Source organism: bacterium (genome assembly GCA_036382775.1).
In the GTDB taxonomy this organism is placed as follows: Bacteria; Hydrothermota; Tepidihabitantia; order SM23-42; family JAOAFX01; genus DASVHD01.
The window spans coordinates 270,343-328,013 of sequence record DASVHD010000035.1 but is presented as its reverse complement, the minus strand read 5'-3'; the positions used below and the strand labels follow the sequence as shown (position 1 = coordinate 328,013).

The following is a 57,671-nucleotide window of genomic DNA, read 5'->3' as shown; positions in this document are numbered from 1 at the left end:
CAGCATTCCTACCGGCTGACCGACGAGGACAGCGCTTACGTCGCGCGCATCTGCCAGCTCGTGGGCGGGTTGCCGCTCGGGATCGAACTGGCGGCCGCCTGGATCCGCTGTCTTTCGGTCAAGGAAATACTGCAGGAAATTGAGAAGAACATGGATTTTCTCGCTACCAGCCAGCGCGACATGCCGGAACGACACCGCAGCCTGCGCGCCATCTTCGATTATTCCTGGAACCTGTTGACTGAGCAGGAAAGGGATACGCTCATGCGGCTGTCGGTGTTCCAGCGCGATTTTACGCGCGCGGCCGCCGAGAAGATCGCCGTCGCTTCACTGGGCACGCTGGCTTCGCTCGTAGACAAATCATTGTTGCGGAAGACCGAAAAAGGCCGTTACGAGCTGCTCAAGACCATCAGGAATTACACGCTGGAGCGGCTCACCGAGCAGTCGAAGGAGCTGACGCGCATGAATAGCGCTCACTGCGAATACTATCTTGGTTCCGTCGCCCTGATGAACAAAAGCGTGCACGGCGACATCACGGTCCCGCAGGAGCAAGCCATCGCCATGGATATCGAGAACATTCGAGCGGCCTGGAAATGGGGTGTTGACCACGATAAGGAGGAACTGGTGCGCGACGCGATCCCGAACCTGTTCATTTTCTACCGGAAACAGGGTTTTCACAAGGAAGGGATCGAGGTCGTGCTGTACGCGGTCGAAAAGCTGGTCCGGCACCAGGACACTCAAATGTACGGCCGCTTATTGCGCGAACAGGGAGCGCTGATGATGCATACCGGTAATATGAACGCGGCGTCGCTGGTCCTGGAAAAAAGCCTGCGTATCTTCAGAACACTGAAGCTCCCCCTGGAGACCGCCCGGACCCTGATCGATCTTGGTGATGCCATAAGGTACGCCGGACGCATCGAGGAAGCAAGAAAATGCTATGAAGAAAGCATGAGTTTCTGCCGTGAATTGAACGATACCTTTGGCACCGCTACCGGGCTTGACCGTATGGCGTATATCTGCGAATCTTTGGGTGAATACGAAAAATCGACGCAGCTGGCAACCCAGGGCCTGTCCCTTTGGCAGTCCCTGAAAAACGAGTATGGGATCGCGATGACGCTCAACGTCCTCGGTATGACCGCTCATGGAGCCGGCGATTATGAATCGGCAAAGCGCCATTACCTGGAAAGCCTGGAGGTAAGCCGGCGGCTGAACAACAAAATGGGTATCGGTCGTGCGATGAACAACGTCGCAAATATTTTTGCGCTGCAGGGCGATTATGACCAGGCAAAAAAATACTATGAAGAATGCCTGGTGCTCTTTAAGGAAATGGGCAATATCCGGGGTGTGGCGGCGGCACTCGGCAACATTGGTATCATTGAGATGTGTCACGCCAACTATGACAAAGCGCGCGCGGTTTTTGAAGAAGCCCTGAGCATTGAAAAGAAAATCGGCTACAAATCAGGAATTGCCGCCGGCCTCTCGAATCTGGCGGCAGTCGCTGAGCGGACCAGCGACCTTGAGCGCGCCCGGGAACTACAGGAAGAATCGCTGGGCATGGCTCTGGAGATCGGTGATGCGTGGCTGATAGAAATGGGCCGCAACGAGATGGCGGTCATTGCATTAAAACAAGGGGATCTTCAGAAGGCGAAAGTTTATGTCGGGGAGGCCCTGGAGATCTCTTTTTATAAGGACCATAAACCAATAGTCTATGATCTTCTCCTGACCATGGCCAGGGCCTATTGCCAGGAAGGCAGGACCGCGGACGCCCTGGAACTGTGCATGCAGGTTACCGGCGCACCGGTTTTAAACTTCGAGACCAAGAAAGAAGCACAGAAGATCATTGATGAAATGGCTTCCAAGGGTATCACGAAACCGGATGCTGCGGGCAAAAACCTGGATCTGGTCGTGGGCAAAATACTCAACGAATGCAAGAAAGCGTCATCGCCTCAGAACATTTGAATTATCCCTTAAAAACTATTTTATGACCGTGATCTTTTTAAATACCGCGCGGTCCTGTTCATTTTCAAATTTCAAAAAGTATATACCTGCAGGCAGACCGTCGAGACGGATCCTGTCGCGTCTCGTCCGGATATCCTTTATCAGAAAACCACCCGCGCTGTAAATACCGGTGATGCGCGATGTTGCCGGGGCCTTGATGAACAGCTCGCTGCGCGCCGGGCTGGGATATACCAGAACAGTGCCGCGGGTGTCTGCGACCGCCGCCGGTTTCTCCTGGATGCTATTGATCGCCTGGAACGCGTTCCAGACATTCAACCGGCCCCAACCGTAGTTGTTGTTCGGATAGGGCGCACCCTGTGACGGATGGTCGGCGTTGTCGAGCAGGCAATTGTAGAGATGCGTGATGCTGATCGCGGGGTTTACCTCGCAGAGGATCGCGGCAGCGCCGGCCACGTGGGGAGTGGAAAATGAGGTTCCACTCAATACTAAATAGCCGCCGCCCGGACCGCATGTGCGGATGTTAATGCCCGGCGCGGAAATGTCGGGTTTGATCAAATTCCAATCAGGGCGGTACCAGTTGAGCATGTCATTCCAGGGGTCCATGTCGGGCGCCGGACCGCGGCTGGAAAAACTGGCGATATTGTCGCTGTTATCGGTCGAGCCGACGCCAAGGCATAGAGGATAATTGGCCGGAACACCGGCTGTGCCGGCTCCCGGACCATATCCACCCACTGCGAAAACCGGCAGCATCTCCAGGGATTTCCAGGCCGCGCAGAAAGTCCACCAGTGAAGCTCGGTAGCGGTCATCGTTCCCCATGAGTTAGTAACCGCGCGGATATTCACGCCCGAGTCGGCTTTCAGGTCGGCGAGCCACTGCATGCCACTGTCAATGTCTTCATACGAGCCGCCACCGCCTGCATCAAAGATCTTTGCCACGACCAGTTGTGCTCCTGGTGCAACGCCGATATCGTCGGTAAATGGGCCAAGACCATCACCACCGCACAATACACCGGCCACATACGTGCCGTGTCCCTGGTCATCATAGGGATCAGGCAGACCATTGATGAAGTCGCGCCACCAGCCGCTGAATTTTCCGGCAAGGGCAGGATGCGTAAAATCTACGCCGGTGTCTAAGTGCCCAATGAGGACACTGTCGCCCGTGAACCCCGCGACCCAGCATGAATCGGCCATGACCTTCAAGATGTTCCATTCGATCGCCTCGACTGCGCCGCTGCCGCTTGTTTTTTCGTCCGCCGGGAGTTGGATCGCGGCATCAGGGGAGATGAACCACACGTCATCGCGACCGGCCAGCTCTTCGATGACGCGCGCTGTCGCCTTCATGTGAAAACCATTGAATATCCAAAACCGCTTGATATCGGAAACCTTGTCATCGCATTGCGATAGATAGGTGATCAAAGGCGCCTGGCTGGTCGCGGCGATCTGCTTTAAGATCCGGGCTCGTTCGCTCACAGGTTTATTTGTCGTGCTAAGGTCCGGGTATTGTTCTCCCATGTGGACGATGACGGAGATTTTCGCACTCGCCGGGTTTTGATCCAGCACGCGCGCCAGTTCCGGCGTGACCTTTCCGGTAATAAAAAGGGTAGAATTGAATGCCAGCAGAAATAATATTGTGATCATAACGCCTCCTTTAAATACCGATATTGATGATATATTATACGACGATAATATTGAGGTGTCAATGGTCCGGAGTTATCCTCCCGGATGCTGGATCACGGCAAAGGTCACGCCAGACGGCTCATTGAAAAGGCAAATACGGGCGCCGCCGGGTATCTCGTGCACGGGTTCGATGATCTGGCCGCCGAACTGCTGGATGCGACGCGCCATCTCTTCGATGTTCGTCACCTTGATATAGATGGTCAGGAACGGCAGCCGCGCTTTCTTGAGCGTGAAAATACCGCCGCCGCTGAAGGCCTGGGGGTCGTCCGCCGCGATCTCGTAAATGCCGACCTTGTCATAGTACTTAAGGTTCCAGTTGAAGACATTTCTAAAAAATTTTACCGACTTCTCGGCATCATGCGATGCCAATTCCCAGAAGACGACAGGGTTGTTTGACATGGCTGCTCCTTTTGCTTACTTTCTTCCCTACGACGCCAGACTATACCACAAAACGGGTCAAAAATCAATAACAAAAAGGCGGGGCAAAAGCCCCGCCTTTTATGCGGCACAATGATTGCTACGGCAGCAATATGACCTTTTCTGCCCGGGCGCCCGGCGAAGGAGTATCGAGCCTAATAAAGTAGATACCAGGGGAGACTGAGCGTCCCAGATCGTCAGTGCCGTTCCAGATTACGGCAGCAGGCAGTAAGGAGCAAGCAGCAGATAGTGAAAAGATCTTTACACAGCGGCCGGCCGCGTCGTAGATACGGATAGCAGGCACTGCATGGTGCATACTGCTTAGTGCATAGTGTATAGTCGTTTTACCGCGGAACGGATTCGGCGCGACCGATAGGAGCGGCTTGTCAGATGCGCCGGTATTGGTATAACTTTCATCAATGCCAATGATCTCCGCGCCGAAGAATTTCATGATGGAATCGACCAGTGTCTTGCGCAGGTTATAATTGCCCGCGCCGTCCACTAAACCGCCCAGCTCGAAGGAAGTTGCCACGGTGCGGTAAAGCCCGCTGTTCTGCGCGACCCCGCAGTTATAGGTGGCGCTGTCCGTGTCAGTGAAGATAAGGAAAGAACCGGCGGCGGCGGGACTGATATGATCCATGAAACTGTTCTCACCGGTGTAGTCAAAGCTCATGTTCCTGGTAAAGGTACCGGCTTGGCCGGCCAAGGGTCCCAGGTCGCTCGTGCCGTCAGCGTCCGCGTTCAGGCCGAACAGCGAGCAGAAATTATAACCGCCGACCATCGGATCATAGTACCAAATATCGCCGCCTTCGATATACATCCTGCCACTCGCGCTCAGATAATCCACCAATGTCGTGGCATCAGCGCTGGTAGCGCCGATCACCTTATTGTTGGGATAGATCCCAGCGCAAACGAACACAGCCAGGTACATGTCAAGCGTGCCGCGCAGGGCAGGCAGCGACGTGTTTATCGTGCCGCTGTATCCCAGGACCTTCAAAAGACTGTCTATGATCACTCCGGATGAAGGCGTGGGGTCCGGGTTCCAGACGTAGTAATGGTACTTACCGATCGGCAGTATAATATCAAAGGTGTCGGCAAATCCTGTCTCGGTCGCGATGATCCGGAAATTGACCGGAGTGCCCATGGGCGCGCCGGACGCGACCTGCAGAATATATGGATCGCCGGAGTTCTCCTTCGTCGAATCGACGGCCAGGGCGCCGAAACTGCCGTGGTTGTGCGTGACCGTTATATAAGGAGAGGTTTCCGACAGCGTAGTCGCCAGGTTCGTGAAAGCAGTGCCCCCGATATTTTTGAGGAACGCCGTCAGGTTGACGGTCTCACCAGGATCCATTATACCGTTGTTGTTGCCCGATGCATCATCGACCCGTGTTTTTTTCAGCGTGAGATATTTTTGCGTGCCCGCATAGTTAAGCACAAAACCGTCGGCGAAGACCTTCGCCACTTCACGGGCCGTTCAGCACGAATGGTTGGTTGAGTCAAAGCAAACGACCGAGATCTTCTTGACCTGCGTGGGGCTGACGCCCGGCAGGTTGGCGAGCTCGGCGCTTATGTTGAAAGAATATGTGTTCCAGTTCTCATTGACAGCGTTGATCAAATGCAGGGTCGACGAACTCGTCCACGGACAGTGGTCGGTCATGCGGTTGATTCGCGTTTTGCCCAGCACGGTCCCGGCTGCGTCCAGATAATTGATATCAACGGCCGCGCCCGCCCATAACAGCTCATCGGCCATGTTCTCATACGCATGGAACATCGCCTTGACCGAAAAGGTCAGGTCGGTCGTCGGGATATCAACGGTCTGGTCTAGTTTCGTCATGCCGCCGCAGTAAATCGAATCCTTGAGCACAAGGACCTCATAGTCGGGATCTGATTCGTAGGTCGCGCCGCGATTGATCGAATCGTACGCCCAGGAACTGACCGCGGTCCAGCCGACCGTAAGGTCCTGTTCAAAATTGCCGTTGGTCAAAAGCACGCTGGAATAACTGAAAGCCAAGAGAATCGCGCACATGAATGTTGTTTTCTGCATATTATCCTCCTCCTTTCATCGCAAAAATAACCATCTTTAAATTAATCTACTCCTCCTTTCTAAACGCGTAATATTTTTCCTGCAATGTTACTCGTTTGCAGGATAACATTTAAGTATATCATGAATTAACTTTTTGTCAACAACCAAAATGCCCCCACATGCGCGCGGTCCAAAACGGCAGTGGAATATGGGCAGGCAAGGAGGCACCTGCCCATATTCCGCGATCCGGGAAAATGACAGGGAGGTCAGAAGCTACAGTTTTCCCAGAGGCGTTTACCGCCTGGCTGTTGAATATACACAACCGCGGACCAAAAATTGATCACCCGTTCAGTTTAAATATTTGTTACCCTTTTATAGGATAACATAGCGATTATATTGACATATCGCTGTTTGTCAAGGTCTGCTTTGAGCATGCTCTCAGGACTTAAGGCTAAAGATAACGCGACCCCAGCGCAGTGTTGACAATGCGTGAATAAATGGCTATCCTTGTCAGTAAAACGCAGCTACTGTTTTAAGAAAGGAGACTTTATGAAAATATTCAATCGCTGTTTGATCCTGATGGCCGCTGTTTCGCTGGTTGTCGCCATGCCGCCGAAACCGGGCCAGCGCGGTCCGGCATCGTGCATAGTCGGACCGGCGCGCGCGCATGCCAAGAATCTCAGAGACTACACGGTCGAGACCGTGGCTATTCTCGTGCAGTTCACCGATAACCGGGCCGATACGGTCGACCGCCGGCCCGCGCGGTTTGATAGCATGTTCTATTCCACGGGCATTTACAACGGGCAATACCGAGCCGGCAGCCTGAATGATTTTTTCCTCGAAAATTCGTACAATACGTGCAATGTGACGGGCGGCATCGCCGGGAACCGCTGGCACATGTCAAGCCACCCCTACAGCTATTACTACGACGGCTACTATATGCTGAGTACCGGCTATGAGCTGGCGTCGGACGCGGTCGCCCTGGTGGACGCCACGGTTGATTTTTCCCAGTATGACATCAATAATGACGGTCACATCGACGGCGTGTTCGTGGTGCACGCGGGACCGGGCGGGGAAGACACCGGAAATATCAATCACTGCTGGTCTCACGCCATTCCCTGGTTCAGTTATTCGACCAACGACGGCGTTATCATTGACGGCGCGACGAACGTCCCCGAGATCAATCTGGTGACGGCCAGCCTGGATACCACCCTGTGCTGCATCGCCGTGATGTGCCACGAGCTCGGGCACGTGATCGGCCTGCCCGACTGTTATGACGGTTCGCGCAATACCTGGGGGATCGGATACTGGGGACTGATGGGTTATGGCGCATGGGGCGCCGGCGGCAATACGCCGTGGAGCCCATCGCACTGCGAAGCATGGTCAAAGAGCGAGGTCAACTGGCTCACGATCACGCCCATTACCAGCAACACCTTTGGCCTGAAGATCCTTGACCTGGAGACCCATGCCGCCGCTTACCGCGTATGGCGCAACGGCGCGGTCAATGATACTTTTTTCATCCTGGAGAACCGGCAGAACAAGGGATTTGACACACCGCTGCCGGGACGCGGGCTTTTGCTGTGGCACATTGACCCGCGGTATGGTTCTTATGATGATATTCTCGACATTGAAGAAGCCGACGGCTGCGATGATCTGGACAACGGTTTTGGATACCGGCCTGACCCGCATTATTATTGGCACGAACTCGGTGACTCTGGTGATCCCTATCCCGGTGACAGCGGTAACGTGCTGTTCGACACCTACAGCTACCCCTCAAGCCGTGACAACAATGGCACCGCGACCAATGTCATCGTGCGCAACATCGTCCTGCTGGGCGACACGGTGCAGTGCGACGTGCTTATAAACACGACCGGAGCAGAGGAACAGCAGAAATTCGACCAGCTGGCCCGGACCGGGCAGATGTCGGTAAGCCCGAATCCGTTCTCTGGACAGATAGTGATTAAGTATGTAGTAAGCAGTCCTGCAGGGCAAGGTCATGATCCCGCACAGCGGGGCTTTAGCCTTGCACAAAAAAGCAAACCCGAAGGTTTGCCCTACATCAAAATCTTTGATGCGGCAGGTCGCCTGGTAAAAACGTTTTCTCTACCTACTGCCTGCTCCTTACTACCTGCGACCATTACCTGGGACGGCAGGGATGATCTGGGCGCCAGGGTGCCTGAGGGTGTCTATTTTATCAGGGTCGAGACCAACTCGGGCTCTGTCACCGGAGAAGCGGTGCTGGCAAGATAAAATAAGGACCGGGAAAGACAGCACTTTTGACTTGACAGAAAACGCTTTTTAACTATAATAACAATTCAGTGGGTCTCGAAGGAGGACGGATATATGGATATTGAAGGCAAGATCGACAGCGTGGTCGGCAAGGACACGACCATAAACGGTGATTTCAGATCCAGCGGTTCGGTTAAGATTGATGGTTCGATCGAAGGGAACCTGGTCGTGAAGGAAGGCGCGATCATCGGCCGTGGCGCGCTTGTGAAGGGCAATATCAGCTGCAAGGCGGCGATCGTCGGCGGTAAGATCGAAGGCAATATCGAAGCCCAGGACATGCTTGAATTCCAATCCGGCGCCGAGATGCTGGGCGATGTGGTGTGCAAAGGCCTGGTCATCCAGAACGGAGTGTTTTTCGAAGGCAACTGCCGCATGTCGCAAAAAACCAAGGACACCAATAAATGAGAGTGAAACTCTACGGCGCCCGCGGTTCGATCCCGGTATCCGGTCGCGGTTATGTAAAGTACGGTGGCAACACGACCTGTCTTTACGTAGAGAACGATGCCGGTGACCCGGTCGTCATCGATGCGGGCAGCGGTATCCGCGAAGTCGGCGGACAGTTGATAAAAAACAAAAAGCAGGAGATAATATTGCTGTTCACTCATTATCACTGGGACCATATCCAGGGGTTCCCTTTTTTCGGACCGGCTTATTTCAAGAACACAACGCTTTTCATTTACGGCCCATCCATGGAAGCGGACGTGAGAAAAGCGCTGTCCTATCAGATGACGCGCCCGTATTTCCCGACCATATCGATCAGCGACATGCCAGCCCGGTTTGATTTCAAGCAGCTGAAAAACAAAGTGCGGGTCGGTTCTCTGCTGGTCGAGACGATCACCAATAACCATCCGAATTTCACGAAGGGCTTGAAGTTCACGGAGAACGGTAAATGCCTGGTGTTCCTTACGGACAACGAGATCATGCACGGGAACATCAAGGGTCGGTTCAGGAAATTCGCGGATTTCGTCAAGAAGGCCGATGTCCTTATCCATGACGCCCAGTACACCGACGAGATCTACAAGACCAAGATCGGATGGGGACATTCGACCTTTTCGCAGGTCATGCAGCTGGCTCAGGAAAGCAGCGTCAAGCATGTGGTCTTCACTCACCATGACCCGTTCAGCAACGATGAATTCATCGATGATATTGTAGCGACTTGCAGCCGTGCCTATCCTCAGCTGAAGATCGAAGCGGCGCGCGAGGGCATGGAATTCGATCTCAGTTAAGGTCTTTTTAATTACTCGCTTTCTCTCAAACATTATTGCACATTAAGGGCGGATGAAGAAAAATAAAGATAAAGAGCATCTTGATTGCTATTTAATTCCGGCCAGGACTTAAGAGGAGGTTTGATGATAGTTAAAATCGGCAATGCTGCCGGTGATATTTGGAAAAAGCTGCGGGCGGAAGGCGACATGGTGATCACCAAACTGCAGCGCAAAACCGGGTTGCCGGTCAACCTGTTCTACCTGGGATTGGGCTGGCTGGCCCGGGAAAACAAAGTCAGCATCAGTATCGAAAAGAGAACGATCCGGGTATCCCTTAAAGAATGAAACCAAACGTTTTGATCGTACGGGCCGCCGGCACGAATTGCGATCTTGAGACCGAGCATGCGTTTGCCGCGGCCGGCGCTCTGACCAGGCGCATGTACATCGATGAGGTCAAGACACGGTCGATCCGGAACTACCAGATACTGGTTTTCCCCGGCGGGTTTACGTATGGGGATGATATTTCGGCGGGCAAAATACTTGCCAATGAGATAAAATGCAAGCTCCGTGACAAGGTCCTGACATTTATCGAACGGGGTAACTTGATCCTGGGCATATGCAATGGTTTCCAGCTTTTGGTGAAATGCGGGATCCTGCCCGCGTTCAAGCACTATTTTGAACCCCAGCGCGTCAGTCTCATAACCAATGATTCGGAACGCTTCGAAGACCGGTGGGTACACATGCGGGTCTTGAAGAATAAATGCGTGTTCACGAAGGACCTCAAGCCGATCATCACCATGCCCGTGGCGCATGCCGAAGGCAAATTCGTGGTCAGGAACAAGGCAATGCTGAAACGGATCCGTGACCATATCGTTTTACAGTATGTGGCCGAAAACGGAGAACCGGCCGGCTATCCCGACAACCCCAATGGCTCAATGCTGGATATCGCCGGCATCACGGACACTTCGGGGAGGATCCTCGGGCTTATGCCCCATCCCGAGCGCCATATTTCTTATCTGCAGCACCCCAACCACACCCGTCAAAAGACCGACCGGCTGGGTGACGGGTTCCATATTTTCTCAAACGCAGTCCAATACTTCAGTTGATCGATCGGATTTTGATCCGGCAGTGCTTTTCAGCAGGGGAAGAAATTATTTCAGTGATTCGGTGGTCTTGAAACTTCGCTGCAAACTCAATGATCTCCAGGCAGCGTCCTCGGTGATCGGTTTGCCCGTTGACATGAGACTTACCAGGTCCTGAGCAAGGCCTGGTCCCAGCATCAAGCCCTGGCCGCATAACCCCACCGCATAAAAATAACCACGCGCCTGCAGCGCCTCACCCACGACGGGCATGCCGTCCGGCGTCTGAGGATAACAGCCGCGCCATACCCGCCTGATCCTGATATTGGAAAGCCGCGGCAGGAGATCGATCATCTTGCGGGTGACGATGGGCAGGAAACTGGAATGGGACCGGTGGTCGGTGCCGGGGTACAGAGGATCAGGGGTAAGGCAGAAGACTATGCGGTTGGCCGAATTATGATAGAAGTAACAGTTCTTGCCGCCCGGGGTAGGACGGATGTCCACGACCAGCGGGTTAAAGAGCCGGGCGACCGGTTCGGTAATGCCGGCTTCGTGTGAGTCCGGGAAGATCGGAAGGTCAAGGCCGACCATGCGGCCGATCTCGACGGCGCCGATGCCCGCGGCATTGAGCACGAACTTGCAGGCGTATTTATTGGTGTCCGTGATCACCCGGGTAACACGCTCGTTTTCGACGACAACGCTGCGAACCGCTTCGTGGAAATGGAATTCAACCCCGCCGGCAAGCGCGGCGAAATAAAAAGCGTTGACTGTCAGGAGCGGTGATAGATTGCCGTCTTCCGGCGAATAGGTGCCGCCCCGGAGTCCTTCTTCGTTGATGCCGGGCACGAGATCCTTGACTTGCGCAGGGCTGATCCAGTCGATGTTAAGACCGTGGTTGTGCTGGATCTCGAGCAGGGATTTCATGGTCTTTTCATCGGGCTCGCGGTAAATGGGGAAGAGATAACCGCCCTGTTGCCATCCCAGATCGCTGCCTTCCTTATCATGCCACTCGCGGAAGACCTCCAGTGAACGAAGGCAGATGCGGATCTTTGCCGGATCTGAATGGGTCGCACGGATGCCGCCGATCGCGCTTTTGTTCTCACCCTGACCAGGAGAGGCAAGCCGGTCCAGAACCAGCACGCTCAGACCCTGCCGCCGTGCGTTCAACGCTGTCGGCACGCCGATCGATCCGGCGCCGATGATGATGAGATCGAAAGTCGTTTTACTCACGGTTTCTCTTTCTTGACGTTAAGGTTGCCAGTGCCGGCAAAATATCCCATTGGGACTTCAGTGGTCAGAGGCCTTGGTACGAAAGGCGTTATCATCGTCCTGGCTATGCCCTCGCGCCGGAAAAGCGCATGAATAAGCGGTCCGCATGTTTTACTGCCGCAGGCGCCCATGCCGATATGGAGCAGGGCTTTTAACTGATTCATGTCCGTGACACCCTGACGGATGAAGCGGCGCACCTCGCCGACCGTTACGCGTTCGCACCGGCAGAGGATCACATCATCGTGGCTGGCCGGTGGAATGACGGTCGCGATCGGTTTCGCGACCGCTTGGTCCTGAACGCGGATGCTGGCAACCATGGCAGCGATGCCGGGATCGACCTCCAGGATGACAAGGCGGGCGTGATCCAGGATCGGGCTTGTCTGCTCGAGGCCGCTGTTGCGCTCGCAGTACGTGGTTCCGGGAAGGCACTCGCTCAGGGCGCCGCAGCCCAGGCAACGCGCTGCTTCCTGCTGGGCCGCTTCCTCGCTCAAAACACGGACGGTTTCATCAAAATTCTGACTGCGCTGACGCGGCGGCAGTTCATCGGGGACCGCCCGAGCTGCTTTTTTCACCGACGAGCTCCAGCAGGCAGGCGATTTGGCCGCAATCTCATGCCGTGTTGTTGATTGATCAAGGCCGCGCAGGAAAAGATCGATCGATTCGGCCGCCCGTTTACCCGCGCCGAACGCGGACACGACTGTGGATGCTCCGGTCACGGCATCGCCGCCGGCGAATACGCCAGGACAAGTGGTTGCCTGCGTCTTGTCATCAGCCTGGATCGTGCCCCACTTGGTCAGGATCAGCCCCTTTGCCAGTCCGTCAAAGGCCGGCTGCTGCCCGATCGCCAGTATCACATGATCGGCCTTGAGCGTGAATTTGGATCCGGGAATGGGCACGGGCCGGGCGCGGCCGGACGCATCCGGTTCACCAAGTTTCATGCGGATGAGCTCGATCGCTTTGACCTTGCCCGCTTCGCCGGTGATCGATTCCGGCGCCACCAGGAAATCAATGCCGACGCCTTCGGCCAGCGCCTGGTCCACTTCCCGGTCATGGGCGGGCATCTGTTCGCGGGAACGGCGGTAGAGGATACGCACGTCGCTGGCCCCCAGCCGCAAAGCGGTCTGAGCCGAATCCAGCGCCGAGTTTCCGCCCCCGATCACGCAAACCGTGCCGCTGAGCCGCTTGATCGCGCCGGATTTAACCTGTTCCAGGAAAGTAAGCATGTCATGAACGCCTTCCAGATCTTCGCCGGGGATCCCGGCAGGCATGGCTTTTAAAGCCCCCGGGGCCAGGAATACGGCTGAATAACCGTCAGCCATGAGTTTTTGGGCATCCGCAACCCGCGTGCTTAATTTTATGGCAATGCCCTGCTGGACCAGCAAGTTCAGTTCATAGTCGAGAATATTTTCAGGGAGCCGGTATGCGGGGATGCCCCATCGCAGCAGTCCGCCGGCCTTATCCTTTTCTTCATACACGGTCACCGCGTAACCCCGGTACGATAATTCATTGGCACAGGCCAAACCGGCCGGGCCCGAACCGACAACGGCGATTTTTTCTTTCTTGGTCACGGGCTGCGGTTGGATGGGCACCGAATGCTCGCGCGCCCAGTCCGCGACGAACCGCTTCAATCCGCAGATAGCGACGGGTTCGTCAACATCCTTGCGCACGCATTCTGTTTCACAGGGATGATAGCAGACACGGCCGCACACGCCGGGTAGCGGCAGGTCGCGGCGCAAGAGCTGGATCGCTTCTTCGTATTGATCCTGGCGGATGAATTGAATATAACCCTGGGCACGGACGTCGGCCGGACAGGCGATCCGGCAGGGCGAATGGCCAAGACGGTCAAAGATCTCAAGGACCCTGCCCGTCCCCTGGTCTTCGCCTTTCCAGCCGCTCACCGGCACAATGTCGCCAGGTTTGAATGAAATGGGAAGCTCGAACGGGATGGTCACTCTGGCTTTGCCCGACGCGCGCGGCGTCATGTCCACGAGCGTGATCGCCAGGCCCGGGCACGCCGTGACGCATTTCGTGCAGCCGGTGCAGGTCCCGTCAAAGTCGGCGCGGGGCAATATCCCGCCTGATTCCGGTATACTCAGGGCCTGCTGGGGGCAGACTTCTGCGCAGGGGTTGCAGGGGATCGATTCAAGACAGCCTAACACCGGGAAGATCCGGGCGTTTTCACCCTGGACTAAGACCGGCAGATCTTCACGGCCCGGCTTGGATTTAAGGATCGATGTCAACTCCTCCCAGTGCCCGGGGACCGACGTTTTCTTACCCTGTTTCCCGGCGATGCGCCGGCCGGCCAGCCGGCCGGAAAACATCGCGGCCGATGCTTCGGCGATCTCTTCGGCGTCACCGGCAAGATGGGCATCCATGCCCGCCGCCACTGCCATATCGTGCAGTTCACATACCCTTTCCAGTCCGACCGCGATGAGGAGAGTGTCACAAGCGTAGGTCTGATATGTGCCGGGGATGATGTTCCATTTCTCGTCGACCCGGGCGACGGTCACTGATTCAACGCTGTCTTTGCCGCTCGCCCCGACGATACTGGTGGATGTGTATATGGGCACGCCCAGGCGGCGGATCTTGTCGGCATGGACCCAGTAGCCGCCGACATCGGGCAGGGCTTCGCACAGCCCGACCACGGTGATGCCGGCCTGGAGCGCGTGGTAGGCCGCGATCAAACCGACATTGCCGCCACCCACGATAAAAAGTCTCTCTGATGGTCTGACCAGGTCGCGGTTGAGCAAGGTCTGGAAAGCGCCAGCGCCGTAAACACCCGGCCGGTCGCAGCCCGGAAAAATTATCGCTTTTTCGCGGGCGCCCGCGGCGACCAGGAGGCTCTTGGGCGTCACCAGCTGGTATCTGGCGCCGGAAACGATGCCGACCTTGCCGTCGGTAAAAACACCCACGGCCATGGAGTCGGTCATGACCTTAATATTCGGGCGCTGCGCGATCTCCCGCGCCAGGATGCCGGCGATCTCGACGCCGCGCGTACCCGCGTAGCACTCGTTCGCCGCGCCAAAAAACAGATGCGTCTGGAGAACCAGTTTACCGCCCAGGGTCTGCTTGTCATCGACCAGCAACACCGAAAGCCCGGCATCAGCCGCTTCCAGGGCAGCGCCCATGCCCGCGGGGCCGGCGCCGACGATGAGCAGGTCGCAGGCGACCTCCTGGATATCGGTGAAAGTGATGTCTTTTCTCGGCACTGCGGGCAGTTCCGGGTAACCCGGCAGCGGATAGACCTTCATGTCTTCGCGCACCGGGACCATGCAGGCTTTGACCGGCAGGCCGTCGGCTATGACCAGGCACTGGGCGCACTGCCCGTTCGCGCAAAAAATACCCTGGGGCGAGCGGTCATGGGGATGCGTCCCAAAGATGCGGATGCCGTGCGCAAATAGCGCGCTGGATATGACCTCACCGCGGCGCGCGGTCAAAGGTCGTCCGGCGAAGTAGAACGTCACGGGATCAGGATCCGGTATCCGCAGGATCGGATGCTCTTCAACGCGGCTCATGCCTTTGATCTCCAGGGATAATGTTTTTTCTCATCGAGAGTCCATAATAAATTGTGCCCTTAGTATATATATTGCAGGGGATTTGTCAATTGATTACCCGGGGATCGTGGTGTCGAGTGCATTTCATTAGAGCTCTGTAATCGGTCAGCTTGACAGTCCCGGGCAAATGGTTATAATTACGTGCTTTTTTTGAAACGAAGAACAGTTATATCCGTGTGACCTAAGGAGAATCAATGCCAATAGTACTTGATGGAAAGAGCCTGACCATTGAGAAACTGGTCGCCATTGCCCGGGATCATGAGCCGGTCGAGATCCACGACCAGTCGATCGAAGATATTAAGAAATGCCGTTTGATGCTTGAAGAAAAATTGAAAGCGCGGGAGATCATGTACGGGACCAACACCGGCATCGGCGAGTTCTCGGAAAAGGTCCTTTCCGACGATCAGGTGAAACGGTTTCAGCGTTACCTGGTGTATAATCATGCCGCCGGCATCGGCGACCCGGCGCCCGTCGAACACGTGCGGGGCGCGCTTGCTTCCCGCATCAACGTGATGTCCAAAGGAAAGTCCGGATGCCGCGTTGAGATCCCCCTAACCATGATGGAAATGCTGAACAAGGGGGTGACGCCGGTCGTATGCACCAAGGGTTCGGTGGGAGCGTGCGGCGACCTGGCGCCCATGGCGCAGATGGCGCTGCTACTGCTCGGCGAGGGCGAGGCATTTTACGAAGATGAGAGGATGCCCGGCGCCGCGGCGTTCGCCAAGGCGGGGATCACGGTCCCCGGATTACACGCCCGGGACGGTCTGGCCGCGATCAACGGTTCGAACTTGATCGCCGCGATCTGCGCATTGGAACTCCACGATGTCAACCAGTGGCTCAAACAGTCCGAGATCGCATGCGCGATGACCCTGGAAGCACTTTATGCCAACATGAAACCCTATGACGTGCGGCTGCACCAGGCTCGGGGCTTTGCCGGCGCTGTCCGTTCGGCCCGCGCGATCATGAAATGTATCCAGGGCAGCGACATCTTATCAGGGAAGATCAAGACCAAGGTGCAGGATGCCTATTCCATGCGTTCTTCGCCCCAGGTGGTCGGCGCCGCGCACGATGCCGTAGCCCACGCGCGTAAGCAGGTCGAGATCGAGCTCAACGCGGTCGCTGACAACCCGATCTTTATGCCCGAGTTCAAGCTGACGCTGACCGGCGCCAATTTTCAGGGATCGCCGATCTCGTTACCAATGGACATGATCGGCACCGCCGTGACCATGGTCTGCGTTCTTTCCGAGCGCCGGATGAACCGTTTGGTCAACCCGGCATTGAGCCAGGGATTGCCGGCTTTCCTGACCAAGGACCCCGGGTTCTATTCAGGCATGATGCTGAGCCAGTACACGGCTGATACCCTGATCGTCGAACAGAGGATTCTTTCCATGCCCGGATCGATCCAATCGATACCGGCCGCCGCCGACCAGGAGGATTTTGTTTCCATGGGGATGAATACGGCGCTGAAGAACCTTCAGATCATCGATAACGCGTATGGGGTCCTGGGTATCGAATACATGGCCGCTGCGCAGGCCCTGGATTTCCGCGAGTTCAATCCGGGGAAGGGCGCCAACATCGCCCGGCAGATCATCCGCCGGCACGTGCCGCACCTTGAAGAAGACCGGCCCCTGTACGCGGATCACAACAAAATGAAGGACCTCGTAAAATCGAACGAGATCCTCAGGGCAGTGGAAAAGGAAATCGGCAGTCTAGAATAACAGCCAGACCCTTATCGCCAGGAGCCGAAGGTCGCTTACGATAAGATCGAGCAATGAACCGCGGCGCCGGGTCCGAAACGCGCAGAATTTCTGTCCGTTGGTCAGTTGATACAGCACATCATCGTTATCCAGCACCGCACTTGCATTATCGATACCCATGGTTTGCCGACCGTAAGTGACGCGCAGGCCCGGATCGAGCTCGAGCATGATATCGCCGAGCTTAATGCGCGTGCGCTGAAACGGACCGGGCAGCCCGATACATTGTTTTGCCTCCACTCCCTGGTCCGGCGGCCCGATAAAATAATCGCAGCCGGCGGCGTCGGTCTGAAAGACGCCGGGCGAGGCCGCGCCTTTCGGGGCGTAGAGCACGGTCTGGCTTGATGAGAGATCGAGCAGGCATGCGTTCCTGGAAATGCGCGCCTGCAGGCAGGGCGAGAAAGCCGCAGCGGACAAGATCACGGCAAATCCCAGCATGAAATATATGGCGATGAGCCTGAACCTGGGAACGAAGAGGAAGAAGAACATGACGGCGGACAGCGCGGGCATAGAGATCGTGACCGACGAAAAGGGCAGCGAGGAAAAGAACCGGGCGAGCGCGCAGAGCGCGGCGAGCAGGGCGGAAGCCGCGACCGCGAACAGTTTGGCGGCGGGGAGCAAGAGCGGGCTGACCATGATGCAGGCGAAGAGCATATAGGTGATGATCGTAGTCAAGGGTACGATGAACAGGTTGGAGATGACCGCGACCGGCTGGGTCCGGTTGAAGTACTGGATCAGCAGGGGTGAGACAAAAAGCTGGGCGCACAGGGAGACGGTCATCAGCGAGATGATCTGGCGCAGAATACCGGAACGGACGCGGCTTGTGAACAAGGGCTGCCATCGGGGATACAGACAAACAATTCCGTATACCGAAACAAAGGACAACTGGGCGCCGATGTCGAAAAGGATCAGCGGATCCATGATCAGGAGTATCAGGGCCGACACGTTGAGCACATGAACGCTGTCGACCCGGCGCTGGCTGACCAGGGCAAGCCCGAAAAGACCAGCCATGAGCGCGGCCCGCACGACACTGGGCCGAAAACCGGTGATGCCGGCATAGATAAAAAGGACGATGAGCACAATGAGCAGCTTTGCCTTCGGGGGCAGCGGTACGAAAAGCAGGAGCGCGCCGATGAACGAAACCACGAAACCCACGTGCAGACCGGAAACAGACAGGATGTGCAGCACGCCGGCGCGGGTGAAGCTTTCCCGGAGCGCGTTGCCGACACGGCTGCTCCCGCCCAGGATGAGGCCGCTGGCGAGATTGTAGTCATTACGGTCGAAGAACGAGCGGAATAGACCGTCGATATACGCGCTGATCCGGTCGAAGAGCGCGCCGGTGAAACTGCATGAGTGATCACTGGCAATGATCCGGCCGGTCAGCAGATTGGGGCGGTGCGGCGATCGCGAAGGCCTGAGATGACCTTTGATGAACAGCGTCTTGCCCAGGCAAGGCTCGTGCGTGACCGCGTAGAATTCAGCGGGCAGATCGTAAGCGACCGTGTCACCGGGCACGGCGGCTTTCTTGATCTGCACGGAAAGCCTGGTCCAGCGTTCGCCGTGATCTTCAGCCGTAACCGTGCACAGGTATGTCACTTCGCGGCTGCCGAACGGCGCCTGGACCGGTTCGCGAAGACGGGTGTTGAACGCGGAGGCGAAACAGAGCGCGACCAGCAGGAGTTCCCGGCGCCACAAAAAGGCCAGGACGATGACGGCGGAGCCGGCGATGACGATCGCCAGAGCCGGCAGTCTGAAAAGCGACTGAAGGATGATCCCCGCGATGACGGCCGCGAGGATCTTGATGCACAGATGTTTTATGTCTGGCCTCGCCGGGACTGGTGGTCGCGGTCCGGGCGTTAACCCTGGGGGTAGAGTATTTTGGCCAGCGTGTCGCGGCCTTTGTTCAATTCGATCCTGGCGACACCGGGATTGGAACCCGCGGGTTTCAAACAGGCATACAGAAAATAATCGCTGCCCGCCGGATAGATAACGAGGAAGTATTTGTCGGTCAGCCAGATCAGTTCACGTTCGTTCCCCAGGTTCAAGTTGTTCTTGACTTCCCGCGATGCCAGCATTAACGACGAGATCTCGGCATCGTAAAGGGTTATTTCGTGTTCACCTTCATTGATGTGCTGCGCGACCGATATCCCGTCGTAACCGACGAGGCTGACATAGAGACAGCCCGGGATCTTCTCCGCTATTTTCTTGATCTCTTCCTGCAGATCGTCAGCCATGATTGCCTCCTATGCTCGTTCCAGGTATTCGCCGGTTTCGGTGTTTACCTTGATCAGTTCGCCGACATGGATGAATGCCGGCACCTGGCAGACGTGGCCCCCTTCCAGGGTGGCCGGTTTCGTCTGCGCCTGGGCCGTCGCGTCCTTCATGTGGGCCTGCGTTTCGATGACCTTAAGGGTCACGGTTTTGGGCAGAATGATGCCGAACGGCTTGCCATCGAAATATTCGACTTTCACCCGGATGTTGGGCGTCAGCAATTTCGCGTAGTCGCCGATGATCTCGCGATCCAGGTACAACTGTTCGTAATTTTCCGAATTCATGAAGTAGTAATTGCCGTCGGCAAAATAGATATATTCCATTTCGATTTCTTCGATCTCAACTTCCTCCACTCGTTCGGTCGAGCGGAACCTTATTTCCTTGGACAAGTTGTTTGTCAGGCTGCGCAGCCGGCAGGCCACCATTCCCCGCCAGTTGCCGGGCGTAATGTGAGTCACCTCCAGCACCGTGTAGGGGACCCCTTCCAGTTTTATCACCATGCCCCGTTTAACGTTCGTCACCTGTACGATCATGTTAAGTCACCTCCAGACGGTAATCGCTGACCGCGGCGTCTTTGTCAAGCACCTGGATCTTACGGGCACCCAGCGCCTGTCTGATAAAATCGGCAAGGGCGTAATCTTTATCCTTTCTCAGCTGGTTTCTCATCGCCAGCAGGGTATGGACCAGGCTGGGGAAGATGTCATCAAGACTGCGGACCGTATCAAAGCGCCGGAAAAAGGAAGCGGCCGCCGTATCAAAGAGGTCCTTGCGGTTTGATTCCTCCAGTTTGCACCGGACATCCTTAAAAATTGTCATCAGTTCATCGAACGGCTCTTTGGGTAGGTCATCCGTGAATCCCAGGATAGCAAGATAGAATTTCACGCTGGAGGCGATCGCGGGATCAGGGTCCTTATCTTCGTAACCCTTGTTGATCAGATTGAAGATCACCGCGAGCGCGCGCGACGTATTGAGATCATCGTTCATCGCCTCGGTGAATTCCTCCAGGTACAGCGGCTTGGCGACGACCGGCAGCTCCTTGAAACCATGGATAAAGGTCTGGATCCTCAAGTACGCGGACCGTGTTTCATCAAGCCGGTCCGTGGAAAAATCGATCTGGCTGCGGTAATGGGTCCTGATAAGGTAGAGCCGGATAATATTGGGGGCATAGTCCTTCAGCAGGTCTTCAATGAGATAAAAATGACCCGTTGATTTCGACATCTTTTCGCCGGTAAGCGTTACCCAGCCGGTGTGGAGCCAGTAACGGGCAAAGGCGTCGCCGGTCGCCGCGACCGATTGCGCGATCTCGTTCTCATGATGCGGGAAAACGAGGTCTTCGCCGCCCGTATGGATGTCGAAGGTCGTGCCGAGATGGAGCATGGACATGGCCGAGCATTCAATATGCCATCCGGGCCGGCCTTTACCCCAGGGACTTAACCAGCAGGGTTCGCCGGGTTTGGATTTTTTCCAGAGTGCGAAATCCAGGGGATCATCCTTGCGCTCCGAAGGATCGATCCGAGCGCCCACGATGAGCTCGTCGATACTCTTGCGCGATAACCGGCCATAATTCTTGAACCGGCGGACCCGGAAGTAAACGTCTCCCTGCTTTTCATAGGCATAGCCCTTTTCCACCAGCTTCTCGACGAGCGCGATGATCTCCTCGATATGCTGCGTCGCCCGCGGATAGAACGTGGCCCGACGGATGTTCAGCCGGTCGCACGCCCAGAGATATTTGGTTATATTGTCATCCGCGATCCGGCGCCAGTCGATATTGTATTCTTTCTGCTTCTCGATGATCTTGTCGTCGATGTCAGTGAAATTCTCGAACACATTGACCGCATGACCGAGATACTCTAGCCAGCGAACGAGGACATCGCGCGACATGAACGAACGCATGTGACCGATGTGGGGGTGTCCCTGAACCGTAAGGCCGCAGGTGTAGATGCCGACCGTCTCCCGCAGCGGTACAAATTCCTCGAGTATGCGCGTCAGGGTATTGTAAAGTTTAAGCGCCATGCGGGATCATTTGTCGGAGAGGTACGCGGTCGCGGCGGCGATCTTTAAGAGCGGGTTTGGCGCGTTCAATAATTTTTCATAAACCGGGAATGATTCTTTCTTGTGATACGCGATCAGTGCATTGATCGCACCGATCGAGACATTGATGTACTGGTCGGCGGTCGTTTCCTTGACGGTTTCGTACAGTTCGCCGAGCGGAAATCGCTGGACAATTTCGACTGCCTTGACCCGTACAAAGGGATCGTTCGATTTCAGGGCGCCTTCGATGGTCTCAATGCCGGTCCGGTCCTTTAAGATAAGCAGCGCTTCGGCTGCCGCGACCTTCAAGTCCCATGGCGTATCGACCAGCAGTTCCCGGATAAAGGCGATGCTTGCGGTGTCGCCGATCTCTGCCAGCGCGATGGTTCCCTGGGACCAGACCTCGGCGCTGAATTTTTTCGGGTCGAGTTCCCGGCGTACAAAGTTCTCCATGCCCGGTTCGCCGAGTTTGCCGAGCGCGGTCGCGGCGGCGATCCGTGTCAACGCGTCGACATCGCGCAGTCCGGTACGGATGAGCTCTCTAAAGCCGTAGGATTCCAGATTTCTAAACGCGATCCGCCGGATCTTGGCGATCTTATCCTTTGTCCCCTTGACCAGGATATTCCTGGAAACGGTGTCATGAATAATAGCCACCAGGCGGAAGGCCTCGGTGCGCAGCATGGGATTGTCGCTCTGGGTGAGCTGAATGATGACCGGCAAAAGCTGCGATTCCCCGGTCTCGTACAGCGCGTTCAGCGCCGCGACCACCGTTTCTTTATCCTCATCTGCCAGTGCCTTGGACAGGTACTCGGGGCCCCGGCGGTCGCCCAGCGCCGCGTAGCCCTTTGCCGCATTCACTCTGATGATCGCCGATTCGTCGGAAAGCCCCTTGCTGAGGATGTCGGCCGCTTTCTCCCGGGGCGGCAAGCCGCAGAAGATAAGGAGGGACGACGATAACGCAAAAAGCACCAAGGCGGTGACTCTTTTATGATCTAATCTGTTCTTCATGAATGGACTAAGCTTCATAAATTTATTATATATATTTATACTGTTAAGTCAATCAAAACTTGACTTAGAGCGAAAAATTGCTATACTTAATGCTGGCCCGCTGTTCATTAACGTGGGTGAGAACCAAAAGCGAATGGCCAGGCGCCGTAAAATCAACGGTTTTACGGTTCAGTGAACGATCAACCATAACGATAAGGAGGCTTTGATGATACGCTATAAGAATTATATTGATGGAAAGTTCGTTGACACCAAATCGGGGCGGACATTCGAGAACCGCAACCCCGCCAATAATGATGACGTGATCGGCATTTTCCCGAAATCCAATGCCGCGGACCTGAACGACGCCGTGGTCGCGGCCAAGAAAGCCTTTAAAGGCTGGCGCGCCATGCCCTGGCCCAAGAGATCGGAGATCATGCGCCGCGCCGCGGAATTAATGATAAAGAGTAAGGAAGAACTGTCCCGGTTAATGACCCGTGAAATGGGAAAGGTCATAAAAGAAACCAGGGGCGATGTCCAGGAAGCGATCGATACGGTGCTCTACGCGGCGAACATCGGCCGCCATTATTACGGCTATTCAGTGCCCTCGGAGCTGGAAAACAAATCATGCGTGACCAAACGCGAATCCATGGGCGTGTGGGGGATGATAACCCCCTGGAATTTTCCCATGGCGATCCCGTCGTGGAAGATCGTGCCGGCAATAACCAGCGGCAACTGCGCGATCATCAAGCCGGCGACCGATACACCGGCTTCGGCCGGCGAACTGGTCCGGATATTGAACGAAGCCGGGCTTCCGCCCGGCGTTTTGAACATCGTCTACGGCGGCGGCGGAGAACTGGGCGAAGCGATGCTCAGTCACCAGGATCTTGTCGGCATCTCGTTCACCGGGTCTTCCGAGATCGGACGACGGATCGGCGAAGTATGCGGCAAGACGTTGAAGCGTTGTTCCCTGGAACTGGGCGGAAAGAACGGCCAGATCGTGCTGGCGGACGCCGATTTCGACCTTGCCCTCGAGGGTGTGCTGTGGGGCGCGTTCGGCACGACCGGACAGAGATGCACGGCGACGTCGCGGCTCATAATTGAGGAGCCGGTCTACGAAAAATTCATCACCATGCTTAAATCCCGCGTGGAGAAGATCAAAGTCGGCGACGGCCTGGACGAGAGCGTGGAAATGGGTCCGTGCGTGAGCAAGGCGCAGCGCGAATCGGTGATGACATACATGGATATCGGCAAGAAAGACGGCGCCCGGCTGCTGACCGGCGGCGCCATACTGGACAAGGGCGCGCATGCCGGCGGCTGGTTTATGCAACCCACGGTGTTCGTGGATGTGACGCCAAAGATGAGGCTTGCCCAGGAAGAGATCTTCGGACCGGTGTTGTCGGTGCTGAAGGCGAAAAATTTTGAAGATGCGGTCGAGATCCTGAACGGAACCGTATACGGCTTGTCTTCGAGCATCTATACGAAAAATCTGAATTACGCGCATAAAGCGATGGAGCTCGCCGAGACCGGCATCGTTTACGTAAACGCGCCGACGATCGGCGCGGAGTGCCATCTGCCGTTCGGCGGCATGAAGAACACCGGCAACGGGCACCGCGAGGGCGGCTGGACCGCTTACGAGATATTCACCGAGATCAAAACGATATATGTCGATTATTCGGGAGCGCTTCAGAAAGCTCAGATCGATACATGGAAAGAATAATGATCAAGAAACCTAAGATCAATACGGCGCTGCCCGGACCTAAAGCGCGGGCATTTTTAAAAAGAGATAAGAAATACATTTCGCCCTCTTACACGCGGTCTTACCCGGCGGTCGTTGAAAAAGGATCCGGTGTGTGGGTCACGGATGTCGACGGCAATGTCTTTCTCGATTTTTCGGCCGGCATAGCCGTGGTGGCGACCGGTCATTGCCATCCCGAGATCGTGAAAGCGATCTGCAGCCAGGCTTCAAAGCTCATCCACATGTCGGGGACCGATTTCTACTATCCCTACCAGATCGACCTGGCGGAAAAGATCGCCGAGATCGTGCCCGGCGGCAAGAACAAAAAGGTGTTCTTCGCCAACTCGGGCGCGGAAGCCGTAGAATGCGCCATGAAGCTGGCCCGCTATTCCAAGCGCCGTCCCCGGTACATCGCGTTCACCGGTTCGTTCCACGGCCGCACTTTCGGTGCCCTTTCGCTGACTGCGTCCAAGGTCGGCCAGCGAAGGTATTTCGCACCGCTGTTGCCCGAAGTAACGCACACTCCGTACGCGTATTGCTACCGTTGTCCCTTTCACCTTGAGTATCCGTCGTGCGACCTCGAATGCGTGAAATACATTGAAAATTTCGTTTTCAAAAAAATCGCTCCGCCCGAAGAGGTCGCGGCCATGTTCGTGGAACCGATCCAGGGCGAAGGCGGGTATGTCATACCGCCGCCCGGTTTTCTGCCGGCGCTCAGGGACCTGTGCGATAAGTACGGCATCTTCCTGGTCGCTGACGAGGTCCAGTCCGGGATGGGAAGGACCGGCAAGATGTTCGCGATCGAGCACGTCCATGTCAAGGCGGATATTTACTGTATTGCCAAGGGCATCGCATCGGGCTTACCCCTGGGGATATGCGTCGCCAACTCCGGGATCATGGACTGGCCGCCGGGTTCGCACGCATCGACCTTCGGCGGTAATCCGGTTTCCTGCGCGGCCGCATCAAAGACGATCGAATTGCTGGAAGGCGGACTCATTGACAACGCGGCCCGTCTCGGCGAGATAACGCTGGCGCGGCTGGGCGAACTTGCCCGGCGGTATGAGTTTATCGGTGATGTCCGCGCCAAGGGACTCATGATCGGGATCGAGCTGGTGGCGGACGCGATCACCAAGGAACCCGTCAAGGACAAGCGTGACGCGGTCGTTTACGAGGCCTTCAAGCAGGGTTTGCTCCTGCTCGGCGCCGGCGAGACGGCGATCCGGTTCGTGCCGCCGATGATCATCAGCGAGGAAGAGATGCAGGTCGGTCTGGATATCTTTGAGAAGGCGCTGAAGAAAATATTCAAAGCTTCATGACCATCGACTAACCGCCTGAACGGTCACCAAGTAAAACAAAAAGGAGCTCTTTTCGAGCCCCTTTTTGTTAATGTTGTTGATCGATCAGAATGAATTAGTAGTATCGATCATGTAGATACCAAACCATACTGTGGCGGTATCATACGCTTCAAATAACTCGTCCGAATAGACAAACTTGAGCAATGCCCTTACCGAGTGCGTGCCGTTATCCGTCATGTGGGTTCTGGCATGGCCTAGCGGCAGTCGGAGATTGTTGATTATCGTGGTATCCACATATGGGCGTTCAACAATGCCCTCGACCTTCGCGTACAGCGGGAACGGTTCGGAGCGGAAAAAGGGAGTACTGCCGTATACGTCGCTATATTCATAAATTAATTCCCTTAGGTAACAATCTAGCGAATTTTCATTGACGAAATAGACATCACTGATTTGGGCACTAGACGAATCTCCCGGATAAGTGTACCATCCTATTGGATTTATCCACGTGATCTCTATGTCCGGATTCAATTCCACCGCCTCTTTTGCGTAATCACAGGCAATAAATGCCAAACCCAAGAACATAAGGACAAGAAGCTTTTTCATCAATCCTCCTTTATAATTTTATAATTGTATTCATTATTTTTATCTTGTCAAGAGGGAAAATGAGCATTTTTTAACGTCAGCTGAATACCTGCGTTCCATTTAATTTTGGGACGAATTTTCAATGAATTTTTTTATTTCCTCGTTCTGGGGGTTGACCGCGGCCGCCTTTTTGAATTCCTCGATCATCTGCCGTTGCTTGGATTGGTTCATGAACTTCAGTCCCTGGATAAAATAGATTTGACCGGCAAGGTACTGCTTCAATGCTGTCTGATCAGTGATCGAGGTTATCACTGAATTGATGTCGGACCGTTTGGACATGAGCGATTCGATATTTAGCTGCCAGTTCTCTTTTTTAAGGCTCGTCGGCGTGAAGTATTCAAGGACCGGACGGTTATCCGTGTTGAGCGCAGGCTTATCCCGGCAAAGGCGGGCAACGTCGTCCTGGTCGAGGACAAGTGACACGGCCAGGAGGTAAGGATCGGTCATTATGTCATCCATCCCCGAAGCGGCAAAAGACTGCAGTTCAGAGAAGAGTATCTGCAGCGCATTGACCGTACCGACCATGATCGCGTGCGAATGCGCGATCCACACGTTCGAATGCGGAAAAACGGACGCGAAGGTCATGACCGCGGTCTTGAATTCTTCAGGCGAAAGCTTGTGCAGGGGTAGGTACTGGCAAAAAACGCCCTGTCCGCTCAAGCGGTCCCTGCAGAGCTCAAAATATTCCCTGGTGTACAGGTTGCCGCTGCCCAGGGTCGGATGCGTCGGGTCGCAGGATATTATGTCGTACACTTCGCGGGTAACGAGCAGGTGGTTCCGGCCGTCGCCGCCGATGAAGCGGACCCTGGGATCGCTGTCGACGTTGTGGTTGTAAGCGCTGAAATATTTCGCGGCCGACCTGACACCGGGGCATATTTCTACGCAATCGATGGCCTCCAATGGGTGCTGCGACAATGCCCAGGTCGTTATGCCAACGCCGAAGCCGATGACCAGAGCGCGTTTTGCCCGGGGGTTGATAATGCAGGGGATATGGCCGAGCATTTTCACGACTTTCATCGCATCATAGGTCGTGCCGATAACCGCGCTGTTGTTCACGTTGCATGAGCGGATACCCGTGTAGCGGTCTTCACTGGCGACTACCGTGCCGTCAAGCGTTTCTTTGTAATATAGTATGCGGTCAGCGCGCGTGCGCGTGTGCATTAAAGAAGGCGGCAGGATCTGCGCATCTTTTATGCCCGCGGCCGCGATGATCACGCTCACAAAGACCATGACCGCCTGGACACCGATCCATTTTGTTCCTGGTTTATTTCCGCTCCTGAGCATAGTCACCTGAAGCGCGATGCCGGCGACCAGGATGACCAGCGCCAGCGTGATCATGCTCTTTACCACGCCGAGGATCGGTATCAAAACAAGACCTGCGACCAGGGGTCCGGCAATACTGCCGATCGCATTCACGAAGTAAACCATGCTTAGCCGCGAACCGATTGTTTTAAGGTTCTTGATGTAAACCGCGCATAGCGCAGGGAAGGTGATACCCATGATACCGGTCGGAACGAACATAAGGATCAAGGCCAGGATCAGACCGGGCATGATCACGCGCAATACCGGGACCTCCATGATACCGCTTAAGGCGAACAGAACCGCCGGCAGCCCGCGCATTAAGCCGGAGGTGATAATGACGAAAAATCCAATGGCCGTGCAGAGAAGCACCAGCAGCGTCAGGTTACCGGCGGCGCGCGATAGAAATCTGCCGAACAACATGCTGCCAACAAAGATACCGGAGAGATACACGATCAGCACGATGGTGAACGTGTAGGTCGTGTTGGCTAAAAAGATGCTCAGGCAACGGATCCACAGGATCTCCAGTCCCAGCCCGACAAAACCCGTCACCAGCGCAACGGCGAGCACAACCGGCAGGAGACCGGTTATATTTTCATCGCGTCCCGATCGTTGCTTTACCGGTTTAGCCGCAGCGGCGTCACGCTCTTGAATATGACCGCCAACAGGCAAGCGCGACGGCGATGATGCAAGTATCAGCATACTGATTCCGATCACGATATTGACTGTAGCCGCGCAAATATTTGTAGCGGTCAGGCCGATCGATCTGATGGCAATGAACCCGGTGAGACCGGCGCCGATTACTCCACCCAGGGTATTGAGCGCGTACAAAACACCGATCCCATTGCCAATATCCCGGTTTCGGACGATATATGTTTTTGATATCACGGGGAATATGCCGCCCATCAGGAATGCCGGGACGAACATTATCAGAAAAGCCAGCAGGGCGATGATCACGATGGCCATGACCATGCCGGAAGCAATGGTCTGGTAAATAGTTTGGTAAATGATATCGATGTGCTGGAGGACAAAAAGGACGATCAGGGATGAGAGGCCGATGCCGGTTTCCAAAAGTCCCAGCAATTTCAACGGCTGTCGTGACCGGTCGACGCGGCGGCCCCAGAAAATACTGCCCAGACCCAGACCGGCCATGTAAGAGGAAACCACGAGCGCGGTCGCGACGGTCGTGGTACCGAACGCGAGCGTTAGTTTTTTGACCCAGATGATCTCATAGACCAGACCGGCACATCCGGAAAGAAAAAAGGCGAGTTTGAGAAAACGATTCACCGGGTGAATTATAATCTGACTACCGATGTTGTCAATGCGACTGCCTTAAAATCATACAAAACCAGACAGTCTGGAAATGTATGGTTTTAGCCTGACCAAATTCTTTTTGCGACCAGGGGTTCTTTGTAAAAGACCAATTCGGTGTTTGGTTCTTCAAACCCCTTGTCGAGACCTTTGAACATTACGGTGACGATGAGTTTCTTCAAATGAACGACGATCTTCGACTCCAGTTCTTTCGTGTCCATCGATTTTGCGTCTTTAGCATTGATATTTAGATCGATGAGCGCCCGTTCTTTGGAGATCCGCCCGTACCACACGATATCGCGGTCCTGGGACCGTATCTGGTATTTCGCGATATAATCGTTCTTTTCTTCGTCCCGCCAGAATTTTAAAAAATAGATGATGTACGTTTTCTTAGTCTGCGCCGTGTATTTGAACTCGTTCAATTGTTCGTACATGATCGATCAATTATTATATATGATAACCATGTGCGGTCAAGTCTGGCGGCTGCCTGGTCAGTGATATTGACAACCAATGATATGAGAGTACAATTATCGCAGTATAAGGAGGAAAAAATGAATAAAGTTTCTTGTATCATCATCACGGTTTTACTTATTTCCTTTTTCACCGGGTGTTCAAAAAACAACCCACCCGTGATGGACGGGATCACGATGTCGCCTTTCGATTCGATCTTTACCGGCGGAACACTGCAGCTCACGGCCGATGCTGTTGACGAAGACAACGATGACCTTACGTATGCCTGGAGCGCGTCGGGCGGGTCTGTTTCTCCCATGACCGGCCAGACGATAGATTGGACCGCGCCGGTGGACACCGGGCATTATACGATAACGGTTAAAGTTGAAGACAGTGAAGATTCAGCAAGGTTCATGGATACTATTAAAGTATACAGCTCTCTTCTAATCTACTCTGGAAAGTTTACCACGCCGGTCGGCATTTATGACAGTGTGCTGATGTTTATCGGCGCGATCACGATAGCTGGTGCCGGAGACAAAGCGATAACTGATTCCATTGAATTAACGGTCGATGTCACACACAACAATCCAGGTTATCTGGTGATGTATCTTGTTACCCCAGACGACCGGTATTGCATACCATGGGATGGCAATTACGCCGGAGGTCAGCAGTCCATTATGATAAGCGGTTTTGCGATCCCTCCGTTACCCGTGAACGGCGATTGGAAATTATACGTGGGCGTGTATGGCGGCGGCGGCAACGGCACCGTGAATTCCTGGTCGATAAAGCTCTTTAGCCATATGTACTTGTGACGAGCGCAGATATTATCTAGCCTTCGACTTAAAAACCGATAATATACCCGCCGGTCAAGCCCGGTTGACTATCATACTTATTTCGCTATAATAGACGGCTGTTTAGATAAAAAAGTTTTACAGCCGATTCGGTTCTGGTAGCGTAAAGTGGCATATAGGGGCAGAAGCTACCAGAATAGACGACGGGGGGTTCCGAGGCCTCCACGCAATATTTAATGGTTGTGTGTTAAATAGTAAGTGGAGATAAGGGGAGCCCCCACCTTGAAGCTGCATGACCTTGTTAGCGTTTAGCTGCTGGTTCTGACAGCGGAGGCATAAGGTTATCACCCGGGCGTATAAGAACAGACGACGGGGGAATTCAAGGCATCCATGAAGTTTTTGATTGTCGTGTATCAAAAAGTGAATGGATAAAAGGGGGGCAGCGCCCCCCTTTGCGCCCGTAGCTCAATTGGATAGAGCGGAGGATTCCGGATCCTCAGGCTACGTGTTCAAATCACGTCGGGCGCGTCCAATTCGGCCGCTGAGTGCCGACACGCAGTGATGGCAGGAAGCGTTGCCGAATTGAGATCCCGTTGTTGCGAAGCAATAAACGGGATTACATAAGAAAAAGCCGAGATTGCTTCGCACGAGGATTGCGCGCAATGACACGAGGACTGAGATTGCTTCGCAATGACAGAGAAAATCTTTAGGAGGTTTTGATGGAATTTTACGAGGTTATCAAGAAACGCAAAAGCGTCAGAAAATATGATACGAAAAAAATACCCGATGACGTCCTTGACCGCATCCTGGAAGCGGGCCGGATCGCGCCGTCCGCCAAGAACATCCAACCGTGGAAGTTTGTCGTGGTCAGGGATCCGGCGTTAAAAAAACAGATCGCTGAAGCAAGCCGGGGGCAGATGTTCATTGCCGACGCCGACGTGATCGTTTGCGGCTGCGCGCTGGAAAAGATCGCCTGGGGCAGGATGGGCGGGTACATGAGCTCTTTCGCGGTCGATCTGGCGATCGCCATGGACCACATTATCCTGGCTGCCGCTAACGAAGGGCTGGGCACGTGCTGGATCGGAGCATTCGAAGAAAAAGCGGTAAAGCTATTGTTGGGCGTGCCCGAAGACGTGAAAGTCGTTGCCCTGACGCCGCTTGGTTACCCGGCCGAAGTTCCAAAAGACCGGGGCCGCAAACCCGCCAGTGAAATAATATCATACGATAAATACTAATATTGACATATTGGTTTGATTACAGTGATGAAAGGCATTGTAATTTGTGGAGTTCTTGACAGTTTAAGAAATCTGGTTATCATAAGTTAAACTGATGATATCGTTCGACAAGGTAACCAAGATCTTCCAGAAAGACTGGATTGCGCTGCAGGATGTTTCATTCGAGGTGCAAAAAGGCGATTTTGTCTTTCTCACCGGCCCGACCGGCGCCGGCAAGAGCACGATCCTGAAACTCGTTTATAAGGACGAGGAGCCAAGTAAGGGAACGGTCAAGGTTTTCGAAGAAAACCTGAGGCTCATGAAAAGAAAAGATGTGCCTCTGCTGAGACGGAAGATCGGCGTGATTTTCCAGGATTTCAAGCTCCTTGATGACCGGACCGTCGAGGAAAACGTGGCTTTCGCCCTTGAGGTCACCGACACACCGCCCCGTGACCTGAAGAAAAAGATCATGGATGTCCTGACCTATCTGCGGCTCAGCCATAAAAAATTCAATTACCCATACCAATTATCCGGTGGTGAACAGCAGAAGGTGGCGATCGCGCGGGCGCTGGTACGCGATCCTTATATCTTACTGGCGGATGAGCCGACCGGAAATCTTGATTTCAACAGCTCCAACGATATCCTTGATATCCTGCTGGATATAAACCTGAAAGGGACCACAATCATGGCGGCAACCCATAACCAGAACCTGGTCAAGAGGGCAAAAAAACAGGTTATTCAGCTCCTGGACGGCAAAATGCTGCCGTCCGAATAGGCCGGGCAATGGGTGACCGGACAAAATCAAAGCAGGGTTAACAAAAAGCGAGCGCGGATAAAATGGCATTACGGCTTGGGTTTAGAGAAGCGTACCGGACGATCACCCGCAACAGCTCGCTCTTCATGCTGTCCCTGCTGGTCGCTGCCATATCGTTCTTTCTATTGTCCGTTTTCGCTCTGGTGACCGTGAACCTCTATGCGCTTGTCAATTCGCTGGAAGAAAAAATAGAGATCATAACTTTTCTTGAAGATCATGTCGATGTCGACCGCTTGAAGACCAATATTCTCAAGATCAACGGGGTCAGGGATGTCATATATATTTCGCCGGACGTGGCGCTGGCCGAACTCCAGAATGAAATGAACGAAAACCGGGAGGTGCTCAAGGTTTTTGAAGACAGCCCCCTGCCCGCTTCTCTGCGGATCAAACTCCAGTCAAAATACCGCAATATGGCCGGTCTTAAGGAGATCAGTGAGAAAGTCACGCTGCTGCGAGGCGTGAAAGAGGTGATCTTCGGCGGCGAGCTGGTCGATAACCTGAAGCGCATAACCAAGGTCATCACGACGTTTGATATCGGCCTTCTGGTGATCATTATCCTGTCGGTGGTATTCGTGATATTCCAGACGATAAAACTAACGATCTTTGCGCGTTCGCTGGAGATCGAGATTATGAAGCTCGTCGGCGCCTCCAACAATTTCATCGTGACACCGTTCATATTTCAGGGGCTCATCCAGGGGGTCATTGGCGCAGTGATCGCCTTTATTCTGACGGTGGTTACCGTGAGAATCGGCGTTACTTTTTTCCAGAACATATATTTTCCGAAAACGTATTTTTTGCTGGGCGACCTGGCTGCCGGCATGGTTCTGGGTGTGCTGGGCTCAAGCATCGCCCTGAGGAAATTCCTGCGATGAAACTGGTCTTGATACTGGTCTGCTTTCTGACCGCGCAGATCAGCCAGAAACAGAAGGAACTTGACCAGCTGAAACAGAAACTTACCGATGTGCGGCAGGAGATCAAGCAGCTTGAAAAGGAAAAAGTGGGCACGCTGGCACACATCGAGAAGATCGATGAGGGGATCGGTCTCACGATAAAATATATCGACGAGTTGTCGGCTCAGGAGAGTTATGAACGCAACAAAGTTGCCGATCTGACCAGGGAACTCGCGCAGCTGGAAAGCAAAATGAGGTCACGCAAGGACGACCTCAGGGAACGGCTGGTGCGTTTGTACAAATGGACGCCATTCTATAAGCTGGAGATCCTGTTTTCTTCGAAATCGCTGCCCGAGATCATGTCTACTTCCTATTACCTACAGATCCTTGCCAAGAACGACCAGCGAGCTTTTTTTGAGTTCAAGAGCGATTGGGAAAAATACCTGACCGACAAAAAAATGAGGGAAGATCTGATCAATACCATCAATTCCAGGCGCGACGAAAAAGAAGGCGAACTGCAGCGGCTGAACGATGAGCGTAATGAAAAGAACCGCATCCTGGATAAGGTCGCGCAGCAGGAGAAAAATAAAAAAGCGCTGGAAAAAGACCTGAAGAGCGCGCAGCGCAAGCTCGAGGAACTGATCGTATCTCTGGAAAAGAAAAGGGAAAAAGAAAAAACGAACACGGGCAATAACTACCTGGAGATCAACAAGGGAAGGCTGCCCTGGCCATGCGATGGTTCCGTGCTCACCAAGTTCGGCAAGGTGATTCACCCAAAGTATAATACGACGACCAAGAACAACGGCATAGATATCGGCAGCAAGTACGGCGATAACGTCACCGCCGTGGCGCCCGGGAAAGTGGTCTACGCGGGCCGGTTCATGGGTTACGGCAACCTGGTGCTGATCGACCACCTGGACGGTTATTATTCTCTGTACGGGCATCTTTCCGAATTTCTGGTAAGCGTCGGGAATGAGGTCGTAAAAGGCAGGATCATTGGACGCGTAGGCGAGAGCGGTTCGCTTTCCGGACCGATCCTTCATTTCGAACTGAGAAAAGACGGAAAACCGGTTGACCCACTGGCGTACCTGGAGTAAACTCTCCATTGTCATTGACACCGGCGAATTTTTAAAGTATAATTTTATTGTTAGAAAAGCCCGGTAGGTGGTAATCAGTTTTATTACTTATTTTAATTGCCAATTACCATTTACTAGTTACTATTTTTTATTCTGTGCGCGGGTGTAGCTCACCGGTAGAGCATCGGCTTCCCAAGCCGAGGGTCGCGGGTTCGAATCCCGTCGCCCGCTGTCACCAATTTTCCCCAAATCTTTCGCATGATTTGGCTGGAAAATTGAGTGTCCCGTGTTTCGCAAGAAATACGGGAGAAGTTGGAAAGTGGTCGCGGGGAGGTTTTGTCATTGCGAGCGATCTTTATGCGAAGCAATCCCAGTTGTTTACAGGTTTTTCAGAGATTGCTTCGTCGTCCCTCGGGACTCCTCGCAATGACACAAAAATACGGCAACTACTTAACTAAGGAGCAATGAATGAAGAAAATAATAGTTGGTCTTTTGGCGGTAGCGGTCTCTGTTTTGTGTGCCGACATGGACTGGCCCACGCTGACAATTACCGCGCCCGGCAACACCAACAATATCGCGGATATCGGGCACAACCTCAAAAGCGAGCTCTATGCCCTGTCCTATGACGCCAACCGGACGGTCATGGATTTTCTAGTGGCGAATTTCAGCCGCGAGACCATGCTGAACGAGTTATTAAGCCAGAATGTCAGGGTCGATCAACACTACCTGACCGACGGCAGCGTTGAATATAATTCCAAATTGGCATTGCCGGGGAAAATACTTGCCGTTTTAATTCCGGAAACAAAGGCACCCAAGCTCGTCGTACCCATGCTCTGCCCGTCCTGCGGACAGGAATGGCCTGATGACAGACCGGTGCCGGCCGGCATCGATCTTGTTCCCAAGGAGACGGAGTCGACCGAGTTCACCGGCATCGTCATCGATTGCCGTAATCTGGGACTGACGCCGGCGCTTTTTCCCCGTGTCATCGATAATCTTTCCGAGGAAGTCTATGCGATAAATTTCGCCGATCCCAGATTCGTGATCGATGGCGGTCTTGTCCTGTATTCGACCAGCGACGTCTATAACAACAACCGGATCGGGTATTATCCATTGAGGATTCAGGCGCTGGGCGTAAGCGGCGCAAAAATGACGGATATAAAGATCTCAATGTTCGATGCCCGCCGGATCCACGGTTCAAAGAGAAATCTGGCGCTACTGAAAGAATGCCGCGTTGCCATTATTTTTGGACCCTGATTCTCGTATTCACCAGCTGCTTTTTTTTCAAGAGACAGAACGAATTCCAGCACGGGCTGGAGTTCTATAAACGCGGCGACTTCGAACAGGCCGCGGGCAAATTCACCCGGTTCTCGGTGAAACGGGCGCAGAATGACACGGTCCTTTATTACCTTTTCGATTGTTACCAGCGCCTTGGCGAAACCGAAAAAGGCATCGGCGTCCTCGAAGAATTCGTAAGACGAAAGAGCAGCGATGTAAACGTCTACCTGCACCTGTTCCGTTACCGCCAGCGGCGCTCGGATTTTTCGGGCATGTCCGGGATACTTGAGAAGATTAGACCATCCATGAGAACACGGTTCAATGCCGAGTTCCCGTTGACCAGGCAGCTCCTCGCCGAGTTGACGTGCGGGGCGGCGCAGATGAGTTTAGGCATCGACCCGGTTTCCTACGCGGTCGAGCAGGGGCTGCTTTTCCGTTTCCCGGACGGCAACCTTTATGAACAGGACACTCTTACCGGCGGCAATCTTATTATCGCGCTGGACTCAAAATTGCCGCCTTTTTATCCCCGGCACTTCTACGCGGTACCGGCCATATCCAGCCATTCATTCCTGTACCTGCCGTACATGAGGCTGGTGGAATACGGGATCCTGCCCATTGACCCCGACCTGAAACCCGCTGCGCCGGCGCCCTTGATGAACGCATTCGACGCGATCAACAGCCTGCGCGAGCAGGGTTTGATAAAATGACCAGGGTGATCGACCGTTATTTTTTAAAAGAATTCCTGCCGCCTTGTGTTTTTTCAATATTCGCGCTGACGTTCATCCTGCTCATGGACCAGCTTTTCAGGCTGATCGACCTGATCGTGCGCAAAGGGCTGGCGCTAGCTATTGTCGGTCAGATCCTGATCTACACTTTGCCTTTCATTATTTCGTTCACGGCGCCCATGGCGATCCTGGTCGCGATCGTCATGAGCTTTGGCCGGTTCAGTCAGGACAATGAGATCCTGGCCCTTAAAACCAGCGGGATCTCGTTTTTTTCAATTTTAAAAACGCCCCTGGTGGTCGTCGGCGTCATCATGATCGGGTTGATGATATTCAATAATTTCATCGTGCCCGAAGCGAACCACCGGGCCAGCAATCTGCTGACCGATGTGGCGCGGAAAAGGCCGGCGGTGCGCCTGCCCGAGGGCGTGTTCACGAATGAATTCCCCGACTACACGATTTACATCAGGAAAAAGGATGAACGCACCTCGAAGATCCACGATATTGCAATCTACGATCTGAAGAACAGCCTGATCATAACCGCACCCGAAGGTGAGCTGCAAACCATTGAAAACGAGGATCTGCTGCGGTTCATCCTGTACAACGGGGAACTGCATCAGCTCGTCGATAATGAAAAGTACCAAAAAACGACCTTCTCGACGCAGATCATCAACATGCAGATGAACACGGACCTGATAAGAAAGGAAAGAAAGGTGCGAAACGAGGACGAGCTCGACGCCCGCGGCCTATACAAGAGGATCGCCGAAATCCAGAAAGAGATGGGTGATATCAGGGCTGTGATCCAGAAAACCGGCGAGGACGCCATTACTAAGTATTTGAATGGTGACATCCGCAGCCTTGACGCCGGCCGGTTCCAGATCGAACAGAAACTGTCGCTCCTGAACGGCAAGATGCGGACCCAAGCGCGGTATCTCCTGGAACTCAATAAAAAATTCTCGCTGGCTTTTGCTTGTATCGTTTTTCTGCTGATCGGCGCGCCGCTCGGATACCTGTACCGCAAGGGCGGGATCGCCGGTATTTTGATAGGCATCATGCTGTTTTCATTGTATTATATCCTTGTCATCTCGGGTGAAGAACTGGCGAATCGGAGGAATTTTTCGTCTTTCTGGGCGATGTGGCTGCCCAATTTGATCCTGCTCATTCCTGCTTTCATGTTTTTCTGGATCGCCGAATATGAACGTCTGCCGCGGATCAAAATCTGCAAAAAAGCGTCGTCGCCGGTCGGTCCGGGACCATGAACATGAAGGTGATATATTCCTATGTTCAGAAAAATTTTCTTCGTTACCTGCTGTTCTCCATGCTCGTTCTGGTCTTCATCTACATAATCATCAACCTGTTCGACAACCTGGGAAAATACCTGGCAAGAAGCGTCGTCTTCAAGGATATCGTGATCTATTACCTTTATCTTACGCCATCTTACATAACGCTCCTGATACCGGTCGCAGCGATAATCGGCGCATTTTTCATTTTCGGCTTCATGACCAAGAACCGGGAGATCATCGCCCTTAAAGCGAGCGGTTTCGACGTCAACCGCCTCATGATCATGATCTTCCTGACCGGGATCGGGATATCGATAGCCACGTTCGTGTTCCAGGAGACGGTCGGCGTGTGGGCACAAGGCCGACTCTTCGAGCATAAAAGCGAGAAGATCGATAAGAGGCCGGTCAAGATCCAGGAACACCGCCGGAATTTTTTCTTCTACGGCGAGAACAACTGGATCTATTTCATCAAGGATTTCGACGGCAAGACGAGCCGGATCAACAACGCCGTTTTATGGAACCTGGACAAAGGGCAGAGGATCGTTAAAAGGATCGACGCCGCGGCTGGCGAGTACCATGACGACGCGTGGATTTTCTCCAATGCGGTGATCAGGGATTTCGATACCGCCGGCACGGAAACGATCGCCCGGGTCGCGGTGTTGACCATGCCGGAACTGGTCGAAAAACCCGCCGATTTCCTGAAACGTGTGCGGCCGATCGAGGAGATGAACTTTATCGAGATCGCCCGGTTCGTGCAGCGAAAATCAAAGGCCGGCGAGAACGTGGCCAAGGAAGAAGTAGAACTGAACTACCGTTTTTCCTTCCCCCTGATCACGATCATCCTGCTTGTGATCTGCCTGCCTTTATCGCTGGTGCTGCGCAAGGGCGGGATCGCGATCGGTCTTGGGATCAGTATTATCCTGGCATTTATCTACTGGGGATTGATCCAGTCGTGCCGCGCTTACGGCGTGGCCGGGCTCATGACCCCGCTTTTGGCAGCGTGGCTGCCGAACATCATCTTCGGAGCTGTCGCCGTGGTTTTTGCCGCCGCGATCCGGCGGTGACGATTTCCGCGTTAGTTCGCATACATTAGCGAACCGATAAGATTCTTCCCCTTCGTTTCTCTCAGGGTCAGAATGACAGGCAGGAGTGTCATTCTGAGGGTTTTGCATGGAACCCGAAGAATCGCTATTTATCCATTGGTTATGACGAAATCATTAATGTTTTAAAAAAATCACTGCGGAAAATAGAACGCGCCCATGTCGGCCCTGGTGCCGTCCGGATCATGTGTTGTTGGGTCGCCGGTATCAATGCATGGTGATCCGCTGTTGAGATCGAAATCGTCAGAACCGGCATTGACGAACTGCGGATCGGCTTCAATGCAGCCGGTGCCGAACCACGGCTGGCCCGCGCCGTTCTGAATGTCCGAGTATGTTACATCGATTGTGACCGCGCCGGATATGGCAACGCCGTTAGGTTCGTCGAGCCACATGATATTGTTATAACAGGTGGCGCTTGTCCCGGCCTGGTCAAAATAAAGGTTAAGCCCGCCGCCGTCCGCGGTCGCAATGTTGCCGTAGAAAGTATTGTTGAACACGTGCAGGATGCCCGTGATATTGGCCGCGGCCGAGACACCGCCGCCGACATTGCCGGCTTGGTTCCCGTTGAAGACATTGTGGTCGATGTTCGCGGTGCCGCTATCGGTCGCCACGTTGATGCCGCCGCCGTTATAGGTCGTGGCATTACCGGTGAAGGTGTTGCCGCTGATATCCATCGTGCCCTGGCCGTGCCATACTGCCAGCCCGCCGCCGTCCCCGCCCGAAGTATTATTCGAATGCGTGTTGCCGGTATAGGTAAGCGTGCCCGAGTTCAGATGGATCTGGCACGCGCCACCGTTATAAGTCTGCGCCGTATTTCCGGAAAACGTGTTGTCTGTATAGATCACCGTACCGCTGCCGTTCACCCTGGTAAAGGCGCCAGCGCCGTCCAGCGTCGACACGTTATTCGTGAAGGTGTTATTGCTGACCGTGACCGACACTCCGGTGCCCATTAAATAAGTGAATCCTCCGGCACCGCCCGCGCCACCGTCGCCCAGTGCCGTGTTGCCGGTGAAAGTGTTGTAGGTCATGGATAACGTTCCGTTTTCGGTATACAGGAGCGCTCCGCCCGCGTCGTCCTCTACGGCTTCGTTGTTCGTGAAAGAGCTGTTGTTCAGGTCGACGTGGCCGTTGGAGGAACTCGCGTTCAGACCACCGCCGTCGACCGCGCATGAATTCTCGGTGAAGGTGCAGTGCGAGATCGTGACATCACCGTCGTTCGCGACCGCATGCGCCCCGCCGCCGAGCGTTTCCGCTTCATTGCTCACGAACTCGCAGGTGTCGATGGTGATATAGCCATAATTGGTCTCGGCGCGCAGGCCACCGCCGTATAGATGTGATATGCCGTTCTGGAAGGTGATGTTACTGATAATGAGATCTGAATTTGCACCGATCGTGGACAGGTACATTATCTGAGCCGATCCCTGTCCGTCAAGGATGGTCTCGCCGGTCCCGTCACCGACGACATACAGGGGGAATCCTTCCTCTGAATGATAGGTAAGGGTCGTGCCGACGTTGTATATACCTGCCGGTATTCGGATCGTATCGGACCTGCCGTTGGCCTCGGCAGATTCAAGCGCGGCCTGGATCTCGGCCACCTCGGGAGATTCATTATTGCCGCAGCACAAAAAAACCATGGTCAGAAAAAATACCATGGTAAGTATCGTCTTACTGATTGTCAAAAAGCGCATTGCGCCTCCTTTAAGTTTTGTATTATAGTTAAAAGACCTTAAAGGTCAAGATAGATAATTTTGAGTTGTTGCCGGCAACCCGGGATCGGCGAAAATGACCTCTTCGCGCATCAGGATAACGCCGCCGGGTTTGCCTTTTTTATTTTTCTTGAGGTATTTTTTCTGCGTATACGAAACCGGCACTTTTTTCTGCTCTCTCGCCTTACTGAAATAGGCCGCGATGGCGGCGGCCGATCCAATATCGTTCTTAGAAGGTTTCTGCCCCTTGGGCGTCTTCGCTTTCAGGATCGTGTGGGCACCCTCGATGGAGCGGGCATGGAAGAAATAATCGTCGGGTCGCGCGAACTTGAAAGTCAGGTTCTCATTGGACCGAGCGTTCTTGCCGACATATACGATCGAACCCGAAGGCAAAGGGAACTCGCGAAAGGGTTTGGGTTTTACTTTGCCCGGTTTTGAAACTGCCGCCTTTGTGACCCGGCCATCTGCGGTTGGGGAGACCGGCCCCGCAACAGCCGTGCTTGAAGACTTTTCAAGGCGGGCGATCTCCTTTGCGATCTCATTTATCTGCTTTAAGATTATCGGCCGGCCCCGCTTTGCCTTTTTGAATCTGTCGAAATAAACCAAAGCGTTTTCCTGCGGATTTTTCGATGGGTCCAGAGCGATCACCGCGTCTTGCTGTCGGTAATGATCATAAAGCGTAACCTCGACCATCCCCCTTTTGATCCTGGTTAGATTGGCAAGGATCAGTTCGCCGCTGGTCCTTAAGGTTTCAAGGTCTTTTTCAGCGACGGCATTTTTTCTCAAGCTTTCTAATCTTTTCCTTAATTTTTTTACGATCACAGCCATACTCGCCCGGGCATCGGTCTCGGCTTGCGCCGCGAGGAATTTTTTGCACCAGTCATTGAGAAGTTCGTTCAGATCACCGTACTCATTGATGAAATCGCTTGCGAAAAGACTGATCTTCAGGGGCAGGACCGAAACAAGCCTGGGCCGATAGGACGCGCCCGCCAGAATGGCTTTGAGCTGAGGCAAGTTCGCGGCATTTAATTCCCGGGCAAGGTTCTTGTCGATTCCCTCGTACTGACTTAATGATTTCATAAGGTCAGCGCTTTGAGTGATCGCAGTTTCATTCAACTCAGCAATGGATTTTTTAGGGGGCTTTTCAATAAAACGGTCATACAACCGCCTTTTCATTTCCGCCGATTCCAGGCGTATATTCGTGGCGTCTTTGTAGAGCGAGATGACCATCTCCGATCTTGTTGTCCGGCCATAGGATAACTTTTCCAGGAACAACTTGACTGCCGGCGTAAAATGCTCTTGTACCGCGTCAATGATCCGGCAGCCCAGGATGGCATCACCAAACGCGGTCAGCTTATCAAAACCGCTCAAGGTCTTCCCGAGCAGGATTGCCGGCGCCTGCGGGTAGAGCGATACAATGATCGTTTTTCTATCCAGGACGATCTGCACAAGACGACCCCGGATCAGGATCGCCTCGACATACCGGTCCATGATCGCGCCGCTTACTTCTTTGAGCAAAAGGTGGAGAAAAATGCCGTTCATGATCGACCCGCAAACTATGCTGGTTTGCTGACGAAGTTCTTCCTCAGGTATTCAAGCACCGCCTTCATGTCGTCAGGCAGGGGTGCGGTGAAGTGAACTTCCTTACCGGTTCGGGGATGGGCGAACGTCAGTTCTGAGGCGTGCAAAGCCTGCCGGTCGATCAGGCCCAGGATCTCCCGGAAGTAACGGAGATGCTTCGAATTTTTTATCGCGGCGGGGTTTGTGCCGCCGTAATCCTCGTCGCCCATTATCGGACAACCGATGTGGTTGAAGTGAACGCGTATCTGGTGCGTGCGTCCGGTGATCAGGGAGACCTTCACGTAACAGCCGATCGGAAAACGCTCGAGTACGTGAAACCGCGTGGTCGCATGTTTGTCGGAAAGAGCGCTCACTACCATCTTGGTGCGGTCCAGACCGCTTCGTCCGATCGGCGCTTCGATGACGCCATCGTTCAAGCCAGGGTAGTTCCAGCATAGGGCATCATACAGCTTCTTTATGCGCCGCTTGGCGATCGCGGTTCCCAGAGTGCTGAGCGCCTGGTCGGTCTTGGCGAACATGATCAACCCGCTTGTATCTTTATCAAGCCGGTGCAATACTCCCGGGCGTATGTTTTCGGTCAGGCTGGGTAATACACCGCAATGGTGAAGCAGCGCATTCACCATTGTGTGCTCAAAATTGCCGTGCGCGGGATGCACGACAATACCCTTTTGTTTGTTGACGACGATGAGGTCATCATCTTCATAGATGATATTAAGGGGGATATCCTCAGGCTGGATCGTCTGGCCGGTCGCCATTTCAAAACGGACGAATACATTGTCGCCTTCTTTTATGCGGTATGCTGGTTTGACCGGTTTGTCGTTAACCAGCACTTTCCCCTGTTTGATCAGTTTCTGGATCAGGTTGCGCGATATACCGATGCCTGATATGTAAAGGTACTGGTCAATACGCTTGCCCCACTGCTTGTCCGAGGCGATCCTATGGAATTCTTGCGTTATTTGAGCCAAGGATCCTTTTCTCCCACGCGATGAGTTGTTTTATCCCATCGGCTGCCAGGGTCATGAGTTTCTCAAATTCGGCATGCGAGATCGGCATTTTTTCAGCGGTCGCCCCGGCTTCAATGATCTTCTCCCGGCCGGTCATGACCAGGTTCATGTCGACCTCTGCCGAGCTGTCTTCCTCATAACACAGATCGAGCATGGGTTGGCCCCTCACGATGCCGGCGCTTATGGCTCCGACATAATCGAGGATCGGCGAAGGACTGAACTGGTTATTGATCATGCACTTGCTGATCGCGCGGGACAGCGCTACATAGGCACCGGTGACCGCGGCGGTCCTGGTGCCGCCGTCCGCCTGGATGACGTCGCAGTCAATGATGAAAGTGCGTTCGCCGACCATGGAAAGGTCAAAAATGGGCCGTAGCGATCGGCCGATGAAACGCCGTATTTCCTGCGTGCGTCCCGTGAGCCGGCCGGTATTGGCTTCACGCTGCGTGCGCTCCTTTGTGGACGCGGGCAGCAGGGCGTATTCAGCCGTCAGCCACCCCTTGCCTTTGCCGATCAAAAAAGGCGGTACCCGATTCTCGATGGTGACGGCGCACAGGACCTCGGTTTTGCCGAATTTTATAAGACAGGAACCGGCGGCGTGCGTGAGATAGTCGAGCGTGACCGTGATCTCGCGCAATTCATCGTTCTTGCGGCCGTCGATTCTCATGGCACACCGTAAAAACTGCGAATGGATCGAATGATATCAAATAATGCGAATCGTGACCGAGCCGAATGACGGTAGATTTTCATAGCCTCGTACCTTCGTAACCTCTCACCCTCATTACTAATTGCCCTCTTAACTTCATAACTTCGTCTTTATGTGTTTCCTAATGATACACGGTAGAAGTTCTTCATGGGTTCGCCCAGGAAACGTTCGCCGATCTCCTTGAAATTCATTGAAAGATCGGTCAGATAGATGGAGACCTTGCCCTCGCCTTCGGGGTTGCTGAGTTTCTTCTGGCGAAGCTGCTGGACCAGTTCCAAACCGAGTTCCTGGGATGCATCGACATAATTGATATCCCCCATGATCTTTTTAATGACGGGTATGAGCAGGGGAAAATGCGTGCACCCCAGCAGCAGCGTGTCGATGTTCTCGTCACGCAGCGGCTTGAGGTACTCCTTCGCTATTAGTTCGGTCGCCGGGTGATCGAGCCAGCCTTCTTCAACCAGCGAAACGAACAGTGGGCAGGCTTTTCCCAGGATCTCGTACTGGATCCCCAGTTCCCGGAATTCTTTTTCATAGGTGCCTGAGTGGATAGTGAGGGTCGTGCCGATCACGCCGATCTTGCCGTGTTTGGTCACTGCCCCCGCTTTCTTCACGCCGGGTTTGATGACGCCGATGATGGGCAGGGAGAATTTCTCCTGCAGTATCTCCAGCGCAACCGATGTCGACGAATAGCAGGCAATGACGATGAACTTGACACCACGCGAGACCAGAAATTCCGTGTTGGCGATCGAGTATTGGATGATCGCCTCGATCGATTTGGAGCCATAGGGCAGATGCGCGGTATCGCCCAGATAGATGATGTCCTCGCTGGGGACGATCCTCCTGATCTCCTTGACCACGGTTAGACCGCCGATACCCGAGTCAAAAACGCCGATCGGGTTTTGATGATTGGGCGAATTCAATTGTTCATTCTCCTTTCGTAGTCAGCGATAAACTCCCGGGTTCCCTTGAAGATGGAGTATGCCAGCTTTTTTTGGAACTCGGTTGTCTTCAAAAGTTTTTCTTCCTCTAAATTTGAGATGAAAGCCGTTTCCACCAGGACCGCGGGCATGAAAGCACCCCGCAGGACATAGAACCCAGCCTGGCTTATGCCGCGGCTGGGGACCGAGACATTGTTCTCAGCGCTGGTTTGGATGAACTCGGCGAGGATGTTCGATTCTTCCAGGTATGAGCTTTGCGCGAGGTCGTACAGGATCTTGCTGACCTCGTCGGTCGGCTCGATGCCGTCGAATTTCAGCGAGGCGTTCTCCAGTGCCGCGGCCGCCCGCGCTTCCGTGGTTTTTGCCTCGGAGAGGAAATAGGTTTCGAAGCCGCAGGATTTCTTGTTACGGGGCGCGGCATTGCAATGGATACTGACAAAAAGGTCGGCGCTGTGGTTATTGGCAAAGCCGGTTCTTCCTTTCAGGGAAAAATATACATCTTCTTCCCGGGTCAGCAGGGCTTTGATGCCCATGGAATCCTCGAATAGTTTCTGCAGATAGCCGCAGATGTTCAGGGTTATGTCCTTTTCATAGAGCCCTTTCTTGCCGACCGCGCCGGGATCAATACCGCCGTGCCCGGGGTCAAGGACGATCACGCCGATCCGGGTCGTGATCTTGTTGAAGAAAACGACCTCATTATCACGTTCGATATAAGAATTGACATTGCCCATTTCCATCTCGAGACGGGTATAAGTGTTGAATGGCAGCACCTTGACCGAAGTGACCTCGCCGGCCGGCTTAAGCTTGTCACGTTTCTTATACTGGCCGTCGATCTCGACTATCGCTTGGCCCATGAGCAACTGGACGTCGAATTCCAGCGGCGTGTCCCACTCGTACGCTATGACCGTGGAATCAGCGCGCGTCGAGAGTGAAATCCCTTTGATGACCGGCACTTCCTCGATCTTCCTGACAAAGACCAGTTTGCCAAAGGTCACGCCAAGCACTGGTATGATGTCGTCCACGGGCAGATAAACATCGCCCATGATGACGCGGGGCGGGAACGCCACGCAGTGAAAGAGCGTGTCGCACTGGATGACGCTGATGTCGGCGATAATGGCCACTTTGTGTGAATCGTCGGTCAAGGTCAGGCGCTGGGATTTGTTGTCGAAGACGTAATTGAGGTCGAGGGCTTCGGCGACGAGCTTCAATGGCGCGTAATCCTGGAAATCGATCTTTTCGATCACCACCACGGATTTGCTGGTGTCGCAAATGATCTCGTATTTATGGGGGAGCGCCGAGCACAGGCACAGCAGCCAGATCACGGTGCAGACCTCCGCACTCTTTTCAAGTTAACGTCAGATTCGCGTTTAAGGATCTTTTCCTTTTTGTCGTAAAAGCGCTTGCGGTGACACAGGCCGATCGATACCTTGGCAAACCCGTGATCGTTAAAATATACTTTCAGGGGAATGAGCGCGTTCCCCTTCTGAGTGAGCGCGCCGTAAAGTTTTCTGATCTCATTTTTCTGCAGCAGCAGTTTCCGCCGGCGTTTCGGTTCCTGGATCTGGCCGGAACTGAATTTATAGGGAGATATATGGAGGTTGAACACATAAACCTCTCCATTGCGGAAATCCGCGTAAGCGTCGCTCATCGAAATGGAACCCTGTCTTAATGATTTCACTTCGCTGCCTTCGAGCACCATGCCCGCTTCATAGGAGTCCATGACCGCGTAGTCATGCAGGGCCTTGCGGTTGTGCGCGATGACCTTCATTTTTCATTATAATTGTAATGTACGGGGATGTCAAGGCTGAACGGTAGGCAGGCAAAATCCTTATTGACAAGCTTATTAAATGGCATAGAATCTGCCTGTGGAGCGAGGAATATGTATGGCATATGAGACATACGCACGTTTGATACAGACGATTATGTCCTGTCAGTACGAGCCTACAACATGAGGTGAGTATGAATGAACCTACCATCATCTGTCCTAAGTGCAAGACCGAGATTAAGCTGACCGAATCTCTGGCAGCTCCGATTATCGAGACTGCCCGGCGCGAGTATGAGCAGCTTATCGCCGAGAAAGAACGCGATATTGCAAAACGTGAAACATCATTGCGGGACCGCGAAGCGGTGTTGTCTAGGGATAAAGCGTCCATTGAAGAACAACTTGCTGAAAGACTGCAACAGGAGCGTCAAAAGATAGTGGCTGATGAAGCTAAAAAGGCCAAACTCATCTCAGCCACCGAGCTTGAACAAAAGGGAAAAGAGATCGCAGATCTTCAAGAAGTTCTAAAGCAACGGAATGAAAAGCTCGCCGAAGCGCAGAAAGCGCAAACCGAACTCATCCGCAAACAGCGGGAGCTTGATGACACAAAACGCGAGCTGGATTTGACCGTGGAAAAAAGGGTCCAGGAAGGTCTCGCTGGCATTCGCGAGCAAGCGCGCAAAGAAGTGGAAGAGAAGCTTAATCTCAAAGTGATGGAGAAGGAGCAGACGATTATTTCGATGCAGAAGCAGATCGAAGACCTCAAACGGCGATCCGAACAGGGATCGCAACAGCTGCAAGGGGAAGTGCAGGAAATCGCGCTCGAGTCACTATTGCATGCGCAGTTTCCGGGAGACACGATTGAGCCGGTACCCAAGGGCGAATACGGCGGCGATGTATTGCACATAGTAATAGGACCGTACGGTAAGATCTGTGGTACGATTTTATGGGAATGCAAAAGAACCAAGAATTGGTCAGATGGCTGGCTTGTCAAGCTCCGTGAAGACCAGCGGGAAGCGAAAGCCGAAATCGCTATAATTGTCAGTCAAGTACTTCCAAAGAGCGTTGAGACTTTCGATTTGATCGACGACGTGTGGGTAACTCACCCAAGGGGTGCACTTCCGATTGCCGTAATGCTTCGCCACACATTGATTGAAGTGGCGTCAGCCCGTCAGGCTACTGAGGGTCAGCAGACCAAGATGGAGATGATCTATCAGTATCTAACCGGCCCGCGGTTTCGCCAGCGCATCATGGCAATTGTCGAAGCGTTCTCTACAATGAAGGAGGATCTCGACAGGGAGAAGAAAGCCATCACGAAACAGTGGGCAAAGCGCGAGGAACAGATCGAGCGCGTCATGCAGTCTACAGTCGGAATGTACGGCGACATGCAGGGTATTGCCGGCAAGTCGCTGCAGGAAATCGAGGGGCTTGACATGAAAGCGCTTGAAGATCACAGTGATGCGGAGGAGAAAGATGAGTGATCGATCCAAGCTTATACGGATGACTATCAAGAACTTCGGGTGCGTAGGGAATGACGGATTGACTGTAGAACTCGATAAGATAGTCTGTCTGGTTGGTGCAAATAACACGGGTAAATCAACAGTCCTGCGGGCGTACGAGGCAGCGGTAAACCAACTCGAATTGAAGAGGGAAGACATTAATTCAGGTGCCGGTGAGCAGCCAGCGAGCATTGAACTATGGGTGCACATTCCGCAAGGCGCTGGTAACGTCGGGGAGGATTGGAAAGAAAAGGTTGAGGATCTTTTATTGGTCAGATCCAAGTGGGAATGGTCTCCTGCCGGAGGGAAACCAGTCCGTACAACTTGGAACCCATCTGCTAATGAATATGCTGCGGATGGTAAGGCATCGGGGCTGGATAATGTTTTCAATAGCCGCCTGCCAAAGCCATTCCGTATTGGTGCGCTGGAAGATCCTGAAGAAGAACACAAGAAGCTGCTGACGCTCGTACTTGAACCCGTGGCTAACAAGCTCAAGGGGCTTATGGGAGAAGAAGATTCGATGTTGCGCAAGAATCTACTTGCGCTTAAGGCTGAGGCCGAGAAACCTGTAGAGGAATTTCGAAAAGATATCGAAGCCATCGAATCCCAAATCAACAAATCCTACCGAAATATCTTCAGTGCCGCAGAAATAAAGCTTACTGTTTCGCTTGGAGATATTGCATTTAAGCCCGACGAGTATCTTCGCGCGGCTTCGCGGATTGATGTATCAGAGCCACATGGACGCACTCGCTGGGATCAACAAGGCACCGGATCGAAACGCGCTCTCTTCTGGTTGATGCTACAGGTTCGATCCGCCCTGAACCGTATTGCTGAAGAGCGCAGGAAGACTGAAGCAACACTCAAGAAGAAGGAAAAAGATCTAGCGGAGCTTAATAAAAAACTTCCCACACTTAAGAAGCAAGATGCGATAGACAGATGCAAAAGCGAGATAGAGTCACTCAATAATGAATGTGCGTCTTTAAAGGAATCAGCGAGTAGAAGTACATCAACGGCTGATTCTTTCTTGCCTGGATACATGCTCTTGATAGAGGAACCTGAGACAGCACTTCACCCAAGCGCAGTGCGTGCCGCGAAGGAACATCTTTACTCACTCGCGGACGATGATGGTTGGCAAGTGATGCTGAGTACACACCACCCGGCATTTGTCGATCCACTAAAGGATCATACAACGATTGTTCGCTTACATCGCCCAGAAATACGCCTTGCTCCAAATGTCTATCGCGCCGACACACTCGCGTTCTCGCCTGAGGAAAAGGACAATCTTAAGCGACTTCTGATTTTCGACACCACCGTTGCCGAGATGTTCTTCGGTTGCATGGTTGTGATCGTAGAGGGAGATACCGAATTTGCTGCGTTTGAAGAGATGATGCGGCGCGAAACAACGCAATACCCTCTGGATAGTCGACCATTGTTGCTTCGCGCCCGCGGGAAAGCAACCATACCCACACTAATCAAAATGTTGGTGCATTTCAAAATGGATTTCGCTGTTCTTCACGACACTGACCGACGAAAATGCAGCGATGGACTAAAGGACAATCCCGCTTACTCAGTAAACGCGGCGATAGCCAAGGCTGTAGGCGAGGGGCGGGTCAATGGCTGCAAAATTGTCCACCGCTGCAGCTGCCCTGGTTTCGAGCAACATCACGGTATGAAGCTGCCACGGAAAGACAAACCATATCATGCATGGATTGCAGTAACCAGTGACAATAAGATAGGCTCCAGCGTTCGAGAAGTCCTTAACATCCTCCTTGGTAAGATAAGCAGCGACCCGTCCGACAATGAGGACGGACAGCGCTATGAAACGTTGTATAACGCATGGGAAAATAAGAATAATGGTAGCAAACTTGATGAAGATGTAGAATGACAGTTCAAGAGCCCACCCATAAGTAGGGGACCGACCATTTAGAATGAAATATGGTAAATGATGGCTAAAACCAAACTAGAGTTGACCTGGATTGGGAAGGAAAACCGCCCGAAACTGGAGCCGCGAATCCTCGTCGAGGACACGGCCAAGTCGCACCATGCGCCGTTTCGCACAGGCAAGGGTGACATCTTTGACAACCGGCTGATCTTCGGCGACAACCTCCTCGCACTCAAAGCGCTGGAACAGGAGTTCACGGGGAAGATCAAGTGCATTTACATCGACCCGCCCTACAACACCAGTCAAGCGGTGGAGAACTATGACGATGGCCTTGAGCATTCAATATGGCTTTCACTCATGCGAGAGCGGTTCGTCATTCTGCGAAAGCTATTGACTCCAGATGGAGTTCTCTTTTGCCAACTAAACGATGATGAGATGGCATACGGCAAAGTGCTTCTTGATGAAGTGTTCGGACGCCCGAACTTTCTGAATCAAGTTACCGTCCAAATGAAACTTGCTGCAGGTGCAAGCGGTGGCGGTGAAGACAAAAAACTCAAGAAGAATGTGGAATACATTCTTGTATATGTGAATGATATTGCATCCGAACAAGGATTTGAGAGCTTTAACGATGTGTATGACGAGGTGGACTTGTTTGCGCTCATCGCTGAAATGGAAGAACAGGAAAAGAGTTGGAAATATACAAGCATTTTGTTGAGCGAAGGAGAATTTGTTGAGGATCGCACGATATTCGACGCAGCTGGGGAACCGATAAAAGTACGAAAATACAAGAACCTCAAGCGAACTACTGTAAACGGTTTGATAAAGGAGTCTGATGGGCGACTAGACAGAGAAGCCGTTTACAGTGAGTACTTCGAGCATATCTTCTCCGACACGAATGCTCAAACGAGCATAAGGACTCGTATCATGGAGGAGTTCTCGAGTCTGTCTAACGACGAGATCCTCATTGCCTCCTATGTCCCGCGTTCAGGTCGAGACAGGGGCAAGCTTGTCCAACATTATTACATTAGCCCAACAATCCGTCGTGTGATTTGGCTCAAAGATAGTGCCGAAAGGCGTGGCGACAGATTGATCAAGAAAGAAAAACTGGGGACGTATTGGAGTGGTTTCCCATTGAATAATCTTACAAAAGAAGGGGGCGTAAGATTTCCACATGGCAAGAAGCCAGAGGCCCTGATAAGTCTTGTTTTGGAGTTAGCCACGACTTCCGGCGACTGGGTTCTCGACTCGTTCGCCGGTTCCGGCACGACCGGCGCGGTGGCGCACAAGATGGGGCGCCGCTGGATCATGGTTGAGCTGGGCGAGCATTGTCATACCCACATCATCCCGCGCCTGAAGAAAGTGATTGACGGCGAGGACAAGGGCGGTATCACCGAGGCCGTGGGCTGGAAAGGCGGCGGCGGATTTCGCTACTACCGCCTTGCGCCGTCCCTCCTGGAAAAAGATGAATTTGGCAACTGGATCATTAGCAAGCAGTACAACCCGTCCATGCTGGCCGAAGCCATATGCAAGCTGGAAGGCTTCATCTACGCCCCAAGCGACACCGCTTACTGGCAGCACGGGCACTCCACCGAGACCGACTTTATCTATGTGACCACGCAGACCTTGACTCGGGAGCAGTTGCAGAAGCTTTCGGATGAGGTCGGTGAGGGCCGGAGTTTGCTCATCATGTGCGGTGCGTTCCGGGTGAAGAACCTCGATGAGTTTCCCAATTTGACAGTAAAGAAAATCCCGAAAGCGGTCCTCAACCGCTGCGAATGGGGCAGAGACGACTACAGCTTAGAGATCGAGAACCTGCCGCTGAAGAACGATGAGCCATCTGCAATCAGCGGTCAGGCCGCAGAAGGGAAGGAGAGGTCCAGGGCCGAGCGTCGCGCCCAAGTTGAGGCATCACTTTTTGACCTGCCGCATGAAGAGAAAAAACCGTGAAGCGCAGGATGGACAAGATGAAGACAACATCAAGAATGTATGATCGCATCCGGCGGATTCTGGAATCGGCCAGGAGCCGCGTCGCCCGTTCGGTGAATACGACCCAGGTCATCGCGAACTGGTTGATCGGACGCGAGATTGTGGAGGAGGAGCAAAAGGGAAAAGCCAGAGCTGGTTATGGACAGAAGCTCTTAACTGAATTGTCCGCGCGAATTACGGTCGAGTTTGGAAAAGGATATTCCGTTAATAACCTTGAGCACTTTCGTGACTTCTATTTAACCTATCCGGAGTTGATGGGGTCAATTCCCCACGCAGTGCGTGGGGAATTGGCGGATGGTTCTGTATCCGGCAGGACTGGAAAATCCCACGCACTGCGTGACAAATTCGATGCGATAGGACGTAGGCCTTGGAAACCCGGCCGCCTTCATCCGAATATATCCTGGACCCATTACCGTACGCTCTTGCGAGTGGATAAGGCGGAGGCTCGTTCGTTTTACGAGATCGAGGCGATCAAGAACAACTGGGCGGCGCGGGAACTGGAACGGCAGATCAACAGCCTGCTCTATGAACGGCTTGCTCTGAGCCGGGACAAGAAAGGTCTGATGCGTCTTTCCATGAAGGGTCAAGAAGTGCAGAAACCTATTGATGTATTCAAGGATCCGGTGGTAATGGAATTCCTTGGCCTGCCAGAATCTCCGAAGTTGGTTGAAACCGATCTTGAACAGGCTTTGATCGATGATTTGAAATCCTTCCTGCTGGAATTGGGGAAGGGCTTCGCTTTTGTGACACGGCAGGAGCGACTCACGCTTGACGGCGATCACTTCTACATCGACCTGGTCTTCTACCACACAGTCTTGAAATGCTATGTGATCATCGATCTCAAGACCGGCAAGCTTACCCATCAGGATTTAGGACAACTCCAACTGTACGTGAACTACTACGATCGTGAACGCCGGACCGCTGGCGATAACCCGACTTTGGGATTGATTCTTTGCGCCGATAAGAACGACACGGTCGTGCGCTACACCCTCGGCAAGGATCAGAGGAAGACGATATTCGCCAGCCGCTACAAGCTCCATCTGCCCAGCGAGGCGGAGCTACGGGCCGAACTGCGGCGTGAAGTGAGGGCGCTCGCCGCCCCGACGAAGAAGGAAGGGGTATCATAATAAACCCGCATGTCAACACAATTGCTAACCGGCTCAGCCTGCGTGCGCCTCAGCGCGAGTCCCTGGAGATTCTCGCTAGGGTCTGCGATCTCATTCCCCTGGAGAAAAACGCCGATGTTACCGAAGCGGTCAAGGTGATCCAGGTCGAATTCCCGACGGTAACCGACTTCGAGCGGGATTTCCCTTCGCTTTGCTTTGCATTAGCGACTGGTGTGGGTAAGACCAGACTGATGGGTGCATTCATCGCGTATCTCTTCAAAGCCGAGAGCATTCGGCATTTTTTCGTGCTTGCCCCGAACCTGACCATCTATAACAAGCTTGTCACCGACTTCACGCCCAACACGCCCAAGTATGTGTTCCAAGGCATCGCCGATTTCGCCGTGGAACCGCCGGAGATCATCACCGGTGACAACTTCGAGAGCGGCCGCGGGCTTCGGGTAAAAACACTCTTCGGCACGGACGAAAGGGTACATGTTAACATATTCAATGTATCGAAAATTACCAGTACAGAAACGCCAAAGGGAGCGGCCAAGAGCAGTATTCCGCGTTTCCGACGGCTTCAGGAGTGTATTGGCCAGAGTTATTTCGACTTCCTCGCGAAGCTTGATGATCTGGTGTTGCTCATGGATGAGTCCCACCGTTATCGGGCATCGGCGGGTATGAAAGCCATCAGCGAGTTAAAACCTATCCTTGGTTTGGAACTTACGGCTACACCGCATGTGGAACGCGGTGGTGGGACCCAGCCGTTCCGGAATGTTATCTACGCTTACCCGCTCTCTAACGCTATGACGGATGGGTTCGTCAAGGAACCCGCGGTGGCAACACGCGAGAACTTCGAGGCGAAGAACTACGATGATGTCGGCTTAGAGCGATTGAAACTCGAGGATGGAGTCAGGATTCACGAGAACACGAAAGCCGAACTGGAGGTTTATGCCCGCGAAAGCGGAAGGTCAGCGGTGAAGCCGTTCATGCTTGTTATTGCGCGTGATACCGGGCATGCCGATGCGCTCATGAAGATCATCGAGGACGAGGCTTTCTTCGAGGGGCGATACAAGGGGAAAGTCATCCAGGTTCATTCCATGCAGAGCGGCGAGGAGAGGGATGAGACCATCGAGAGGCTCATTAATGTGGAGAAGCCGGACAACGTGACCGAAATCGTCATCCACGTGAATATGCTCAAGGAAGGTTGGGACGTCACCAACCTCTATACCATTGTTCCACTCCGCGCTGCCAACTCGAAGACGTTGGTGGAACAATCAATCGGACGTGGTTTACGTCTGCCTTATGGGAAGCGCACCGGAGTGGCGGTGGTTGACCGCCTGACTATTGTCTCGCACGACAAGTTCCAGGAGATCGTGGATTATGCCAACAGCCCTGATTCGATCATCCGGGGTGGTATGAAAGTTGTTTATATCGGCGATGAGAGGCCCAGAGTCATGGTGGTCGAGCCGGAGACAGTGAATCGGATTCAACCTTCAGTGATCAGCTATGAGCCGTCAGCCAACAGCGGTCAGGCATTGGTGGCGAGGGAAAGGCCATCGAGTTTTGTGACCACGCGAGAACGGGAGGCGGCAAAGATCACTCAGGATGTGATCCATCAGGGGTTTGAACACCTGCCAGTCTCTGCCGACCTAACCAAGCCGGAGATCATGAAGCAGATAACCGAGAAGGTGAAAGAAATGATCACCTCGGTACAGAAGGAACTGGAGGGGATCGTCGAGCCGGTTAACATGGATGATGTCGTGGCCAAGACCATCACGATGTGGACCGAGTTTTCGATTGATATTCCCCGCATCACGGTTCAGCCAGTCGGCGGTGTGACGCGGCGATACCGGGAATTCCAACTCGACCTCGCGGCAGTGCGACCTGAGCCGGTGGACAACGAGATTCTCATCCAGGAATTGCACCGAAGGGAACAGCACCGCCTCTTGAGTGGCACCGGCATCGTGCCCGAGGAAAACCTCGAAGACTACCTTGTGCGGGGCCTTATGGATTTCAATGATATCTGTTACGACGATCATTCGGCGTTGCTTTATGGACTGGGGAGGCAGGTCGTCGCACATCTCCGGTCGTACCTCAAGAACGAGGCAGAAGTGCTCAACGTTCTGCAGTATCACCAGCAGACGCTGGTCAATCTAGTCCACGGCCAGATGCAGGACCACTACGAGGAGAAGGCGGCGGATTATGAGGCACACGTGAGCAGGGGCTTCACGACGCTCCGGCCCAACAACTACTTGGTCCCTGCCGGGGAAACCGAGCGGAACTACCGCGCGCCGGTTTCCGATAAGCAAGACATCCGGAAGATGCTGTTTGCCGGATTCGGCAAGTGCCTGTACCGGATCCAGAAGTTCGATTCGGACTCCGAGCGTCGTTTCGCGGTTGTCCTGGAAAATGACAAGGAAGTGCTTAAGTGGTTCAAGCCCGCCAGGGGTGACCTCCCGATTCACTACGCCGGCGAAGCATCTTACGAACCGGACTTCGTGGTCGAGACCAAGACGGCGAAGTTCGTATGTGAAGTGAAGGCCGCGAATGAGATGAACGATGCAGAAGTGTTGGTCAAAGCCAAAGCCGCCGCGGCATGGTGCGTTCACGCAACCGCCCATGCGCAGAAACATGGCGGAAAACCATGGTCTTATTTGCTCATTCCGCACGATGCAATCGCAGAAAACAAATCAATGCAAGGGTTGGCTGCGACCTATACCTATCATAAGACAGCAGGTCCTTGATTATCATAAACTGATGAGATCCTTCGCTCCGCTCAGGATGAAAGAGCGGGGATTAACGGGAAGGTGAAATAATCAACGATTACGCCCGCAACGGAATCTTAACCCGCAGGAGCCCGTGTTCATAGAATGCTCTTCCGCGTTCCGGCACGACCGGATGTTTAAAAAAGAGGTATTTCGCGTACTTTATAGTGCTGGATGATGCGGAAACAACCAGGGAACTCATCGTCACTTTTAAAGTGATGTTCTCCCTTCGTACGCCCGGCAGAACGATCTCGATCGTGATGATATTTTCATCATGGTCTATGTATTCACAGACTTCGGGTTCCTGCTTTTCTAAGTTTTCTAAGAATGTAACCATGTCATCTCCTATCTCTATATACAGCAAATTTCGTGCCTGATTCCATTAAAAAAAGACTTGATATTGCGAATGAAAAAACAGTCGAATAAAGCGAATGAGAAGAAAATAGGACAGTATGCACAAAAATTAGCCAGTCAAGTCAAATCTTGACCGACTGCGGCAGTTATATATAATGAACACAGATCAAGATCTTTGTGACTGGAGGAAAACATGGCTCACTGGACAGAAAGGTTTTTCGTAAAGGACGGCAGGCTCTGGCTGTATGTCATGGACCAGGCCTGGAAACATGCGCCATTGGCAGTACGCGGGATCGTTCGTATCCTGAGAAAAAACCGTATCCGCAAGGGCAGCCAAATACTGGAGATCGCCTGCGGCAACGGCCGGATCTGCACGGGTCTGGCAAAAAAGGGATTCAAAGTGACCGGGATCGATATCAGCCCGCTGTATATCGAAGACGCGCGGATAAAAGCGAAGAAACTAAAAATTAAGAATATTGATTACTTATGCGGCGATATCCGCTCACTTGATAAGCACGTCAAAGGCAAGTTCGACGTGGTGATCAGCATTTTTACCGCGATCGGTTATTATGACAGGAAAACCGACGAGCGGATCTTCAAGAAGGTCGCGCGCCTGCTCAAGCCGAAAGGTCTTTTTCTGGTGCTCAATACAATGTCCCGCGAAAGGCTGCTGAATATTTATTGCAGCTGCATTTATGATGATATCGGCGACTATGTCATTCTCCATAATGGTAAATTCGACCGGCCCCACTCTTACAATGACGAAACCTGGACATTCTATAAGAAAACTGGTAAAAATTTGAGACACGTCGATAAACTCGCGTTGCGCCTGCGGATCTATGGCGCGAATGAGATCGTTGATATGGCTGAGAAAGCCGGGATGGAATTCGTTGAAGCTTATGACCTGTTATCCACGCTCCAGCCGCCAAAACAAGACAGCGGGATCAATATGGTGTTTAGAAAGGTCAGGAAAAAGTAGATCAGTTAGAAATAATTATATGCGCAAGCGATTTGATATGCAAATCCTCCTCTTAATCCCCCTTTACTAAAGGGGGAAGAAGGGGGATTATGATTTAATTATGGTGAAAAATCCGTCCGGTGAAGAAAACAAATATTTGTTCAATCAAAAATATATTGGCCGTTTCGGTCTACATGAAATTTTAATAAACGGTGATATTTTTTAAAAACATCATAACCCTGTTTTAAATTATCCCAGAAATCCATCAGGGTCGTGTCTGTGGACGCGTACTCGGTCAGACCGGCCATGCCTGAGCTGTCCATGACTGCCGGGAAAAGATAAACGGGTATCCGTTTTTGACCGGCAGATCTTGTGTCCACGCCGATGATATAAAGTTCCTCGATCGCTTCATTGCCGATCGGGATGCAGCCGATGGTGCAGGACATGCCATGGATCAGGATCCGTCCGCCCAGGTTGCCGCGCTCGCCCAGGATGCTGTCCGAGCGATTGGGATAATTGAGCCGCAAAGATAAATGGAACTCTGACCAGGGGTTGAAATTTATGATCTGGTAAAACCCCTCAGGGATTTGCAGGTCGCCCTGTTTTCTTTTAGGACCCAAAACGCCGGAAAAGCCGGTGAAAGGGTAGGTCTTTATGTGTGTAAACAATGATGATGAATCGTTCTGCGCCCAGAGTTCAAGGACCTGCTCCTGTTTGAAGCCGCGGATAAGGATGCGATACGGCGGATAATCAATGTTTATGCTGTCAAAAAGTTGTCGTATCAGCGGCTCGCACCGTTCCCGCGTATCATGTACGCGCGAATACTGGTTTTGTTGGTTTTTGAACGAAGCTTGTCCATTAAGAACAGCCACCAGGATGATCAAGATACCAGTGACCGTGACGGCCGTCTGTTGTTTATTTAATAATCTCATTGAGGCTATTTTACATGGCAAGCAGTGTCTGTCAAGCGCCGGACCGATCCGGCATGTTGACTTTGAGATCAGGTTATTTA

The 57,671-nt window shown here is 53.3% G+C and carries 48 protein-coding genes and 2 tRNA genes (1 of these 50 running past the window's edge); 27 read left to right on the top strand and 23 right to left on the bottom strand.

Going from position 1 to position 57,671, the window contains the following annotated elements; genetic code table 11:
• Positions 1–1,956, top strand: partial view of a tetratricopeptide repeat protein gene (locus VF399_09035; GenBank protein ID HEX7320483.1) — the 3' portion only. Its footprint begins 1,086 nt before the window's first position; 1,956 of the gene's 3,042 nt are visible here — the last part of the coding sequence; its start codon lies off the left edge, out of view; the stop codon is at positions 1,954–1,956.
• A 15-nt stretch (positions 1,957–1,971) separates the two neighbouring features.
• Here the strand turns inward: VF399_09035 and VF399_09030 are convergent, their stop codons facing one another.
• The 4 genes from VF399_09030 to VF399_09015 all read right to left on the bottom strand — a co-directional run bounded on the left by VF399_09030 (position 1,972) and on the right by VF399_09015 (position 6,094).
• Positions 1,972–3,594 carry a S8 family peptidase gene (locus tag VF399_09030; GenBank protein ID HEX7320482.1) on the bottom strand — a complete coding sequence of 541 codons (1,623 nt, stop codon included), beginning with the start codon at positions 3,592–3,594 and terminating at the stop codon, positions 1,972–1,974.
• Positions 3,595–3,666: 72 nt separating this feature from the next.
• Entirely contained in the window at positions 3,667–4,032 is a 366-nt protein-coding gene (locus tag VF399_09025) for a VOC family protein (GenBank protein ID HEX7320481.1), read from the bottom strand.
• Between the two features lie 118 nt (positions 4,033–4,150).
• Positions 4,151–5,512: a T9SS type A sorting domain-containing protein gene (locus VF399_09020; protein HEX7320480.1), complete on the bottom strand. Its 1,362-nt coding sequence runs from the start codon at positions 5,510–5,512 to the stop codon at positions 4,151–4,153.
• 12 nt (positions 5,513–5,524) lie between these two features.
• Complete coding sequence (locus VF399_09015) at positions 5,525–6,094, bottom strand: hypothetical protein (protein ID HEX7320479.1); 570 nt, start codon at positions 6,092–6,094, stop codon at positions 5,525–5,527.
• A gap of 528 nt (positions 6,095–6,622) precedes the next feature.
• On the opposite strand from VF399_09015, the gene VF399_09010 reads away from it, so the two are divergent.
• The 5 genes from VF399_09010 (at position 6,623) to purQ (ending at position 10,673) form a co-directional block, all read left to right on the top strand.
• Positions 6,623–8,323, top strand: a complete 1,701-nt coding sequence (locus tag VF399_09010; GenBank protein HEX7320478.1) for a M6 family metalloprotease domain-containing protein — start codon at positions 6,623–6,625, stop codon at positions 8,321–8,323.
• A 93-nt stretch (positions 8,324–8,416) separates the two neighbouring features.
• On the top strand, positions 8,417–8,767 hold the full coding sequence (locus VF399_09005) for a polymer-forming cytoskeletal protein (GenBank protein HEX7320477.1): 351 nt from the start codon (positions 8,417–8,419) through the stop codon (positions 8,765–8,767).
• Positions 8,764–9,588, top strand: coding sequence for an MBL fold metallo-hydrolase (locus VF399_09000; protein HEX7320476.1), 825 nt, complete (start codon positions 8,764–8,766; stop codon positions 9,586–9,588). Before VF399_09005 ends, VF399_09000 begins: the two co-directional genes overlap by 4 nt.
• Before the next feature lie 123 nt (positions 9,589–9,711).
• Positions 9,712–9,912 carry a winged helix-turn-helix domain-containing protein gene (locus VF399_08995; GenBank protein ID HEX7320475.1) on the top strand — a complete coding sequence of 67 codons (201 nt, stop codon included), beginning with the start codon at positions 9,712–9,714 and terminating at the stop codon, positions 9,910–9,912.
• The gene (purQ, locus tag VF399_08990) at positions 9,909–10,673 is read left to right on the top strand and encodes a phosphoribosylformylglycinamidine synthase I (GenBank protein ID HEX7320474.1); all 765 of its coding nucleotides are present in this window, start codon (positions 9,909–9,911) and stop codon (positions 10,671–10,673) included. The genes VF399_08995 and purQ overlap by 4 nt, the downstream gene beginning before the upstream one ends.
• Before the next feature lie 45 nt (positions 10,674–10,718).
• On the opposite strand, the gene VF399_08985 is transcribed toward purQ, so the two are convergent.
• Positions 10,719–11,876, bottom strand: coding sequence for an FAD-binding oxidoreductase (locus tag VF399_08985; protein HEX7320473.1), 1,158 nt, complete (start codon positions 11,874–11,876; stop codon positions 10,719–10,721).
• Positions 11,873–15,430, bottom strand: coding sequence for an FAD-dependent oxidoreductase (locus VF399_08980; protein ID HEX7320472.1), 3,558 nt, complete (start codon positions 15,428–15,430; stop codon positions 11,873–11,875). The genes VF399_08985 and VF399_08980 overlap by 4 nt, the downstream gene beginning before the upstream one ends.
• Positions 15,431–15,663: 233 nt before the next feature.
• Here VF399_08980 and VF399_08975 point away from each other — a divergent pair, with 233 nt between their 5' ends.
• Positions 15,664–17,187 carry an aromatic amino acid ammonia-lyase gene (locus VF399_08975; protein ID HEX7320471.1) on the top strand — a complete coding sequence of 508 codons (1,524 nt, stop codon included), beginning with the start codon at positions 15,664–15,666 and terminating at the stop codon, positions 17,185–17,187.
• Here VF399_08975 and VF399_08970 read toward each other — a convergent pair.
• On the bottom strand, positions 17,179–18,819 hold the full coding sequence (locus VF399_08970) for a ComEC/Rec2 family competence protein (protein ID HEX7320470.1): 1,641 nt from the start codon (positions 18,817–18,819) through the stop codon (positions 17,179–17,181). The two genes, VF399_08975 and VF399_08970, sit on opposite strands and share 9 nt — an antisense overlap.
• On the opposite strand from VF399_08970, the gene VF399_08965 reads away from it, so the two are divergent.
• Positions 18,784–19,083, top strand: coding sequence for a hypothetical protein (locus VF399_08965; protein HEX7320469.1), 300 nt, complete (start codon positions 18,784–18,786; stop codon positions 19,081–19,083). The two genes, VF399_08970 and VF399_08965, sit on opposite strands and share 36 nt — an antisense overlap.
• Here the strand turns inward: VF399_08965 and VF399_08960 are convergent.
• Genes VF399_08960 through VF399_08945 form a run of 4 tightly spaced genes read right to left on the bottom strand, consistent with a single transcriptional unit; the run spans position 19,080 to position 22,533 of the window.
• Entirely contained in the window at positions 19,080–19,457 is a 378-nt protein-coding gene (locus VF399_08960) for a hypothetical protein (GenBank protein HEX7320468.1), read from the bottom strand. The two genes, VF399_08965 and VF399_08960, sit on opposite strands and share 4 nt — an antisense overlap.
• Before the next feature lie 9 nt (positions 19,458–19,466).
• The gene (gene efp / locus VF399_08955) at positions 19,467–20,027 is read right to left on the bottom strand and encodes an elongation factor P (GenBank protein HEX7320467.1); all 561 of its coding nucleotides are present in this window, start codon (positions 20,025–20,027) and stop codon (positions 19,467–19,469) included.
• A gap of 1 nt (position 20,028) precedes the next feature.
• The gene (gene cysS / locus VF399_08950) at positions 20,029–21,507 is read right to left on the bottom strand and encodes a cysteine--tRNA ligase (GenBank protein ID HEX7320466.1); all 1,479 of its coding nucleotides are present in this window, start codon (positions 21,505–21,507) and stop codon (positions 20,029–20,031) included.
• A 6-nt stretch (positions 21,508–21,513) separates the two neighbouring features.
• Positions 21,514–22,533, bottom strand: a complete 1,020-nt coding sequence (locus VF399_08945; protein ID HEX7320465.1) for a HEAT repeat domain-containing protein — start codon at positions 22,531–22,533, stop codon at positions 21,514–21,516.
• Between the two features lie 205 nt (positions 22,534–22,738).
• Between VF399_08945 and VF399_08940 the strand changes: the two genes are divergently transcribed.
• Positions 22,739–24,229 carry an aldehyde dehydrogenase family protein gene (locus VF399_08940; protein HEX7320464.1) on the top strand — a complete coding sequence of 497 codons (1,491 nt, stop codon included), beginning with the start codon at positions 22,739–22,741 and terminating at the stop codon, positions 24,227–24,229.
• Complete coding sequence (locus VF399_08935) at positions 24,229–25,563, top strand: acetyl ornithine aminotransferase family protein (protein ID HEX7320463.1); 1,335 nt, start codon at positions 24,229–24,231, stop codon at positions 25,561–25,563. The genes VF399_08940 and VF399_08935 overlap by 1 nt, the downstream gene beginning before the upstream one ends.
• Positions 25,564–25,647: 84 nt before the next feature.
• Here VF399_08935 and VF399_08930 read toward each other — a convergent pair whose 3' ends face one another.
• The 3 genes from VF399_08930 to VF399_08920 all read right to left on the bottom strand — a co-directional run bounded on the left by VF399_08930 (position 25,648) and on the right by VF399_08920 (position 29,228).
• Positions 25,648–26,145, bottom strand: coding sequence for a hypothetical protein (locus tag VF399_08930; protein ID HEX7320462.1), 498 nt, complete (start codon positions 26,143–26,145; stop codon positions 25,648–25,650).
• 99 nt (positions 26,146–26,244) lie between these two features.
• Complete coding sequence (locus tag VF399_08925) at positions 26,245–28,770, bottom strand: fused MFS/spermidine synthase (GenBank protein ID HEX7320461.1); 2,526 nt, start codon at positions 28,768–28,770, stop codon at positions 26,245–26,247.
• A gap of 86 nt (positions 28,771–28,856) precedes the next feature.
• Positions 28,857–29,228: a hypothetical protein gene (locus VF399_08920; protein HEX7320460.1), complete on the bottom strand. Its 372-nt coding sequence runs from the start codon at positions 29,226–29,228 to the stop codon at positions 28,857–28,859.
• Between the two features lie 117 nt (positions 29,229–29,345).
• Between VF399_08920 and VF399_08915 the strand changes: the two genes are divergently transcribed.
• The 11 genes from VF399_08915 to VF399_08865 all read left to right on the top strand — a co-directional run bounded on the left by VF399_08915 (position 29,346) and on the right by VF399_08865 (position 38,370).
• Positions 29,346–30,056, top strand: coding sequence for a PKD domain-containing protein (locus VF399_08915; protein HEX7320459.1), 711 nt, complete (start codon positions 29,346–29,348; stop codon positions 30,054–30,056).
• A gap of 433 nt (positions 30,057–30,489) precedes the next feature.
• Positions 30,490–30,563: transfer RNA gene (locus VF399_08910), tRNA-Arg, on the top strand.
• A 191-nt stretch (positions 30,564–30,754) separates the two neighbouring features.
• Positions 30,755–31,270, top strand: coding sequence for a nitroreductase family protein (locus VF399_08905; GenBank protein HEX7320458.1), 516 nt, complete (start codon positions 30,755–30,757; stop codon positions 31,268–31,270).
• Between the two features lie 94 nt (positions 31,271–31,364).
• The gene (ftsE, locus tag VF399_08900) at positions 31,365–32,024 is read left to right on the top strand and encodes a cell division ATP-binding protein FtsE (GenBank protein ID HEX7320457.1); all 660 of its coding nucleotides are present in this window, start codon (positions 31,365–31,367) and stop codon (positions 32,022–32,024) included.
• Between the two features lie 62 nt (positions 32,025–32,086).
• Positions 32,087–32,935, top strand: coding sequence for a permease-like cell division protein FtsX (locus VF399_08895; GenBank protein HEX7320456.1), 849 nt, complete (start codon positions 32,087–32,089; stop codon positions 32,933–32,935).
• Positions 32,932–34,050: a peptidoglycan DD-metalloendopeptidase family protein gene (locus VF399_08890; GenBank protein HEX7320455.1), complete on the top strand. Its 1,119-nt coding sequence runs from the start codon at positions 32,932–32,934 to the stop codon at positions 34,048–34,050. Before VF399_08895 ends, VF399_08890 begins: the two co-directional genes overlap by 4 nt.
• 138 nt (positions 34,051–34,188) lie before the next feature.
• A tRNA-Gly gene (locus tag VF399_08885) sits at positions 34,189–34,260 on the top strand.
• A gap of 237 nt (positions 34,261–34,497) precedes the next feature.
• Entirely contained in the window at positions 34,498–35,283 is a 786-nt protein-coding gene (locus VF399_08880) for a hypothetical protein (GenBank protein HEX7320454.1), read from the top strand.
• The gene (locus VF399_08875; protein ID HEX7320453.1) at positions 35,253–36,011 is read left to right on the top strand and encodes a hypothetical protein; all 759 of its coding nucleotides are present in this window, start codon (positions 35,253–35,255) and stop codon (positions 36,009–36,011) included. The genes VF399_08880 and VF399_08875 overlap by 31 nt, the downstream gene beginning before the upstream one ends.
• Positions 36,008–37,285 carry an LptF/LptG family permease gene (locus VF399_08870; protein ID HEX7320452.1) on the top strand — a complete coding sequence of 426 codons (1,278 nt, stop codon included), beginning with the start codon at positions 36,008–36,010 and terminating at the stop codon, positions 37,283–37,285. The genes VF399_08875 and VF399_08870 overlap by 4 nt, the downstream gene beginning before the upstream one ends.
• 2 nt (positions 37,286–37,287) lie before the next feature.
• Positions 37,288–38,370: an LptF/LptG family permease gene (locus VF399_08865; protein HEX7320451.1), complete on the top strand. Its 1,083-nt coding sequence runs from the start codon at positions 37,288–37,290 to the stop codon at positions 38,368–38,370.
• Between the two features lie 170 nt (positions 38,371–38,540).
• On the opposite strand, the gene VF399_08860 is transcribed toward VF399_08865, so the two are convergent.
• The 7 genes from VF399_08860 to smpB all read right to left on the bottom strand — a co-directional run bounded on the left by VF399_08860 (position 38,541) and on the right by smpB (position 46,112).
• The gene (locus VF399_08860; GenBank protein HEX7320450.1) at positions 38,541–40,094 is read right to left on the bottom strand and encodes a right-handed parallel beta-helix repeat-containing protein; all 1,554 of its coding nucleotides are present in this window, start codon (positions 40,092–40,094) and stop codon (positions 38,541–38,543) included.
• 45 nt (positions 40,095–40,139) lie between these two features.
• Positions 40,140–41,654: an NFACT RNA binding domain-containing protein gene (locus VF399_08855; protein ID HEX7320449.1), complete on the bottom strand. Its 1,515-nt coding sequence runs from the start codon at positions 41,652–41,654 to the stop codon at positions 40,140–40,142.
• 14 nt (positions 41,655–41,668) lie between these two features.
• The gene (locus VF399_08850; protein ID HEX7320448.1) at positions 41,669–42,658 is read right to left on the bottom strand and encodes an RluA family pseudouridine synthase; all 990 of its coding nucleotides are present in this window, start codon (positions 42,656–42,658) and stop codon (positions 41,669–41,671) included.
• The gene (gene rph / locus VF399_08845) at positions 42,630–43,364 is read right to left on the bottom strand and encodes a ribonuclease PH (protein HEX7320447.1); all 735 of its coding nucleotides are present in this window, start codon (positions 43,362–43,364) and stop codon (positions 42,630–42,632) included. Before rph ends, VF399_08850 begins: the two co-directional genes overlap by 29 nt.
• Before the next feature lie 149 nt (positions 43,365–43,513).
• Entirely contained in the window at positions 43,514–44,326 is an 813-nt protein-coding gene (gene murI, locus VF399_08840; protein ID HEX7320446.1) for a glutamate racemase, read from the bottom strand.
• Entirely contained in the window at positions 44,323–45,666 is a 1,344-nt protein-coding gene (locus VF399_08835; GenBank protein HEX7320445.1) for an N-acetylmuramoyl-L-alanine amidase, read from the bottom strand. The genes murI and VF399_08835 overlap by 4 nt, the downstream gene beginning before the upstream one ends.
• Entirely contained in the window at positions 45,663–46,112 is a 450-nt protein-coding gene (gene smpB, locus VF399_08830; GenBank protein ID HEX7320444.1) for an SsrA-binding protein SmpB, read from the bottom strand. Before smpB ends, VF399_08835 begins: the two co-directional genes overlap by 4 nt.
• Before the next feature lie 191 nt (positions 46,113–46,303).
• Between smpB and VF399_08825 the strand changes: the two genes are divergently transcribed.
• From VF399_08825 to VF399_08805, 5 genes are all read left to right on the top strand, one after another.
• Positions 46,304–47,587 carry a DUF2130 domain-containing protein gene (locus tag VF399_08825; GenBank protein ID HEX7320443.1) on the top strand — a complete coding sequence of 428 codons (1,284 nt, stop codon included), beginning with the start codon at positions 46,304–46,306 and terminating at the stop codon, positions 47,585–47,587.
• Entirely contained in the window at positions 47,580–49,490 is a 1,911-nt protein-coding gene (locus VF399_08820) for an AAA family ATPase (GenBank protein HEX7320442.1), read from the top strand. The genes VF399_08825 and VF399_08820 overlap by 8 nt, the downstream gene beginning before the upstream one ends.
• A 60-nt stretch (positions 49,491–49,550) precedes the next feature.
• Positions 49,551–51,434, top strand: coding sequence for a site-specific DNA-methyltransferase (locus VF399_08815; GenBank protein HEX7320441.1), 1,884 nt, complete (start codon positions 49,551–49,553; stop codon positions 51,432–51,434).
• A gap of 17 nt (positions 51,435–51,451) precedes the next feature.
• Positions 51,452–52,600, top strand: coding sequence for a PDDEXK nuclease domain-containing protein (locus VF399_08810; protein HEX7320440.1), 1,149 nt, complete (start codon positions 51,452–51,454; stop codon positions 52,598–52,600).
• A 134-nt stretch (positions 52,601–52,734) separates the two neighbouring features.
• On the top strand, positions 52,735–55,326 hold the full coding sequence (locus VF399_08805; protein ID HEX7320439.1) for a DEAD/DEAH box helicase family protein: 2,592 nt from the start codon (positions 52,735–52,737) through the stop codon (positions 55,324–55,326).
• A gap of 79 nt (positions 55,327–55,405) precedes the next feature.
• Here VF399_08805 and VF399_08800 read toward each other — a convergent pair whose 3' ends face one another.
• Positions 55,406–55,684, bottom strand: a complete 279-nt coding sequence (locus VF399_08800) for an Hsp20/alpha crystallin family protein (GenBank protein HEX7320438.1) — start codon at positions 55,682–55,684, stop codon at positions 55,406–55,408.
• Between the two features lie 210 nt (positions 55,685–55,894).
• Here VF399_08800 and VF399_08795 point away from each other — a divergent pair, with 210 nt between their 5' ends.
• Complete coding sequence (locus VF399_08795; GenBank protein HEX7320437.1) at positions 55,895–56,680, top strand: class I SAM-dependent methyltransferase; 786 nt, start codon at positions 55,895–55,897, stop codon at positions 56,678–56,680.
• 140 nt (positions 56,681–56,820) lie between these two features.
• Here VF399_08795 and VF399_08790 read toward each other — a convergent pair whose 3' ends face one another.
• Positions 56,821–57,591: a hypothetical protein gene (locus VF399_08790; GenBank protein HEX7320436.1), complete on the bottom strand. Its 771-nt coding sequence runs from the start codon at positions 57,589–57,591 to the stop codon at positions 56,821–56,823.
• Positions 57,592–57,671: the final 80 nt, after the last annotated feature.

Excerpts from the sequence above, each read along its gene's own strand:
- VF399_09030 (HEX7320482.1), bottom strand. The coding sequence starts at position 3,594 with ATGATCACAATATTATTTCTGCTGGCATTCAATTCTACCCTTTTTATT.
- VF399_09025 (HEX7320481.1), bottom strand. The coding sequence starts at position 4,032 with ATGTCAAACAACCCTGTCGTCTTCTGGGAATTGGCATCGCATGATGCC.
- VF399_09015 (HEX7320479.1), bottom strand. The coding sequence starts at position 6,094 with ATGCAGAAAACAACATTCATGTGCGCGATTCTCTTGGCTTTCAGTTAT.
- VF399_09010 (HEX7320478.1), top strand. The coding sequence starts at position 6,623 with ATGAAAATATTCAATCGCTGTTTGATCCTGATGGCCGCTGTTTCGCTG.
- VF399_09005 (HEX7320477.1), top strand. The coding sequence starts at position 8,417 with ATGGATATTGAAGGCAAGATCGACAGCGTGGTCGGCAAGGACACGACC.
- VF399_09000 (HEX7320476.1), top strand. The coding sequence starts at position 8,764 with ATGAGAGTGAAACTCTACGGCGCCCGCGGTTCGATCCCGGTATCCGGT.
- VF399_08995 (HEX7320475.1), top strand. The coding sequence starts at position 9,712 with ATGATAGTTAAAATCGGCAATGCTGCCGGTGATATTTGGAAAAAGCTG.
- purQ (HEX7320474.1), top strand. The coding sequence starts at position 9,909 with ATGAAACCAAACGTTTTGATCGTACGGGCCGCCGGCACGAATTGCGAT.
- VF399_08980 (HEX7320472.1), bottom strand. The coding sequence starts at position 15,430 with ATGAGCCGCGTTGAAGAGCATCCGATCCTGCGGATACCGGATCCTGAT.
- VF399_08975 (HEX7320471.1), top strand. The coding sequence starts at position 15,664 with ATGCCAATAGTACTTGATGGAAAGAGCCTGACCATTGAGAAACTGGTC.
- VF399_08960 (HEX7320468.1), bottom strand. The coding sequence starts at position 19,457 with ATGGCTGACGATCTGCAGGAAGAGATCAAGAAAATAGCGGAGAAGATC.
- efp (HEX7320467.1), bottom strand. The coding sequence starts at position 20,027 with ATGATCGTACAGGTGACGAACGTTAAACGGGGCATGGTGATAAAACTG.
- cysS (HEX7320466.1), bottom strand. The coding sequence starts at position 21,507 with ATGGCGCTTAAACTTTACAATACCCTGACGCGCATACTCGAGGAATTT.
- VF399_08945 (HEX7320465.1), bottom strand. The coding sequence starts at position 22,533 with ATGAAGAACAGATTAGATCATAAAAGAGTCACCGCCTTGGTGCTTTTT.
- VF399_08940 (HEX7320464.1), top strand. The coding sequence starts at position 22,739 with ATGATACGCTATAAGAATTATATTGATGGAAAGTTCGTTGACACCAAA.
- VF399_08935 (HEX7320463.1), top strand. The coding sequence starts at position 24,229 with ATGATCAAGAAACCTAAGATCAATACGGCGCTGCCCGGACCTAAAGCG.
- VF399_08930 (HEX7320462.1), bottom strand. The coding sequence starts at position 26,145 with ATGAAAAAGCTTCTTGTCCTTATGTTCTTGGGTTTGGCATTTATTGCC.
- VF399_08920 (HEX7320460.1), bottom strand. The coding sequence starts at position 29,228 with ATGTACGAACAATTGAACGAGTTCAAATACACGGCGCAGACTAAGAAA.
- VF399_08915 (HEX7320459.1), top strand. The coding sequence starts at position 29,346 with ATGAATAAAGTTTCTTGTATCATCATCACGGTTTTACTTATTTCCTTT.
- VF399_08905 (HEX7320458.1), top strand. The coding sequence starts at position 30,755 with ATGGAATTTTACGAGGTTATCAAGAAACGCAAAAGCGTCAGAAAATAT.
- ftsE (HEX7320457.1), top strand. The coding sequence starts at position 31,365 with ATGATATCGTTCGACAAGGTAACCAAGATCTTCCAGAAAGACTGGATT.
- VF399_08895 (HEX7320456.1), top strand. The coding sequence starts at position 32,087 with ATGGCATTACGGCTTGGGTTTAGAGAAGCGTACCGGACGATCACCCGC.
- VF399_08890 (HEX7320455.1), top strand. The coding sequence starts at position 32,932 with ATGAAACTGGTCTTGATACTGGTCTGCTTTCTGACCGCGCAGATCAGC.
- VF399_08880 (HEX7320454.1), top strand. The coding sequence starts at position 34,498 with ATGAAGAAAATAATAGTTGGTCTTTTGGCGGTAGCGGTCTCTGTTTTG.
- VF399_08875 (HEX7320453.1), top strand. The coding sequence starts at position 35,253 with ATGCCGCGTTGCCATTATTTTTGGACCCTGATTCTCGTATTCACCAGC.
- VF399_08870 (HEX7320452.1), top strand. The coding sequence starts at position 36,008 with ATGACCAGGGTGATCGACCGTTATTTTTTAAAAGAATTCCTGCCGCCT.
- VF399_08865 (HEX7320451.1), top strand. The coding sequence starts at position 37,288 with ATGAAGGTGATATATTCCTATGTTCAGAAAAATTTTCTTCGTTACCTG.
- VF399_08860 (HEX7320450.1), bottom strand. The coding sequence starts at position 40,094 with ATGCGCTTTTTGACAATCAGTAAGACGATACTTACCATGGTATTTTTT.
- VF399_08855 (HEX7320449.1), bottom strand. The coding sequence starts at position 41,654 with ATGAACGGCATTTTTCTCCACCTTTTGCTCAAAGAAGTAAGCGGCGCG.
- rph (HEX7320447.1), bottom strand. The coding sequence starts at position 43,364 with ATGAGAATCGACGGCCGCAAGAACGATGAATTGCGCGAGATCACGGTC.
- smpB (HEX7320444.1), bottom strand. The coding sequence starts at position 46,112 with ATGAAGGTCATCGCGCACAACCGCAAGGCCCTGCATGACTACGCGGTC.
- VF399_08825 (HEX7320443.1), top strand. The coding sequence starts at position 46,304 with ATGAATGAACCTACCATCATCTGTCCTAAGTGCAAGACCGAGATTAAG.
- VF399_08820 (HEX7320442.1), top strand. The coding sequence starts at position 47,580 with ATGAGTGATCGATCCAAGCTTATACGGATGACTATCAAGAACTTCGGG.
- VF399_08815 (HEX7320441.1), top strand. The coding sequence starts at position 49,551 with ATGGCTAAAACCAAACTAGAGTTGACCTGGATTGGGAAGGAAAACCGC.
- VF399_08810 (HEX7320440.1), top strand. The coding sequence starts at position 51,452 with ATGAAGACAACATCAAGAATGTATGATCGCATCCGGCGGATTCTGGAA.
- VF399_08800 (HEX7320438.1), bottom strand. The coding sequence starts at position 55,684 with ATGGTTACATTCTTAGAAAACTTAGAAAAGCAGGAACCCGAAGTCTGT.
- VF399_08795 (HEX7320437.1), top strand. The coding sequence starts at position 55,895 with ATGGCTCACTGGACAGAAAGGTTTTTCGTAAAGGACGGCAGGCTCTGG.
- VF399_08790 (HEX7320436.1), bottom strand. The coding sequence starts at position 57,591 with ATGAGATTATTAAATAAACAACAGACGGCCGTCACGGTCACTGGTATC.